At 72.5% G+C, this 57,671-nt stretch carries 47 protein-coding genes and 1 tRNA gene (2 of these 48 cut by a window edge); 34 read left to right on the top strand and 14 right to left on the bottom strand.

All coding sequences use genetic code 11. The features are described from left to right. Together RQM47_RS04730 and RQM47_RS04725 are read right to left on the bottom strand one after the other, a co-directional pair. A protein-coding gene (locus tag RQM47_RS04730; protein ID WP_311662690.1) for an acetyl-CoA carboxylase carboxyltransferase subunit alpha crosses the window boundary here: on the bottom strand, nt 1-54 show its start. It extends 939 nt beyond the left edge of the window; only the first 54 of its 993 coding nucleotides appear in the window; it begins with the start codon at nt 52-54; the stop codon falls past the left edge of the window. A gap of 146 nt (nt 55-200) precedes the next feature. Continuing rightward, nucleotides 201-2,360: a glycosyltransferase family 2 protein gene (locus RQM47_RS04725; protein ID WP_314007633.1), complete on the bottom strand. Its 2,160-nt coding sequence runs from the start codon at nt 2,358-2,360 to the stop codon at nt 201-203. A gap of 256 nt (nt 2,361-2,616) precedes the next feature. Here RQM47_RS04725 and RQM47_RS04720 point away from each other — a divergent pair, with 256 nt between their 5' ends. The 15 genes from RQM47_RS04720 (at nt 2,617) to RQM47_RS04650 (ending at nt 21,043) form a co-directional block, all read left to right on the top strand. Beyond that, the gene (locus tag RQM47_RS04720) at nt 2,617-3,975 is read left to right on the top strand and encodes an MATE family efflux transporter (RefSeq protein WP_314007630.1); all 1,359 of its coding nucleotides are present in this window, start codon (nt 2,617-2,619) and stop codon (nt 3,973-3,975) included. Nucleotides 3,976-4,207: 232 nt separating this feature from the next. Beyond that, on the top strand, nt 4,208-4,879 hold the full coding sequence (locus RQM47_RS04715) for a cytochrome c3 family protein (RefSeq protein ID WP_311662687.1): 672 nt from the start codon (nt 4,208-4,210) through the stop codon (nt 4,877-4,879). Between the two features lie 77 nt (nt 4,880-4,956). After that, nucleotides 4,957-8,181, top strand: a complete 3,225-nt coding sequence (locus tag RQM47_RS04710) for a 4Fe-4S dicluster domain-containing protein (RefSeq protein ID WP_314007627.1) — start codon at nt 4,957-4,959, stop codon at nt 8,179-8,181. 94 nt (nt 8,182-8,275) lie between these two features. After that, a complete protein-coding gene (gene nrfD, locus RQM47_RS04705) occupies nt 8,276-9,856 on the top strand; it encodes an NrfD/PsrC family molybdoenzyme membrane anchor subunit (protein ID WP_311662685.1) in 1,581 nt (526 codons plus the stop codon). A gap of 16 nt (nt 9,857-9,872) precedes the next feature. Continuing rightward, a complete protein-coding gene (locus RQM47_RS04700; protein WP_311662684.1) occupies nt 9,873-10,553 on the top strand; it encodes a DUF3341 domain-containing protein in 681 nt (226 codons plus the stop codon). A 63-nt stretch (nt 10,554-10,616) separates the two neighbouring features. Continuing rightward, nucleotides 10,617-11,267 (top strand): cytochrome c, encoded by a 651-nt coding sequence (locus RQM47_RS04695; protein ID WP_311662683.1) that lies wholly within the window; start codon nt 10,617-10,619, stop codon nt 11,265-11,267. Nucleotides 11,268-11,298: 31 nt separating this feature from the next. Next, nucleotides 11,299-12,723 (top strand): hypothetical protein, encoded by a 1,425-nt coding sequence (locus tag RQM47_RS04690; protein WP_311662682.1) that lies wholly within the window; start codon nt 11,299-11,301, stop codon nt 12,721-12,723. Between the two features lie 133 nt (nt 12,724-12,856). Next, entirely contained in the window at nt 12,857-13,660 is an 804-nt protein-coding gene (locus RQM47_RS04685) for a hypothetical protein (RefSeq protein WP_311662681.1), read from the top strand. A gap of 1 nt (nt 13,661) precedes the next feature. Further along, nucleotides 13,662-14,618 carry an SCO family protein gene (locus RQM47_RS04680; protein ID WP_311662680.1) on the top strand — a complete coding sequence of 319 codons (957 nt, stop codon included), beginning with the start codon at nt 13,662-13,664 and terminating at the stop codon, nt 14,616-14,618. Further along, a complete protein-coding gene (gene coxB, locus RQM47_RS04675; protein ID WP_314007623.1) occupies nt 14,615-15,772 on the top strand; it encodes a cytochrome c oxidase subunit II in 1,158 nt (385 codons plus the stop codon). The genes RQM47_RS04680 and coxB overlap by 4 nt, the downstream gene beginning before the upstream one ends. Before the next feature lie 105 nt (nt 15,773-15,877). Beyond that, nucleotides 15,878-17,746, top strand: coding sequence for a cytochrome c oxidase subunit I (gene ctaD / locus RQM47_RS04670; protein WP_311662678.1), 1,869 nt, complete (start codon nt 15,878-15,880; stop codon nt 17,744-17,746). A 72-nt stretch (nt 17,747-17,818) separates the two neighbouring features. Further along, complete coding sequence (locus RQM47_RS04665; protein ID WP_311662677.1) at nt 17,819-19,030, top strand: cytochrome c oxidase subunit 3; 1,212 nt, start codon at nt 17,819-17,821, stop codon at nt 19,028-19,030. A 35-nt stretch (nt 19,031-19,065) separates the two neighbouring features. Beyond that, nucleotides 19,066-19,692, top strand: coding sequence for a cytochrome C oxidase subunit IV family protein (locus RQM47_RS04660; RefSeq protein ID WP_311662676.1), 627 nt, complete (start codon nt 19,066-19,068; stop codon nt 19,690-19,692). Nucleotides 19,693-19,717: 25 nt separating this feature from the next. Beyond that, nucleotides 19,718-20,026, top strand: a complete 309-nt coding sequence (locus tag RQM47_RS04655; protein WP_311662675.1) for a hypothetical protein — start codon at nt 19,718-19,720, stop codon at nt 20,024-20,026. A 60-nt stretch (nt 20,027-20,086) separates the two neighbouring features. Then, nucleotides 20,087-21,043: a methylenetetrahydrofolate reductase gene (locus tag RQM47_RS04650; RefSeq protein ID WP_311662674.1), complete on the top strand. Its 957-nt coding sequence runs from the start codon at nt 20,087-20,089 to the stop codon at nt 21,041-21,043. A gap of 340 nt (nt 21,044-21,383) precedes the next feature. Here RQM47_RS04650 and ybeY read toward each other — a convergent pair whose 3' ends face one another. The 3 genes from ybeY to RQM47_RS04635 all read right to left on the bottom strand — a co-directional run bounded on the left by ybeY (nt 21,384) and on the right by RQM47_RS04635 (nt 25,437). After that, on the bottom strand, nt 21,384-21,809 hold the full coding sequence (ybeY, locus tag RQM47_RS04645; protein ID WP_311662673.1) for an rRNA maturation RNase YbeY: 426 nt from the start codon (nt 21,807-21,809) through the stop codon (nt 21,384-21,386). Between the two features lie 147 nt (nt 21,810-21,956). Further along, on the bottom strand, nt 21,957-22,412 hold the full coding sequence (locus tag RQM47_RS04640) for a hypothetical protein (protein ID WP_311662672.1): 456 nt from the start codon (nt 22,410-22,412) through the stop codon (nt 21,957-21,959). 100 nt (nt 22,413-22,512) lie between these two features. Next, on the bottom strand, nt 22,513-25,437 hold the full coding sequence (locus RQM47_RS04635; protein ID WP_311662671.1) for a DUF2723 domain-containing protein: 2,925 nt from the start codon (nt 25,435-25,437) through the stop codon (nt 22,513-22,515). Nucleotides 25,438-25,687: 250 nt separating this feature from the next. Here RQM47_RS04635 and RQM47_RS04630 point away from each other — a divergent pair, with 250 nt between their 5' ends. Further along, nucleotides 25,688-26,245 (top strand): rhodanese-like domain-containing protein, encoded by a 558-nt coding sequence (locus tag RQM47_RS04630; protein ID WP_314007620.1) that lies wholly within the window; start codon nt 25,688-25,690, stop codon nt 26,243-26,245. A gap of 6 nt (nt 26,246-26,251) precedes the next feature. Then, entirely contained in the window at nt 26,252-26,935 is a 684-nt protein-coding gene (locus RQM47_RS04625) for a phosphoribosylanthranilate isomerase (protein ID WP_311662669.1), read from the top strand. A 147-nt stretch (nt 26,936-27,082) separates the two neighbouring features. On the opposite strand, the gene RQM47_RS04620 is transcribed toward RQM47_RS04625, so the two are convergent. From RQM47_RS04620 to RQM47_RS04605, 4 genes are all read right to left on the bottom strand, one after another. Beyond that, the gene (locus tag RQM47_RS04620) at nt 27,083-27,964 is read right to left on the bottom strand and encodes an undecaprenyl-diphosphate phosphatase (protein WP_314007618.1); all 882 of its coding nucleotides are present in this window, start codon (nt 27,962-27,964) and stop codon (nt 27,083-27,085) included. Nucleotides 27,965-28,459: 495 nt separating this feature from the next. Further along, nucleotides 28,460-30,115 (bottom strand): NFACT RNA binding domain-containing protein, encoded by a 1,656-nt coding sequence (locus tag RQM47_RS04615; RefSeq protein ID WP_311661478.1) that lies wholly within the window; start codon nt 30,113-30,115, stop codon nt 28,460-28,462. A 41-nt stretch (nt 30,116-30,156) separates the two neighbouring features. Further along, complete coding sequence (locus tag RQM47_RS04610; protein WP_311661476.1) at nt 30,157-30,564, bottom strand: carboxypeptidase regulatory-like domain-containing protein; 408 nt, start codon at nt 30,562-30,564, stop codon at nt 30,157-30,159. A gap of 109 nt (nt 30,565-30,673) precedes the next feature. Beyond that, entirely contained in the window at nt 30,674-31,405 is a 732-nt protein-coding gene (locus RQM47_RS04605) for a TrmH family RNA methyltransferase (RefSeq protein ID WP_311661474.1), read from the bottom strand. Nucleotides 31,406-31,581: 176 nt separating this feature from the next. Here RQM47_RS04605 and RQM47_RS04600 point away from each other — a divergent pair, with 176 nt between their 5' ends. Continuing rightward, the gene (locus RQM47_RS04600) at nt 31,582-32,307 is read left to right on the top strand and encodes an SDR family oxidoreductase (RefSeq protein ID WP_314007615.1); all 726 of its coding nucleotides are present in this window, start codon (nt 31,582-31,584) and stop codon (nt 32,305-32,307) included. A 375-nt stretch (nt 32,308-32,682) separates the two neighbouring features. On the opposite strand, the gene RQM47_RS04595 is transcribed toward RQM47_RS04600, so the two are convergent. Next, a complete protein-coding gene (locus RQM47_RS04595) occupies nt 32,683-34,269 on the bottom strand; it encodes a PKD domain-containing protein (RefSeq protein WP_311661471.1) in 1,587 nt (528 codons plus the stop codon). Between the two features lie 311 nt (nt 34,270-34,580). Further along, nucleotides 34,581-34,835: a 30S ribosomal protein S20 gene (rpsT, locus tag RQM47_RS04590; RefSeq protein ID WP_311661470.1), complete on the bottom strand. Its 255-nt coding sequence runs from the start codon at nt 34,833-34,835 to the stop codon at nt 34,581-34,583. 361 nt (nt 34,836-35,196) lie between these two features. On the opposite strand from rpsT, the gene RQM47_RS04585 reads away from it, so the two are divergent. The 11 genes from RQM47_RS04585 to RQM47_RS04535 all read left to right on the top strand — a co-directional run bounded on the left by RQM47_RS04585 (nt 35,197) and on the right by RQM47_RS04535 (nt 47,126). Then, nucleotides 35,197-35,574 carry an AtpZ/AtpI family protein gene (locus RQM47_RS04585; RefSeq protein WP_311661468.1) on the top strand — a complete coding sequence of 126 codons (378 nt, stop codon included), beginning with the start codon at nt 35,197-35,199 and terminating at the stop codon, nt 35,572-35,574. 136 nt (nt 35,575-35,710) lie between these two features. Next, nucleotides 35,711-36,010, top strand: a complete 300-nt coding sequence (locus RQM47_RS04580; RefSeq protein ID WP_311661466.1) for an ATP synthase subunit I — start codon at nt 35,711-35,713, stop codon at nt 36,008-36,010. Nucleotides 36,011-36,015: 5 nt separating this feature from the next. Further along, entirely contained in the window at nt 36,016-37,338 is a 1,323-nt protein-coding gene (gene atpB, locus RQM47_RS04575) for a F0F1 ATP synthase subunit A (protein WP_314007612.1), read from the top strand. 60 nt (nt 37,339-37,398) lie between these two features. Continuing rightward, nucleotides 37,399-37,626 carry an ATP synthase F0 subunit C gene (atpE, locus tag RQM47_RS04570; RefSeq protein WP_311661462.1) on the top strand — a complete coding sequence of 76 codons (228 nt, stop codon included), beginning with the start codon at nt 37,399-37,401 and terminating at the stop codon, nt 37,624-37,626. Nucleotides 37,627-37,743: 117 nt separating this feature from the next. After that, complete coding sequence (gene atpF, locus RQM47_RS04565; protein ID WP_314007609.1) at nt 37,744-38,247, top strand: F0F1 ATP synthase subunit B; 504 nt, start codon at nt 37,744-37,746, stop codon at nt 38,245-38,247. Between the two features lie 81 nt (nt 38,248-38,328). Continuing rightward, complete coding sequence (gene atpH / locus RQM47_RS04560) at nt 38,329-38,880, top strand: ATP synthase F1 subunit delta (RefSeq protein ID WP_314007607.1); 552 nt, start codon at nt 38,329-38,331, stop codon at nt 38,878-38,880. A 131-nt stretch (nt 38,881-39,011) separates the two neighbouring features. Continuing rightward, nucleotides 39,012-40,604: a F0F1 ATP synthase subunit alpha gene (atpA, locus tag RQM47_RS04555; RefSeq protein ID WP_314007604.1), complete on the top strand. Its 1,593-nt coding sequence runs from the start codon at nt 39,012-39,014 to the stop codon at nt 40,602-40,604. Between the two features lie 92 nt (nt 40,605-40,696). Then, nucleotides 40,697-41,620, top strand: a complete 924-nt coding sequence (atpG, locus tag RQM47_RS04550) for an ATP synthase F1 subunit gamma (RefSeq protein WP_314007601.1) — start codon at nt 40,697-40,699, stop codon at nt 41,618-41,620. A 500-nt stretch (nt 41,621-42,120) separates the two neighbouring features. After that, nucleotides 42,121-42,209 (top strand) — tRNA-Ser (locus RQM47_RS04545). A gap of 177 nt (nt 42,210-42,386) precedes the next feature. Continuing rightward, nucleotides 42,387-45,155, top strand: coding sequence for a pyruvate, phosphate dikinase (ppdK, locus tag RQM47_RS04540; protein WP_311661455.1), 2,769 nt, complete (start codon nt 42,387-42,389; stop codon nt 45,153-45,155). A gap of 213 nt (nt 45,156-45,368) precedes the next feature. Next, nucleotides 45,369-47,126 carry a hypothetical protein gene (locus tag RQM47_RS04535; protein WP_311661454.1) on the top strand — a complete coding sequence of 586 codons (1,758 nt, stop codon included), beginning with the start codon at nt 45,369-45,371 and terminating at the stop codon, nt 47,124-47,126. Nucleotides 47,127-47,342: 216 nt separating this feature from the next. Here the strand turns inward: RQM47_RS04535 and RQM47_RS04530 are convergent, their stop codons facing one another. Next, the gene (locus tag RQM47_RS04530; protein WP_311661453.1) at nt 47,343-48,380 is read right to left on the bottom strand and encodes an aspartate carbamoyltransferase catalytic subunit; all 1,038 of its coding nucleotides are present in this window, start codon (nt 48,378-48,380) and stop codon (nt 47,343-47,345) included. Further along, the gene (pyrR, locus tag RQM47_RS04525) at nt 48,377-48,970 is read right to left on the bottom strand and encodes a bifunctional pyr operon transcriptional regulator/uracil phosphoribosyltransferase PyrR (RefSeq protein WP_311661451.1); all 594 of its coding nucleotides are present in this window, start codon (nt 48,968-48,970) and stop codon (nt 48,377-48,379) included. The genes RQM47_RS04530 and pyrR overlap by 4 nt, the downstream gene beginning before the upstream one ends. A gap of 173 nt (nt 48,971-49,143) precedes the next feature. Here pyrR and RQM47_RS04520 point away from each other — a divergent pair, with 173 nt between their 5' ends. Continuing rightward, nucleotides 49,144-50,148 (top strand): DUF58 domain-containing protein, encoded by a 1,005-nt coding sequence (locus RQM47_RS04520; protein WP_311661449.1) that lies wholly within the window; start codon nt 49,144-49,146, stop codon nt 50,146-50,148. A gap of 367 nt (nt 50,149-50,515) precedes the next feature. After that, the gene (locus RQM47_RS04515; RefSeq protein ID WP_311661448.1) at nt 50,516-52,123 is read left to right on the top strand and encodes a M28 family peptidase; all 1,608 of its coding nucleotides are present in this window, start codon (nt 50,516-50,518) and stop codon (nt 52,121-52,123) included. Between the two features lie 240 nt (nt 52,124-52,363). Here the strand turns inward: RQM47_RS04515 and RQM47_RS04510 are convergent, their stop codons facing one another. Further along, nucleotides 52,364-54,631 carry a penicillin acylase family protein gene (locus tag RQM47_RS04510; RefSeq protein ID WP_314007598.1) on the bottom strand — a complete coding sequence of 756 codons (2,268 nt, stop codon included), beginning with the start codon at nt 54,629-54,631 and terminating at the stop codon, nt 52,364-52,366. Between the two features lie 193 nt (nt 54,632-54,824). Here RQM47_RS04510 and RQM47_RS04505 point away from each other — a divergent pair, with 193 nt between their 5' ends. The 3 genes from RQM47_RS04505 to RQM47_RS04495 form a co-directional block, all read left to right on the top strand. Then, nucleotides 54,825-56,027: a M20 family metallopeptidase gene (locus tag RQM47_RS04505; RefSeq protein ID WP_314007595.1), complete on the top strand. Its 1,203-nt coding sequence runs from the start codon at nt 54,825-54,827 to the stop codon at nt 56,025-56,027. Between the two features lie 546 nt (nt 56,028-56,573). Then, complete coding sequence (locus RQM47_RS04500; RefSeq protein WP_314007592.1) at nt 56,574-57,311, top strand: DUF2461 domain-containing protein; 738 nt, start codon at nt 56,574-56,576, stop codon at nt 57,309-57,311. An 83-nt stretch (nt 57,312-57,394) separates the two neighbouring features. Next, nucleotides 57,395-57,671, top strand: the start of a protein-coding gene (locus RQM47_RS04495) for a hypothetical protein (RefSeq protein ID WP_311661441.1). 761 nt of this gene lie beyond the right edge of the window; the window shows 277 of its 1,038 coding nt (coding positions 1-277); it begins with the start codon at nt 57,395-57,397; its stop codon lies off the right edge, out of view.

The raw sequence follows: 57,671 nt of genomic DNA, 5'->3' as shown, positions 1-57,671 counted from the left end.
GAGCTTCGCTTCGAGGTCGGCGAGGGGCTTCTCGAAGTCGAGGAGGTGAGCCATGCGCGCAAGGTACCGCCCGACGACGACGACGCCACCCCGCCCGAGCGGGGCGGGGCGGGCGGGACGGACGGGCGGGGCGGCCGGGCGGAGCGAACACGCCACCCCGCCCCAAGCCCCCACCCCGCCCTCAGCGTGGGCGGGGCGGCCTACCCGTGGAGCAGCGCCCGGAGCAGGATCTCGGCGTCCAGCCACGGCGACTGCCGCTGGGCGTAGAACCAGTAGGCCCGGTGCGCCTCCGTGATCGTCGCCGGGCGCGGCCGGCGCGTGTCGAGCACCGACACGACGCCCGGCGGGAGCCCCCACGCCGGCGGCGGGTGCGGGCCGGCCGCGTCGTAGCCCACGAGCGCGCGGCGCCCGGCCAGCACCGACGGCATCCGCGCGGCGAACGCGGCCAGCCGACGCCACCGCGCCGTCGGGCGGAGCCGGGCCGTCGCGCGCAGGGCCGGCGCGGCGAGCGTGAACAGGGCCGCGACGGGGACCTCGAGCGCCCGGCGGCTCCACCCCGCCCGCAGCGGCGCCACCGCGCGCTCGGCTTCGAGGAGCGGGGCGGCGTAGTCCTCGACGTAGGCCTTCCCGATGATCCGGTCGTGGCCCGAGGCCAGGATCTTGAGCTGGACCGGCAGGTCGCGGAGCGCGCGCATCCCCTCCAGGATGGCCGTGTTCGTCAGGCTGTCGGCGGCGAACACGACCTCGTCGGCGTGCTGGAGGCGCGCGAGGTCGCGGAGCTGGCGCGGCCGGCCGACGTGGGGCACCGCCCCGCCCGCGGCGCTCGTACCGTCGCCGCCCGCCTCGGCGACGTAGCCGACGACTTCGGCCTCGGGGCGGAGCCGGCCGCCGAGGAGCCGACGGAGCCGCTCGGCCTCGGCCGCCGTGCCGACGACGAGCGCCCGCCGGGGCGGGGCGGTCCGGGTCCGCCGGCGGACCCGCCGCGCCAGGAGCAGGGCGGCCGCGGCCGGGAAGCCCAGCCCGAGCGCCGCGCGGCTGAACGCGATCGACGGGACGAAAAACGAGGCCGCCGCGACCGCCAGCGCCGCCAGCGCCGCGCCCACCGCGACCGGGCGGAGCGGCGGGCGCCCGCGCGGGTAGCCGCCGGCGAGCGCCACCCCGCCCACGAGCGCGAGCGCGTACGCCGGGAGCACGAGGCCGTAGAAGCCCGACCCGAACGCGAACCCGTCGGCCTGCGACCAGCCCCAGGCCGCGGCGGCGAGCGCCGCCCACGCGAGGGCGCCGTCGGCGGCCGGACCCGCCAGACCGCGCCCCAGCCGGCCCAGCGCCGCCACGGCCGCCCGGCCTACGATCCCCACGCGGAGCGCGAGCGCGAGCGCCCCCGTCCCCGCCCGTTCGGCCCACCCCGCCCCGCCCCCGACGTGCTTCTCGACGAACCGGAGCATGGCCCCGTAGAACAGAACCACGTAGCGGAGGTCGCCCCGCTTCGTGCTCTCGCCCTTGTAGTGGACGATCTGCGTCTCCGGCGTGTAGTAGATCCGCCACCCCGCCCGCTGGATCCGGTAGCACCAGTCGAGGTCCTCGCCGTACATGAAGAAGGCCTCGTCGAGGAGCCCCGCTCCGCGGGGGGAGGGATGGAGGGACGGAGGCATGGGAGGATGAGCAGAACCGTGCGGGGCGGACTTTTCTGCCCATCCCTCCTCATCCCTCTCCATCCCGTGTCCCTCCCCCCCGCCCCACATCGCCTCGCGGCGGACCATCATGCACGAGCCGCTGAGGGCGTCGACCTCGCAGACCTCGTCCGCCGGGAGGTGCGTGAGGTTGTAGCGGCCGAACCGGGGGCTCTGGGGGAACAGCCGGGCCAGCCCGGCGATCCGGTAGAACGCGACGGCCGGCGTGGGGAAGGCGCGGCGGCTCTCGGGCGCGAACGTGCCGTCGGGGTTGAGGATGCGGCACCCGACGGCGCCCGCGTCGGGGTGCCCGTCCATAAAGGCGACGAGCGTGCGGAGCGTGTCCTCCTGAAGGATCGTGTCCGGGTTGAGGACGAGGGCGTAGCGGCCGGCCGCCTCGCGGAGCGCCTGGTTGTTGGCGACCGCGAACCCAACGTTCTCCTCGTTCGCGATCAGGCGGACGTCCGGGAACCGCTCGCGCACCATCTCGGCCGACCCGTCCGCCGAGTCGTTGTCGACCACGAACGTCTCGACCGCCAGGCCGGCGCTGGCCCGCTCGACCGACCGGAGCGCCTGGTCCAGAAACCCCCGCACGTTGTACGTCACGATCACCACCGAGACGTCGACCACGGCCGCCCCCGGTCCGGGGCCGAGCGCGGGCGGGGCGGAGGAGAGGGACAGCGAGGACATGCCGAAAAAAGATAGCCGGCCGCCCCGCCCCGGGGCGACGGGCGGCGTGCAAATCGGCGCCCCCGCCCCGCCCTGCCTCCACGGGTGAAGACCCGGCGCGGACCGAGCGCGGGCGGGGCGGCCGGTAGCTTCGCGGCTTAGCAGGGGACGTGGGCCGGTCGTCCCCGCTCCGTCCGCGCGGCCGGCTCCGGGGGCGGGGCGGCTGGGAGCGCTGGTGGCGCCTCTGCTCGTCCCCCGCTTCCCCCTCCCCCCTCTGATGTCCCGCCCCGCCCTGGGCCGCGAGGTCCGCGCCACGCTCGCACTCGCCGTCCCCATCGTGCTCGTCCAGCTCGCGCAGATGTCGATGAGCTTTATCGACGTCGTGATGGTGGGCCGGCTGGGGACCGAGGCGCTGGCGGCCGTCGTGCTCGCGTCGACGACCTACGTCACGGCCTCGCTCGTGTGCGTGGGCGTGCTTGTGGCCGTGCAGCCGACGGTCGCGCAGGCGGTCGGGGCCGGCGACGACGCCGCGGCGGCGCGCGGCGCGCGCCAGGGGCTGTGGCTGGCGACGATCCTGGGCGTCCCGTTCGCGATCGGGCTCGGGTTCGTCGAGCCCGTCCTGGTGTGGACCGGCCAGGACCCCGACACGTCGGCGCTGGCCGGCGCGTACCTCCGCGCGATCCGCTGGGGGTTCGTGCCCAACCTGTGGTTCACGGCGCTCCGCGGGCTCGCCGAGGGCGACGGCCGGCCCCGCGCAGTCCTCGGCGTGACGCTGCTGGGCGTGGCCGTGAACGTGCCGCTCAACTACGCGCTCATGTTCGGCGCCCTGGGCCTCCCCGCCCTCGGCCTCGTCGGCACCGGGTGGGGCTCGGCCGTCTCGACGACGGTCATGACCGCGGCGCTCGCCGTCTACGTCCGGCGCGGGCCGCTCGCCCGGTTCGGGGTGCTCGCCGACTTCCGCCGGCCGGACGTGGGCGCCCTGCGCGAGCTGTTCGCGCTGGGCTGGCCCATCGGCGTCGGGTTCGGGATGGAGTCCGGCCTGTTCACGGCGGCCACGCTCCTCGTCGGGCGCCTCCCCGACCCCGAGACGGCGCTCGCCGCGCACCAGGTGGCGCTCAACGCGGCGAGCGTCGCGTTCATGGTCCCGCTCGGGATCGGGATGGCCGGGGGCATCCGCGTGGGCCAGGCGGTCGGGGCCGGCGACGAGCGCGCGGCGGCTCGGGCGGGGTGGACCTCGGCGGGCCTGGGCGCAGCGTTCATGGCGTGCTCGGCGCTCCTGTTCTGGCTCCGCCCCGACCTCGTCGTCGCCGTCTACGCCGGCCCGTCGCCGGACCCGGTCGTGGCGGCGCTCGCGGCGTCGCTGCTGAGCGTGGCCGCCGTGTTCCAGCTGTTCGACGGCGTGCAGGCCGCCGTCGCCGGCGCGCTCCGCGGGCTCAAGGACACGCGCGTGCCCATGCTCATCTCGGCCGGCGCCTACTGGGGCGTCGGGCTGACCACGGGCGTCGTGCTGGGCGTGGGGGCGGGGTGGGGCGCGCGCGGGCTGTGGTGGGGGCTCACGCTGGGGCTGGCCGCGGCGGCCGTCGCGCTCTCGGCCCGGTTCGCGCGGCTCACGCGCGTCCGCCCCGCCCTCGCCTAGGCCGCCCCGCCCTCGCCCCAGGACGGGGGCGGGGCGGGGAGATTCCTGATTCCGTCCGGCCCCAGAGTGTTTAGGCGTCCTCCCGATGCGCTGACACTCCGGCATCTGCACCTTGACCGCCCGGCCCCTCCGGCGGCCCATTCGAGCTATCTTCGCTGGCCCCCCGAGGGGGCCGGTCTACCTTCGAAAACGGCCCCTCCCGCCCCTCGGAGGACTCCCCACCCCGCGGCCCATGCCCCAGCTTTTCCCGCGCAAGGCCAACGCGCTGCCCACGCTGTCCCTGTTCGGGGCGTTCGGCGGCGGCGTCCTGGTCATCGCGCTCGCCTGGTACTACCTCTCGCCCGAGTTCTACGAGGTCGGGTACATGCCGGAGCAGCCGGTCCCCTACAGCCACGCGCTCCACGCGGGTCAGCTCGGGATGGACTGCCGGTACTGCCACAACCACGTCGAGCAGAGCCCGCACGCGAACGTGCCGTCGACGCAGACGTGCATGAACTGCCACGGCGTCGTGCAGACGCAGTCGGAGAAGCTGCTCCCGGTCCGCGAGAGCTGGGCGACCGGCGTCCCGGTCCAGTGGGTCAAGGTCCACCACCTCCCGGACTACGCCCAGTTTAGCCACGCGGCCCACGTCAACGTCGGCGTCGGGTGCGAGTCGTGCCACGGGCGGATCGACCAGATGGTCGTGGTCTACCAGGCCGAGCCGCTCTCGATGGGGTGGTGCCTCGAGTGCCACCGGGCGCCCGAGGAGCACCTCCGCGACCCGGAGTTGGTCACGACCATGGGCTACGCCGAGGAGGTCCGCGAGAGCGACGAGCGCTACGCCGAGTACGTCCAGACGAACCTGGCCCGGATCGAGCGCGAGGGGATCAAGCCGCCCCAGAACTGCTCGGCCTGCCACTACTAGGAGGTTGCAGGTGGGCAGGCGACGGGGGCTACGCGCCCTCACCTGCTACCTGACCATCCGATACCCGACACTCGCACATGATTGAGCTCGACGTCCTGAGCGCCGCCGACCAGGCAGCCGACCGCGACGCCCAGGCCATGCAGGGCCGCCCCGCCCCGTGGCGCAGCCTCTCCGGCAAGGACGGGTCGCAGGACCCGTCCGTCGTCCGCGACGAGTTCCTGGACCCGGCCGGCGACGGCCACGAGGGGACCAGCCGGCGGACGTTCCTCCAGGTCATGGGCGCGAGCGCCGCGCTGGCCGGGCTCTCCGGCTGCCGCCGGCCGGTCGAGGCCATCGTCCCCTACGTGCGGAAGCCCGAGGAGGTCATTCCGGGCGTACCGCAGTACTACGCGACGGCCATGCCGCTCGGCGGCGTGGGCCGCCCGCTCGTCGTCCAGAGCCACGAGGGCCGCCCGACCAAGGCCGAGGGCAACCCGGAGCACCCGCTCGTGCAGGGCGCGACCGACATCTTCGCGCAGGCGTCCGTCCTCCAGCTCTACGACCCCGACCGCAGCCGCCACGTGTGGACGCGCGGCGCGGGCGGGGTGGGCGCGCGCGGCACGTGGGACGCGTTCGTCGGCCAGGCGAACCGGCTCCTCGCGCAGCGCGGGACGGCCCGGCTCGCCGTCCTCGCCGCGCCCAGCGCGTCGCCGACGCAGGACGCGCTCCGCGACCAGCTGCTCCAGACCTACCCCGGCGCCCGGTGGGTCACGCTCGGGCCGCACCTCGACGACGCGCAGGCGCTCGGGACGCAGTCCGCGCTCGGCCAGCCGGCCCGCCCGCTCTACCGCTTTGCGGACGCGGACGTGATCGTCACGTTCGACGCCGACTTCCTGGCGTCCGAGGACCCGAACACGGTCTGGAACAACCGCCAGTACGCCGCCAGCCGCCGCGTCGACGAGCGCGGCACGATGTCGCGGATGTACGCCGTCGAGTCGACGATGACGATGACGGGCGGGATGGCCGACCACCGCCAAGCCGTCAAGGCGGGCACCGTCCCCTTCGTGGCCGCCGCCGTCGCCGAGGCGCTCGGCGTGCCGGCCGGCGCCCAGGTCCTGATCGAGGACGAGCTGGCCCCGTTCGTGGCCGCCATCGCGTCCGACGTGCAGGCCGCCGGCGGCCGCGCCGCGTTCGTGGCCGGGCCGACCGCCCCGCCCGAGCTCCACGCGCTCGTGGCCGTCCTCAACGGGCGGTTCGGGGGCGGGGTGGTCGAGTACCTCGCGACGGGCGAGGGGCCGGTCCAGCCGGTCGGCCCAGAGCTCGCGGGCCTCGTCCGCGACATGGGCGCCGGGCGCGTCGACGCGCTCGTCATGCTGGGCACGAACCCGGTCTACCACCTCCCCGCCGAGCTCCGCTTCGAGGAGGCGCTCGCGGCCGTCCCGTTCTCGGTCCACACCGGCTTCTACCGCGACGAGTCGGCGCAGCGCGCGACGTGGCACGTCCCGGCCGCCCACTACCTGGAGTCGTGGGGCGACGCCCGCGCCTACGACGGGACGCTCTCGGTCGTGCAGCCGCTGATCACCCCGCTCTACGACGACGCGCACTCGGACCTCGAGGTCCTAAACCTGCTCGCGACCGGCCGCAACGTCGCCGGCTACGACCTTCTGCGGTCGTCGCTCCGGGGCCGCCTCGGCGGCGACTTCGAGACGGCTTGGCGCACGGCGCTCCACGACGGGTTCGTCGAGGGCACGGGCTTCCCGTCGCTCGGATCTGGGGGCGGGGCGGCCAGCTTGGCCGACCTCGACGTGCCCGACCCCGCCGCGATCGAGCTCGTCGTTCGCCTCAGCCCGACGCTCTACGACGGCCAGTTCTCGAACGTGGCCTGGATGCAGGAGGCGCCGCACCCGGTCACGAAGGTGACGTGGGACCCGGTGGCGCTCGTGAGCCCGGCGACGGCGCTCGCCAACGGCTGGACGGTCGAGGAGGACAAGGGCAAGGCCTACGCGACCGTCATCGGCATCGAGGCCCCGAACGGGGCCGTCGCGACGGTGCCCGTCTGGGTCCAGCCCGGCCACCCGGACAACTCGATCACGGTCCCCATGGGGTACGGCCGCGAGATCGACTCGCCGCGCGTGATCCGCGACCGCGGCCTCATCGAGCGGCTCTTCAACGTCCAGGCCGACATCTACTACCCCGGCCCGGTCTCGTCGTACGTCGGCGGCGACCTCGACGGCGGGGCGATCTCGACGCGCATCGAGCGGCTCCGCCCGCTGGGCGGGGCGGTCGTGCCCTCGGTCGGGGCGGCGGCCGTCGCCGAGGACTACCTCCTCGCGTCGACGCAGGACCACGGCTCGATGGAGGGCCGCCACATCGTCCGCATGGCGACGCTGGAGGAGTACGAGGCGGACCCCGTGTTTGCCCGCGACGAGGACCACTTTGTCGAGGGCGCGCCGTGGGAGAACTTCCCGCCGGCCTGGGGCGCCGAGAACTCGGCATCCGAGGACCCCCGCATCGGCGACTGGCTCTACTCGGAGAACCAGTGGGGCATGGTCATCGACCTCAACGCCTGCACCGGGTGCAACGCGTGCGTCGTCGCCTGCCAGGCCGAGAACAACGTGCCAGTCGTGGGCAAGGAGCAGGTCGCGATCGGCCGCGAGATGCACTGGCTCCGGCTCGACCGCTACTACGTCGGCGACGAAACGGACCCGGGTATGGTCCAGCAGCCGATGATGTGCGTCCACTGCGAGAACGCGCCCTGCGAGCAGGTCTGCCCCGTCAACGCGACGGCCCACTCGCCGGACGGGCTCAACGAGATGACGTACAACCGCTGCATCGGCACGCGGTACTGCGCCAACAACTGCCCGTACAAGGTCCGCCGGTACAACTTCTACAACTGGACGAAGCACCTGCCGACGACGGTCCAGATGCAGTCCAACCCGTACGTCACGGTCCGCTACCGCGGCGTGATGGAGAAGTGCACGTTCTGCGTCCAGCGCATCCGCCAGACGCAGCAGTACGCGCACATCGAGAACCGACCGCTCCGCGACGGCGAGGTCCTCACGGCGTGCCAGCAGGTGTGTCCGGCCGACGCCATCGTCTTCGGCGACCTCAAGGACCCGGGCAGCCTCGTCAACCAGCAGAAGCTGAACAAGCGCAACTACGCGGTCCTCGCCGAGCTCGCCGTCAAGCCCCGGCTGACGTACCTCGCCCGGCTCCGCAACCCGCACCCCGACCTCGCCACGCCGTTCGACACGGCCCACGGCGAGCACACGGACGACGGCGAGACGCACGCCGCCGCCGGCGTCGCGGCCCCCGCCGCCTAGACCGCCCCGCCCCCACCGACGAGAAGGAGAGACGGGGAGAAGAAGGACCCGACCGCCTCTTCCCCCTCTTTCCCGCCCCGCCCTCTCCTCCCCTATGGCCACCGTCACCTCCAAGAACGCGTACGGCCGCTCCGGCGGCGACGGCGCCCCGGTCTACGCCGACGGGACCCCGAAGACGCTGGCCGACGCCCCGCTCGTCCGCGGCAACCTCTCGTTCCACGACGTGACCGAGATGGTCTCGGTGCACACCGAGAAAAAGACGCCGCTCGGGTGGTGGATCGCGTTCGGCGCCGCCCTCACCGGCCTCGCCATCTTCGCGGTCGCCGTGGCCTACCAGGTCTGGAACGGGCCGGGCGTGTGGGGGCTCACGAACCCGGTCTTCTGGGGCTGGGCCATCGTCAACTTCGTGTGGTGGGTCGGCATCGGCCACGCCGGGACGCTCATCTCGGCCGTGCTCTTCCTGTTCCGCCAGCGCTGGCGGACGTCGATCAACCGGGCGGCCGAGGCGATGACGCTCTTCGCCGTCGCGTGTGCGCTCACGTTCCCCACGTTCCACGTGGGCCGGGTGTGGGTCATCTACTACACGCTCCCGATCCCGAACCAGATGGCCATGTGGCCGCAGTTCAAGAGCCCGCTGCTCTGGGACGTGTTCGCGGTCTCGATCTACGGGACGGTCTCGCTCCTGTTCTGGTACGTCGGCCTCATCCCCGACCTCGCGACCATCCGCGACCGCGCGGCCCGGGCCGGCAAGATGGTCCGCGCCCGCATCCTCGGCTTCTTTAGCCTCGGGTGGACCGGCTCGAACCGCTCGTGGCGCCACTACGAGCGGGCCTACCTCCTCCTGGCCGGGCTCGCCACCCCGCTCGTGCTCTCGGTCCACTCGGTCGTGTCGTTCGACTTCGCCGTCTCGATCGTCCCGGGCTGGCACACCACGATCTTCCCGCCCTACTTCGTCGCCGGCGCCATCTTCTCCGGCTTCGCGATGGTGGTCACGCTGATGGTCGTCGCGCGGAGCGTGTTCGACATCAAGAACCTGATCACGATCGATCACCTGGAGAAGATGAACATCATCATCCTGGTGACGGGGACGGTGGTCGGGTTCGCCTACATCACGGAGTTCTTTATCGCCTGGTACAGCCAGGTCGAGTACGAGCAGTTCGCGTTTGCCAACCGCGCGTTCGGGCCGTACGCCTGGGCGTACTGGACGATGATGGCGTGCAACCTCATCTTCCCCCAGGTCTTCTGGGTCAAGAAGTTCCGCCGGTCGATCCCGATCATGTTCGCGATCTCGATCACGACCAACATCGGCATGTGGTTCGAGCGGTTCGTGATCACCGTCACGTCGCTCCACCGCGACTTCCTGCCGTCGTCGTGGGACTACTACAGCCCGACGATCTGGGACATCCTGATGTACGTGGGGACGTTCGGACTCTTCTTCACGCTGTTCCTCCTCTTCCTCCGGTTCGTGCCCATGGTGGCCATCGCCGAGGTGAAGGGCGTGATGCCGCAGGCCGACCCCCACTTCTACCACCACGCGGGCGACGGCCACGCCGACGCGCACGAGCTCGCCCCGTACCAGGTCGACGCGAACGCCCAGGGCGCCGCGACGGCCGCTCCCGACTCCGACGCCGACGGCGTCCCCGACGACGTGGCCCACGACCGCGACCCGTCCTAGCGCCCGCCCCGCCCCCATGCGCCTGCCGATCCCGAACGCCATCGCGGCCCGCCTCGAAGAGCGGTCGAACCAGCACGTCGGCCTGCTCGCCGAGTTTCCCGACCCCGGCGCCCTCTACGACGCCGTCAAGGGGCTCCGCGAGCGGGGCTACACCCGGCTCGACACGTTCAGCCCGTTCCCCATCCACGGGATGGACCGGGCGATGGGGCTGCCGGTCTCCAAGATCGGGTACCTCGTCTTTTTCGGCGGCATCACCGGAGCCTTCCTCGGATGGCTCCTCCAGTGGTGGACGAGCGAGGTCGACTACCCGATCAACATCTCGAACAAGCCGCTCTACGCCTTTGAGGCGTCGGTCCCCATCATCTTCGAGCTGACGATTCTGTTCTCGGCGCTGACGGCCGTCGGCGCGATGCTCGCGCTGAACGGGCTGCCCCGCCCCTACGACCCGCTGTTCTACTCGGACCGCTTCGGCCGGGCCACCGACGACGGGTTCTTCCTCCACGTCGCCGCCGCCGACGGCACCTTCGCCCAGGACCGGACGACGGACGACCTCCTCGGGCTCGGCGCCACGGCCGTCGAGTACGTCGACCATGACGGCGCCACGCTCGTGGGCGGGGCGGACCTGGCGGCGCCCGCCCCCAACGCGGACCGTGCGCCGGTCCCCGTCACCCCGCCCCACACGACGGGCGACCTGTAGGGGCGGGGTGGCCCGCACCGGCCGCCCCCACCCCGCCCTCGCCCCCCTGCCCCGGTTTTTCCGATGACCCCGCGCCTCAGCCTGCTCGTGCTCGCCGCCGCCGCCCTCGCGGGCTGCCGCGGGATGACGAGCGACGCCCCGCCCATCCACCCGAACCTCAACATGGACTACACCCAGAGGTTCGAGGCGCAGGAGCCCAGCCAGTTCTTCCTCGACGGCGCGGCCATGCGCCCGCCCGTCGCCGGGACGGTCGCGCGCGGCGAGCTGCGGACCGACGCGAACGCGCCGTTCTACTACGGCCGCAACGCCGACGGCTCCTACGTCGAGGAGATCCCCGTGCCCGTGACGCCGTCGCTCCTCGAGCGCGGCCAGGAGCGGTACGACATCTACTGCACGCCGTGCCACGGGCTCGCCGGCGACGGCCGCGGCATCGTCGCCGTCGGCAACGGCGGGCTGGGCTACGGGTTCGCTGTGCCGTCGTACCACACCGAGGCGCTCCGCGAGCGGCCCGACGGGTACCTCTACGACGTGATCCAGAACGGCATCAACACGATGCCCAGCTACGGCCACGAGCTCCCCCCCGCCGACCGCTGGGCCATCGTCGCCTACATCCGCGCCCTCCAGCGGAGTCAGGCCGCGACCGCCGGCGACGTGCCCGTCACCGAGCGCGAGCGGTTGGAGACGGCCAACCCGAACATCCGGCTCTCGAACTAGACCGCCCCGCCCCCGCGACGGCTCCGACCCCATGGCGAACGCCCTGACCCGCTTCCTCTTCGACCCGGTCGACGCCCCGGCCGACCGCGTGCCGCCCCGGCACCGCTTTACCGGCGGCCAGCTGTCGTGGATCGCCCCGCTCGCCGTGGGCGTGGTCGGCGTGGTCATCTTCCTGGTGCTCCTGCTCGGCGACCCGTCGCGGGCGCTCTTCTCCTACCTCGTCGCGTGGACGTTCTGCGTCTCGATCGCGCTGGGGTCGCTGTTCTTCGTGATGATCCAGCACATCACGAAGGCCCGGTGGTCGACGACCATCCGGCGCATCCCCGAGGCGCTCTCGGCCAACTTCCCGCTCCTCGCGCTGGCCGGCATCCCGGTCCTCCTGGGCAGCCACGATCTGTTCCACTGGACGCACGCCGAACTGTACGACCCGGCGAGCCCGTACTACGACGCGCTCATCGCGGGGAAGAAGGCGTACCTGAACATGCCGTTCTTCCTCGTCCGCTACGTCCTGTACTTCGTGGCGTGGACGTGGCTCGGGCACCGGCTCTACGCGATCTCGGTCGGCAACGACACTGACCCCGACGCGGACCGGACGCTCGAGCTCCGCAAGGTGAGCGCCTACGGCATCCCGCTCGCTGCCGTCACGACGGCGTTCGCCGGGTTCGACTTCCTCATGTCGACCGACCCCCACTGGTTCTCGACCATGTTCGGGATCTACTTCTGGGCCGGCGGCTGGCTCGGCGCGCTCTGCCTCATCACGTTCCTGGCCCTCTGGTTCAAGAAGATGGGGATGCTCCCCGAGGTGACCGTCGAGCACCTCCAGGACATGGGTAAGTTCATGTTCGCGTTCGTCGTGTTCTGGACGTACATCGCCTTTAGCCAGTACATGCTGTACTGGTACGCCAACATCCCGGAGGAGACCGTGTGGTTCCTCAAGCGGCTGTCGTTCGGGTGGGGGACGGTCGCGTGGTCGCTCGTCATCTTCAACTTTATCCTCCCCTTCCTGATCCTGCTCCCGCGTATCACCAAGCGGATCGCGCCGGTCCTGGCCGTCATGGCCGTCTGGCTCCTGGTCATGCACTGGGTCGACTTGTGGTGGGTCGCGATGCCGGCGATGGAGGCCGAGTACGAGGAGGTGGCCGCCACCCCGCCCGCGATGGACGAGGGCGGGGCGGTCCAGCTCCTCCCGGCGCAGGCCGTGAGCGGGGTAAACGACCTCGACGGCGTGCTCGACCCGGACGCCGCAGACGCGGCCACGCCGGCCCGAGGCGAGACGCCGGACGACGTGATGGACCTTGACGTGATCCCACCGGCGATCCCCATCTTCGAGATGCTCGTGTGGCTCGGGCTGTTCGGGCTCTTCCTGGGCGTGACGATCCTCCGCCTGCAGCGCCACGCGCTCACGCCGTACAACGACCCCTACTTCGCCGAGTCCCTGCGGTTCGAGAACGTGTAGCTCCGCGGTCTGTCGCGGGGCGGGGCGCAACGCTCAAACAGCGGCGCCGTGCGGGCGGGGCGGTGCCCACCTGCACGGCGCTTTCAATCGATACTGAAAACCATCGGCCCCCCTCGGCCGTTACCCTGCCACGATGGACGACCCGCCCCGCCTCCCCAACGACGAGCCCGACGAGCTTCCCGGCACGCCCATGCCCAACCCGCACCGGGGCGAGCCGGCCGCAGCCGAGGACGAGGGCGTCCGCCCCGAGGCCGCTGGCACGCCAGCGCGCCCGACGGGCGACGAGCCGCTCGGCCCGTACGGCGAGTTGGTCCCCACGGCAGCCGTGGAGGCAGAAGACGAAGCGACCCCAGACGGCGACCCCGAGGCCGAGGCCCTACTGGAGCAGATGGGCGTCGAGGAGGAGGGAATCGAGTCCGGCCAAATCCTCGGGCTCATCATCTCGGTCGGCGTCGGGATTGTCGCGCTGGTCGTCGGCTTGATCTACCTGTTCGTCATTCCGTTCCAGGCGCAGGTGGGGGCCGAGGCCGAGAACGTCGTCCTATACCCTGAGCTGCTGCAGGTCCGCGTCGAGGGGCTCGCCAAGCTGACCGACTACGAGCGCGCCGACAGCAGCACGTACGGCGTCCCCATCAGCCAGGCGATGGGTTTGGTCGCGGCGGAGTACGGGGCCGCGCGCGCGGGCGCCGCCGAGGTGCCGACCACGCGCCAGCGGTGGAACACGCTCCCCATTTCGATCGGCCCGCCCCGCGCCGTCCAGGTGCCGTCCGACCGCGGCCCGCTCACGGCACCCCTGCCCGGGATCAACCCGCTCAGCCCGACCGGGGAGCCTGACACAATTCAGGAGGCCGAGACCACCCCGTTCCAGCTCCGTGTGGAGACGGGCGAGGAGGTCGGCGTGGACGAAGGCGCCGAAGCCCCATTCGACCGCAATTAGCATGACGCTGCGTCGCCTCCGGCTCGCTGTCGCCGTCTCCGCCGCGTTTGTGGCGCTGGGCGGGGTGGTGCAACCGGCGGCCGCGCAGGTAACGACGACATCGGACTTTGTCCCGCTCGACGGGCAGGCGGGGCAGGGGGCGGTCCCCAACCGGCTCGTCGGGCAATACGGGATCGACGAAAACCTGGGTGCGACGGTCCCCACCGACCTCCAGTTCGTTGATGAGGCGGGGCGGCCGGTCGCGCTCTCATCGCTCCTCGATGGCGAGCGGCCGGTCCTGCTGGCGTTCGTCTACCACAACTGCCCCATGCTGTGCAGCCTCGTCCTCGACGGCGTGGCCGACGCCGTGAGCGAGGCGAAGGCGACGCTGGGGCAGGACTACGAGGTGCTGGCCGTCTCCATCGACCCCAACGACACGCCGCAAAAGGCGGCCGAGGCCAAGGCCCGCTACGTGCGCCAGATCGACGACCCGGCCGCCGAGCGCGCCCTCCACTTCTGGACGGTCACGCCGGAGACCGAGGCGAACGTGGAGCGGCTGGCTGAGGCCGTCGGGTTCCGCTACGGGCTCGACGCGAAGACGGGGGAGTACGCGCACGCCGCGTCCGTCATGTTCCTCAGCCCCAACGGCAAGATCACGCGCTACCTCTACGGCCTCGACTATGCCCCGTTCGACGTCAACCTCGCGATTACCGAAGCGGGGCAGGGCACGGTCGGCTCGACGCTCGACCGGTTTCTCTTAACGTGTTTCCAGTACGACCACGACGCGCAGTCGTACTCCCTCGCCGTTCTGACGGCGACCAAGATCGGCGGGGCGCTCCTGCTCCTCGTGTTCGGCGCCATGCTGTTCGTGTTCTGGCGCCGCGAGGGCCGCAGCACCGCTGAGCGGTGGGGCGGGGTGTCCTCCACCCCGCCCGGTGACCCGCCGTTGACGCACCCCGGCACGACCTTTCCCTCATGATGATGCAGACCCCCGCGGCCGACTCGGCCGGCGTGATCGAAGCCACCCGCCAGGCGTTCTGGACGGGCCGGAATGGGCTGTGGCTGCCGCCGGCCGAGTCCACGACGGCGCCCCAGATCGACGCGCTGTTCAACTTTATCATGATCAGCAGCATCATCCTGACGCTGTTCGTGGCCGCGGCGATGGTGTACTTCGTGCGGAAGTACCGGCGGACGAGCCACGCCGACCGGCCGCAGGAGACCCACGAGAACAAGTGGCTTGAGGTGTCCTGGATCGTGATCCCGACGATCCTGGTCCTCGGCGTCTTTTTCTGGGGGTTCCGGGCCTACGTTGGCACGGCGATCCCGCCGTCGAACGCGATCACGGTGAACGTGAAGGCCCAAAAGTGGAACTGGTCGTTCGAGTACGCCAACGGCACGAACGCGACCGAGCTCGTGGTCCCGGTCAACCAGCCGGTCCGGCTCGAGATGACGAGCCAGGACGTGCTCCACAGCTTCTACGTCCCCGAGTTCCGGATCAAGCACGACGTGCTCCCCAACCGCTTTGCCTACGTCTGGTTCGAGGCGCCGCGCGAGGGCGTCTACCAGATCCTCTGCACCGAGTACTGTGGGACGTCCCACTCGAACATGGGGGCCAGGATCCGCGTCGTCAGCCGGGGCGACTATTACGCCTACGTCGCCAACGGGTACCTGCCGGGCGAGCAGCCGCCGGCGATGGCCCCGGCCGACCTGGGCGCGTCGGTCTACGTCGCCCGCGGGTGCAACGCCTGCCATTCCGTCGATGGGACGCCCGGCGTCGGTCCGTCGTGGGAGGGAATCTGGGGGGAGCCCCGACCCGGAAGCGCCGAAGGCGTGGTCGACGACGTCTACATTGCGAACTCCATCCTCTACCCGCAGGCGTACATCGCCCCGGGCTTCGAGAACGCCAACATGCCGTCCTACGACGGCGTTCTCAACGACCAGCAGATCGCCGGCGTCGCCGCGTACATTCGCGTCCTGAGCGGAGCGGCGACCCCGGCCGACACCACGCTCCCGACCGACGCAGGCATCGAGGACAGCCTCGCCGGTCAGGCGCCCGAAGGCGGCATGGGCGACCCCGGCGTCCCCGTGGCCGACCCCGTCGACGGCCCGGCCCGCGAGGAGGTCCGCGAGTAAGCGGGCCGCCCCGCCCGGGCGGGGCGGTTCCTGAAAAGGTCCCCCGCCCGAACATCCCCCTCTGCCCGACGTCCGCTCGTCCGGCCCCACCCCGCCCCCGAACCGATGGCGACGATCACGAAGAGCCCCGCCCCCGCCCGCGCGCCGCGTGAGGGCCGGGCATACCCGGTCGGCCACGAGCCGGTCCACAACTACCTCCACGAGCCCCGTCCGCCCGATGACGTGCAGGGCCTAGCGCGTGCGTGGGCGTGGGTCAAGTCGTGGGCGCTGACCGTCGACCACAAGCGGATCGGGATCATGTACCTGGTCGCGGTCAGCTTCTTCTTTACGGTTGCCGGGCTCCTCGCGCTCGGCATCCGTACGGAGCTGTTCTTCGTCAACAGCTACGATGCGGGCGGGGCGGTCGTCGGCGGCAACATCATGGGACCGGACACCTACAACCGGGTGTTCACCATGCACGGGCTGATCATGGTGTTCCTGTTCATCATCCCGTCGATCCCGGCGACGATGGGCAACTTCCTGCTCCCCATCATGGTGGGCGCGAAGGACGTGGCGTTCCCGCGCCTGAACCTGCTCAGCCTCTACATCTACGTGCTCGGCGCGGGCATCGCGCTGCTCTCGATCACCACGGGCGGGGTGGACACGGGCTGGACGTTCTACACGCCGTACTCGAAGGAGACCGGGACGGCTGTAATCGCGATGGCGCTCGGGGCCTTTGTGCTCGGGTTCTCGTCGATCCTGACGGGCCTGAACTTTATCGTGACGATCCACAAGATGCGGGCGCCGGGGATGACCTGGAACCGGATGCCGCTCTTCCTGTGGTCGATCTACGCGACGTCCATCGTCCAGATCCTCGCGACGCCGGTCATCGGGATCACGCTCGTGCTCCTGGTCCTGGAGCGGACGCTCGGGATCGGCATCTTCGACCCGGCGCTGGGCGGCGACCCCGTCCTGTTCCAGCACTTTTTCTGGTTCTACAGCCACCCCGCCGTCTACATCATGATCCTCCCCGGCTTCGGGGTGATCTCGGAGCTGATGGGCACGTTCAGCCGGCAGCGCGTCTACGGCTACCGCGCCGTTGCGCTCTCGTCGGTGGCGATTGCGCTGCTCGGGTTCATGGTCTGGGGCCACCACATGTTCACGTCGGGCCAGAGCCCGGTGTCGAGCATCGTGTTCAGCCTCATCACGTTCCTGATCGGCATCCCGTCGGGGATCAAGGTCTTCAACTGGACCTGGACGATGTACAAGGGCTCGGTCTGGCTCCAGACGCCGATGCTCTACGCGCTCTCGTTCCTGTTCCTGTTTACGATCGGCGGCGTTACGGGCATCATGGTCGGGGCGCTGGCCGTCGACATCCACCTCCACGACACCTACTTCGTGGTTGCCCACTTCCACTACGTGATGATGGGCGGGACGGTCATTGCCTTCCTCGGCGGCATCCACTACTGGTGGCCAAAGATGACGGGCCGGCTCTACAACGAGACGCTGGGCAAGGTCTCGGCGCTGCTCGTGTTTATCGGCTTCAACATGACGTTCTTTATCCAGTTCGTCATGGGTAGCCAGGGCATGCCGCGTCGGTACTACGACTACCCCGACCAGCCGTGGCTCCAGCCGCTCCACCAGCTCTCGACGATCGGGTCGTACGTGCTGGGCGTAGGCCTCCTCGTGGTCCTCGTCAACGGCCTGCTCTCGCTCCGCAAAAAGGCGCGCCGGGCGCCGGGCAACCCGTGGGGCGGGGCGACGCTCGAGTGGACGCACACGACGAGCCCGCCGGACCACCACAACTTCCACCGGACCCCGCTCGTCACGCACGGCCCGTACGACTACGAGGTCCTGTTCCAGACCTCGGGCGACAGCGCGGGCGACGGCGCTCCGATTCCTGACATCGCCGTCGGCGCCCCGCAGGAGATGGAGAAGTCGGTCGACGACGGCACGGCGCAGCCCGACGACGCCACCGACAGCCCGACCTCTTAATTCTCACCCCGCCCCGCCCGAGCCGTCCTGCGAGGGCGGGGCGGCCGACGCGCTCGACCGACGCACGCACCCATGGCGAACCCCACCCCGCCCGCCCTCACCGTCGACGACCCGCACGCCGTGGGCGGCGACGGGCACGGTGGCGACGGCCACGCCCACATGCTCGAGGGCTACGACGGGCAGATGCACCCGTCGAACCTCCAGCACCACTTCGTCTCGGCCGAGCAGCAGTTCGAGTCGTCGAAGCTGGGGATGTGGCTGTTCCTGGCGACGGAGATCCTGCTCTTCGGGGCGCTCTTTGTGGCCTACGGGATCTTCCGCGTCCTCTACCCCGAACTGTTCGACGAGGCCAGCCTCCAGCTCGATACGACGCTGGGCGCCGCGAACACGCTCGTCCTCCTGCTGTCGTCGCTCACGATGGCGTGGGCCATCCGGGGGGCGCAGATGGACAACCAGAAGGTGCTCCGCTACAACCTGCTGGCGACGATGGCGCTGGCGTCGGCCTTCCTCGTCGTCAAGTATTTCGAGTACGAGCACAAGTTCGAGCTCGGCATCTTCCCCGGTTACAACTTCGAGCTCGACGAGGGCGTCGACCGCGTAAACGACCTGACGGGCTCGGTCGCGGCGACACCGCTGTTCGTGCCCAGCCAGCGGGAGGACGCCGCCGCCGACGCGGCGGGCAACCAGATCCCGGACGAGACGGCTCCGGTTTCGACCGACGACGCCCCGCTCACCGGCGCCGACCAGAACCCGGGCATCGACGGCGCGCCGGCGGCGCCGGACACGGGCACCGAGGGCGGCGTGCAGGCCGAGGCCGAAACGCAGGCCGAGGGCGCACAGCCGCTCGCGGGCACGGCCCTAGACGAGGGCGGGGTGGCTCCCGCCAACGGTGCCACGCTCGACGGGGCCGCCGAGGGCGGGGCGGATGCGACGGCGGCGGAGGCCGTTCTGGGCAACGCCAACTCGCTCCACGAGGACGTAGGTAGCATGGCAGCCGGAGGTCTCGAGACCGAGCACGGCGACGACTCTGGGGGCCACGGCCGCGAAGGCGCCATCTTCTCCAACCGCCGGGCGGGCATCTTCTTCGCCATCTACTACGTGATGACGGGGATCCACGCGCTCCACATCATCATCGGGATCGTCGCCATCGGGTTCCTCACCTGGTTCTCCTACAAGGGCCGATACTCGAGCGTGTGGTACACGCCGGTCGAGAACGTGGGCCTCTACTGGCACGTCGTCGACATCATCTGGATTTTTGTCTTCCCCCTCATGTACCTGATCTAGTGGGGTCCCCACCCCGCCCCAGGCACACCGCAGACATGGCCGCACACCCCACCAAAGAGCAGATCGACCACGGCCCGACTGAGGGCGCCGAGGACCACACGGGCCACGGCGGGCACCACGTGTTCTCGTCCGGCATGCTCAAGAAGACGTTCGGCATCCTGGTCGGCCTCACGCTGCTGACGGTGGTCCTGGCCGGGTTCGAACGCGGCTTCATGGACATCTTCGGGTGGAACCTCGTGCTCCCGGAGATCCCGTTCGGCTGGCTCAGCGTCCCGATCGCGCTCGGGATCGCGGGGACAAAGGCGTACTTCGTGGCGGCCAACTTTATGGGGCTGAAGCACGAGAAGAGCGCCAACATCCTGGTCTTCGTGTCGAGCCTCATCTTCCTCGTCATCTTCTTCGGGTTCACCTGGCTCGACTTCGCCTTCCGCGACTCGTTCGAGGAGCTCTCGGCGGTCCCGACGGACATTTTGGAGGAGGAGGCCAACGAAGCCGCCGCCATCCAGGAAGCCATTGACGCCCGCGAGGCGGTCCCGCTCGTGACCGAGCCCGACCCGATCCTGTTCAACAACCCAGGCCAGTACGACGACGTCCGCGACGTGCCCGACAGCCCCGTCGGCGACGACGCTCCGAACGCAGAGGCCGCCCCGCCCTCGAACTAACCGGCCCGTCCCGCCTCCTGGCGCCATGACCGCTGTCGTCCTCCCGCTGGGTGCGATCGTGACCGGGTTCGTCCTGGTCGCGCTCCCCACAGTCCTGCTGATGGCGGTGTGGACGGTCGTGACAGTCCTGCGCATCCTGTTCCCCGAGCGCCCGCTCCCGTTCGACGCCGCGGCCCGTCGCCAGCGGGCTCGGATACGGGGAGAGTCCGTTCCGGTCCGCCTCCGGGACATCCTGGAGGACCAGGCCCGGCAGCCCGTGCCCGCCCCGCCCGCCGACGGCGACCTCCCTGACCGCCACCCGCTCGCCGACGACCTCTGGCTTCGCCGGAATTAGGCCGCCCGAGGGCGGGGAGGTCCACGGGTAGGCCGCCCCGCCCGACCCGACTCAACCGCCATGCGCGTCACCGAGCACTACGAGCGGGCAGACGGCCCGCTCCTCTCCTACGAGATCATCCCGCCCAAGCGGGGGACGTCCGTCGGCCACGTCCTCGAAATCGTCGAGGCGCTCGCGCCGTACGGCCCGCCGTTCATTGACGTCACGAGCCACTCGGCCGAGGCGGACTATGAGGAGATGGCGGACGGGACGGTCCGGCGACGGGTTAAGCGGAAGCGGCCGGGGACGCTCGGGATCTGCGCGGCCATCCAGCACCGCTTCGGGATCGATGCTGTGCCCCACATCCTGTGCCGCGGGTTCACGCAGGAGGAGACCGAGGACGCGCTCATCGAACTCAACTACCTCGGCATCCACAACGTCCTCGCCGTGCGCGGCGACGACAAGGGCGTCATGAAGCTGGAGCGGCCGGGGCGCGGCCGAAACGAATACGCCGCCGACCTCGTGGCCCAAGTCCAGGCCATGAACGCGGGCCGCTACCTTGCCGACCTCCTCGACGCCGCCCCGACCGACTTCTGCGTCGGCGTGGGCGGCTACCCCGAGAAACACGTCGACGCCCCGAACCGGACGTGGGACGTCCTCCACCTCAAGCGGAAGGTGGACGCCGGGGCCGACTACGTGGTCACGCAGATGTTCTTCGACAACGGCCACTACCTCGACTTTGTCGAGCGCTGCCGCGACGTGGGGATCAGCGTGCCCATCGTGCCGGGGATCAAAATCCTGACCACGAAGCGCCACCTCCAAACGCTCCCCCGAACGTTCTACACGGAGATCCCCGAGGCGCTCGCCGCCGAGGTCGAGGAGGCCGCGGACGAACGCGTCGCCGATGTCGGCGTCGAGTGGGCGCGGCGGCAGGCCGAGGAACTGATGGAGGCCGGCGCCCCGGGCATCCACTTCTACATCATGTCGACGGCCGAGCACGCCGTCCGCGTGGCGGAGCCGCTGCGCAAGCTGGCGTAGAGCGGGCAGCGGGCAGCGGGCAGCGGGCAGCGGGCAGCGAAGGTGCGCCACCCCGCCCTCGCGCGTTGCGGGCGGGGTGGACGCTGTAGCGCCGTTGCCTTCAACGACATCCGGGCGGGGCGGCCTCGGGCGGGGCGGTGCCATGGCGGGCCGCCCCGCCCGCGTCACAACCACCCCTCCCCCCTCCTGGCTGCGCCGACGCTGCGCGGTGGCCAGGAGGGGGACTGCTGCCGCCTCTCGTCGGGCTGGGTGGCGTCGTCAACCACCCCGCCCTCTGTGGGTGCGACGACGGGTTCACAGACGCGGCGCCCTGCGCCTCGCGTCGAGGGCGGGGCGGCCCTCAGACGCCCGCCGCCGCGAGGTAGCGGTCCTCCAGCGCCCGCATCGCCTCCCGCTCGGGCGGGGTGGAGTCGTCGTGGCCCGCGAGGTGGAGGACGCCGTGCGCCACGTAGCGGAGCGCCTCGTGCTCCCACGTCACCCCGAACTCGGGCGCCCGCTCGACCGCCGTGTCGAGGTCGACATAGACCTCGCCGTCGACCTCGCCCCGCCCGAGCGCGTCCTCGTCGAGCACGAACGAGACCACGTCCGTCTCGTAGTCATGTCCCAGCCACTCGCGGTTGAGGTCGTGGACGAGCCGGTGGTCGCCCAGGATCACGCCGAGGCTCGCCACGCGCACGCCCTCACCCTCGCACACGGCCTCGGCCACGTGGCGGACAGCGTCCTCGTCGAGCACGCGCACGTCGTGGGCGGGGTGGACGTCAATCACGGTAGATCGGTGGATCAAGGTGCCCGCCCCGCCCGCGTGGCATGAGGGCGGGGCGGCGAGTTGGTATGGAATCGTCCGCCCCGCCCAGCGGCTGATCTCGCAGCGTGCCGCCGCTCACGGACTCACCGATCCTACTGGACCTCCGACCTACTGGCCCTCCGGCGACCAGTCGCCCTCGAAGAGCGGCTCGGAGAGCGAGAGGACGACGGCCGCCTGCGCGACCTCGGGGGCGACCGTCAGGAAGTCGGCCGAGAGCAGGCGCTCCGAGACGTTGGCGTAGAGCGAACACGCCGCCTCGCGCTCGACGACGAGTCCGGCGACGCGGCCGCCGCCGCGCGCGAAAAAGATGACCTCGCCCAGCTCGTCCGACGTCACGAGGCCGGCGCAGTCGTGGAGCTCGAGGTGCGCCTCGGTTCCGTACACCTTGACGAGCGCCACCCCGCCCTCGGAGCCGTCGCCGGTCCGCGTCACCTCGACGGCCAGACGCCGCCCGCTGGCCTCGTCGCGGAGGGCCAGCCGCGTGAGCGTTCCGTCGCGCTCGGCGTCGACGCCCAGCACGGCGGCGGCGCGTTCGAGGTCAGCGTCGGAGAGGGAGCGGGACATGGCGGGGCGGGGCGGACCCAGAGAGCGAGCGTTGGGCAAGCTACGCCGCCCCGCCCGCACGGTGCCGCCTTGCCCGTAGGATCCGCTCGTGGGGTCTGCCCTACCCGCCCGCGGGCGGGGCGGGCTCGGCGGCGTCGGCGGGCGGGGCGGTCAGCTGGGCGGCCTCCACCTCGCGGCGGAGGTCATCGGCCGAGCGCTCGAAGCGGGGGTCGCCGAGGGCCTGCGCGAGCCGGGTCGTAAATGCCGCCGCCTCGTCATAGGCCCCGCCCTGGAGGTACGCCGCCTGGACAAACTGGACGAGCTGGAACGCCCGCTCCTGCTCGCGCGGCGTCCGCGCCGCAGCGAGGTCGCCGAGCACGGCGTCCTCGGTCTGGCGCAGGAGCTCCGCCATGCGCTCCGTGTCGCCGATCGCGCGGTACGCCTCAGCCAGCGTGTAGAGCGACCCGAACGACGCCGGGACCGTCGACGCCGGCACCTCCTCCATGACCTGATCCAGAAGCGCACGGGCCTCCCCGCCCCGCCCCTCGCGCGCGAGCCCGCCGGCGATCGACGCCACGCGCGTCCGGTAGCCGTCGGCCATGTTGCGGGCGTTCTGGTCGAGGTACACGTCGGGATCGTTCAGCCCGCGGTACTGGAACCGGGCCAGCCGGTCGAGCGCCACGTCCGGCGCCACGTAGCCGTCGGGGTCCGACCCGCCCCGCTCGATGGGCACCACGCGCCGGGCGAGCCCCTCGTTCTGGAAGTACGGCTGGAGCCCCAGCTCCGACGACGGCGCCACGGTCGAGGCGAAGTAGACCGGCCGCTCCCACCCGTCCTCGGCCACGGACCGCAGGATGTCGAGGACGGCGAGGTCCGACGTGTAGAGCACGCTCCGGCCGTCACCGAGCGGCGAGCCCCGGAGCCGCCACGTCATCCGGTCCGGCACCTCGCCAGGGTCGACGCGGCCGGCGACCGTCTCGTTCGAGAAGATGCGCGGGTCGACGGGCAGCGCCACGTCCTGCTCCTCGAACAGCCGCGGGGCGAGCGCCCCCGTCGGCAGGTCGTCGCCGCGCGGCGTGAGCCCGTCGATGTCGGCGTCCGAGACCGAGAGCGGCACGGGCGGGGCGGTCCGGCTCCACTGGTCGCGGAGCTGGCGGATGTACCACGGCGTGTTGAGCAGCGACAGGTTGACCACGCGCACGTCACGGCGGACGCCCTCGACCTCCTGGAGGTACCACAGCGGGAAGGTGTCGTTGTCCCCGTTCGTGAACAGGATGGCGTTGGGGGCCGTCGACTCGAGCAGGTTCCGCGCGAAGTCGGTCGCGATGCGGCGGCCCGAGCGATCGTGGTCGTCGTAGTTCTCGGCCAGCATCCAGCCGGGCACGGCCAGAAACAGGACTACGCCGAGCGCGAGCGACACGGCCCTCCGAAGCCCGGCCGACTTTTTCTCCAGCGCCTCCGCCGTCAGTTCCACCAGACCGGTGGCACCGAGCCCGATCCAGAGCGAGAAGGCGAAGAACGACGCGACGTACGAGTAGTCCCGCTCGCGCGGCTGGAACGGGGTTTGGTTGAGGTACACGATGATCCCGAGCCCCGTCACCAGGAACAGGGCCAGGACGGCGAGCGCGCGGCGCCAGTCGCGCTGGACGTGGAAGGCCAGGCCCAGGAGCCCGAGCAGCAGCGGGAGCCCGAAGTACACGTTCCGCCCCGCCGCCTCGGACGGCGTGAGCCCGGGCGGGTCGCCCCGCCCGCCCAGCCCGGAGATCCACCCGGCGTCCTGCGTGTCGGCCGCCTTGCCGACGAACTGCCACATGAAGTACCGCCAGTACATGTGGCCGACCTGGTACTGCCAGAAAAAGGCCGCGTCCGACGGGTAGTCGGCGTAGACGCCGAGGTGCTGCGGGGCCGACGAGTGCCGGCGCGGGAACGTCTTCTCGCGCGTCGAGATCGCTCCGGTCCGGTTGTCGTAGCTCGCGCCCGTCAGGAGCGGGGTGGACCCGTACTGCTCGCGCTTGAGGTAGCTCACGATCGCTTCGGTCGTCTCGGGGTCGTTCTCGTCGATGGGCGGGTCGGCCGCGGAGCGGATGAAGATGAGCCCGTACGACGAGTACCCGAGGACCACGAGCGTGATCGTGAGCGCGGCCAGATTGGCGACCGGCAGGCCGCGCCGCTGCGTCCACACGACGGCGGCGACGAGGATGGCGACGACGGCGACGAGGAACAGGGCCGGCGCCCCGCTCGCGCCCGCCAGCGTCGGCAGCGTCTGCACGACGCCGGGGTAGACGACGAGGAAGGCCGCGATGGACACGGCCGCCGTGATCGCGAGCCCCTTGACACGCTCGCCCGTCGTCGCCTCCGGCCGGTCCACCTTCTGGAAGTAGACGATGAGCGCGAGGAAGAACAGCGTGAGCACGTTCAGGAGGTGGACCCCGATCGCCAGCCCGAACAGGTAGGCGATCGCCACGAGGTAGCGGTCAGCGTGGAGCCCGAACGGGTGCTCGCCGCGGGCCACGAGCGCGGCCTCCTCGGCGCGTGTCGCGTCGCGCCACACGAGGGCCAGCCACACGACGAGCGCCGTGAACAGCATGGACATGGCGTAGACCTCGGCCTCGACGGCGTTGAACCAGAACGAGTCGGTGACCGCGAACGTCAGCGCGCCCACCACCCCGCCCAGGTTGGTCGCGATCCGCTGGACGGGGCTCCAGGTGTCGGGGTGCCCCGCCCACACGCGCACGAGCCGCACGATGACGAGGTGCGTGAGGAGCACCGTCAGCGCGCTGCACACGACGGACACCAGATTGACCGCGAAGGCGACGGGCTCGGGGCTGAGCCCGCCGAAGAGCGGCGCGAACATGGCGAACAGCCGCCCGACGAGCATGTAGAACGGGGCGCCCGGCGGGTGGCTCACCTGGAGCCCGTTCGAGATGGCGATAAACTCGCCCGAGTCCCAAAAGGGCGTCGTCTCGGCCATCGTCGCGATGTAGACGACGAGGGCGTAGAGGAAGACGCCAGCGGCGACGAGGCGGTCGATCAGCTTGCCAGTCATGCGGTCTGAGTCGGGGGCGGGGGCGCCGGAGGCGGGGCGGCCGAAGATAGCCCGGGGGGCGGGGCGGCTCGGGTAACGGGTCCGGCCGCCGGTTCGGGTGCGCGGGCGGGGCGGGTGAGCAGGTGATGGGTTCCGCCCCGCCCTCGCCGCCACGGCCCGGGGCGGGGTGGGCACGTCCGGCGCCACGGGCGGGGCGACACTCTGGGCGGGGCGGGCGCGTTGGGTCTGCACCTGAGACCGCCCCGCCCTCATGCCTCGCCGCGCCCTGCTCCTCGCGCTCGCCGCCGCTGCGCTCGTCGCCGGCGGCGCGTGGTGGACTGCCCGGTCCCGCCCCGCCCGGCCCGACTCGGCCGCGTGGCGAGCCGTCGGCGCCAGCCTCGCCGCCCGCTACCCCGACGTGCGGACGGTCTCGACGGACGCGCTCGCCGCCGAGCTCGACGCCCGCCCCGCCCCGCTCCTCCTCGACGCCCGCGAGCCGGCCGAGTACGCTGTGAGCCACCTGCCAGGCGCCCGGCGCGTGGACCCCGACGCGAGCGCCGATGCCCTCGCCGCTGCGCTGGGCGGGGTGGACCGGGACCGCCCCGCGGTCGTGTACTGCTCGGTCGGCGCGCGGTCGGCGGCCGTGGCCGCGCGCCTCGCCGACGCCGGATTCGCGGACGTCCGCAACCTGGAGGGCTCGATCTTCCGGTGGGCCGGCGAGGGACGCCCGCTCGTCGGCCCGGGCGGGGCGGCGACCGACCTCGTCCACCCGTACGACGCGGTGTGGGGGCGGCTGCTGGACGCCGCGCGCCGCGCGCCGCTCCCCTAGCCGCCCGTGGGCGCCCCGCCCCGCCCGCGCCTCAAGGTCTGCTGCGTCGGCTCCGTCGAGGAGGCGCGGCTCGCCGTGCGCCTGGGCGCCGACGCGCTCGGGCTCGTCGGGCCGATGCCGAGCGGGCCGGGCGTGATTGCGCCCGAGCAGATCGCCCAGATCGCTCGGTCGGTGCCGCCGCCCATCGCCACATGGCTGCTCACGAGCTGCCAGGACGCGGACGAGATCGCGCGGCAGGCGGACGCTGCGGGCGTCACGGCTGTCCAGATCATGGACCGGGTCGACGTCGGCGTCTACGCCCGACTCCGCCAGGCGCTGCCGGGCCGGCGAATCGTCCAGGTCGTCCACGTGGGCGCGGCGTATGGGCGGGGCGGGGCGGCCGCCGAAGCCGAAGCCGTCGCGCCCCACGTCGACGCCGTGCTCCTGGACTCGGGGCGCCTGGGCGGGGCGGTGCCGGAGTTGGGCGGGACGGGCCGCGCCCACGACTGGGCCGTGAGCCGGGCGATCCGCGAGCGGCTGAGCGTGCCGGTGTTCCTCGCCGGGGGCCTCCGGCCGGACAACGTGGCCGGCGCCGTCGCGCAGGTCGGACCGTTCGGCCTCGACGTGTGCAGCGGCGTCCGCACGGGCGGGGCGCTGGATGGGGCGAAGCTGGCGGCGTTCGTGCGTGGGGCGGGGCGGCAGGACCCGTGAAGCCAGGGCTCCCGCCCCGCCGGGCGGCAGCCGCCCGGCACGGCGAGAAGGCTGCCCTGAAGCAACTCTCGGGAGGGTACCGAGTGCGAGGCACCTCGCCCACGGCGCCTGCTCAAGGTCGTGCTCACTCCCTACGCGAACACTGCTCTAGATGAACACCAGCCCGAGCCCGCCGACGGTAAAGCAGTAGTACGCGAAGTACTGGAGCGACTGCCGCTGCACGAGCACCTGGACCGCTCGGATCGCGAACACGCCCGACACGAACGCGACGAGCGTTCCGACCGCGAGCGGCACCACGCCGGTCGTCATCCCGACCTCGAGCATGTCGAGCGTCTTGAGCAGCGTCGCGCCGAGCACGACGGGGAGCAGCATGAGGAACGAGAAGTCGGCGGCCTCCTTCCGGTCCACGTTGAGGTAGATGGCCGTGCAGATCGTCGAGCCGCTCCGCGAGATGCCGGGGATGAGCGCGCACGTCTGCGCGATGCCGACGAGAACCGCCTTCCCCGGCGAGAGCATGCCGTCGGGGTCGGGCCGGAGCCGCGTGAGCAGCAGCAGGACGCCGGTCACGATGAGCGCGCCGCACACGAACCGGGGGTCACCGAAAAGCGCCTCGAGCGGCTCCTCGAACAGGAGGTAGCCGATGAACGTCGGCACCATCGTGACGAGGACGTAGAGCGCGAGGCGGAGCGACGGGACCGGCCCGCCCGAGGCCTCGGGCGCGTCGTAGCTCAGCTCGTCGCCGCGGGCGCGCTCGATCCGCCCCGCCTGGAATGCCTCGGCCCACAGGGCGGGGCGGGCGAGCGCGCCGACGGCGTCGCGGAGGATGCGCCCGATCCGCGCCCGGTAGACGGTCAGGATCGAGAGCGCCGTCCCGAAGTGGACGAACACCTCGAACGTGATGTCGCCCGCGCCCGCCGTGTCGAGGCCGAGCACGTACTCGCCGAGCACGAGGTGGCCGGACGAGGAGATCGGAAGGAACTCGGCGAGCCCCTGGACGAGGCCGAGAACGGCAGCTTGCCACCAGGACATGAGCGAGCAGACCCTTGCGGGCGGGGTGGGGGACGGACCGCCAAGCTACTCGGCAGGTGAACAACGCACCGCCGGTCGCAGGGTCTTCGCCGGGCAGCGGGCAGAGTGCCCCCACCCCGCCCGCGCCACGGGCGGGGCGGCCACGGGCGGGGCGGTGCCTGTTCGGCCGCCCCGCCCTCGTCACAACCACCTCGCCCTTTGGGTCCTAACCCCTTTTGGTTGCGCCGACGCTACGCGGTGGCCAGGAGGGGGACTGCCGCCGCCTCGGGTCCACCTCCACGTTGACTGGGCCGCCCCGCCCGCGTCGGACACGACGAGTCGTGTCCCTACAGGTGCCCGTCGTCGGGCGGGGCGGCTGCACGACCGCCCCGCCCCCGAGGGCCACCGCCGGTCACCCCTACGAGACCGTCCACGGGCGGGGCGGAACAAAATGGGCACCACTCCGCCCGCGCTCCCCTTTCCCCTTTCCCCTTTCCCCTTTCCCCTTTCCCCCTTTCACGGCCGCGCCGGCGTCACGTCGAGGACGTCTTCGCGGTCAACGCGGACGAGGCCCGGCGGGCCGCCCTTGACCGGGCGCACGTACTTCCGCTCCGTCACCGTAACGGGCACGACCGTCTGCGTCTTGGCCGTCGAGAACCACGCCGCGAGCCGAGCCGCCGCGCGGATCGTCGCCGGCGGCACCTCGGTCGACCGCCCCGCCCGGCGCACGACGACGTGGCTGCCAGGGACGCCGCGCGCGTGGAGCCACAGGTCGTGCGGGCTGGCCACGCGCGTCGTGAGGTGCGCGTTGCCGCGCGCGTGCTTGCCGACGAGCGCCTCGAACCCGCCCGGCAGCGGGACCCGCCGGAACGGCTCGGCCGGCTCCCCGCCGCCGCCTTGCGTTCCGCCCCGCCCGGCGAACGGCGCGAGCGCGGCGGCCTCGCTGGACAGGAACGCTTCGAGGTCGGGCACGCGGTCGAGGGCGCGGAGCCGGTCGAGGAGATCGCCCGAGGCGTCGGCCTCGGCCTGGACGTCGGCCCACCTCGATTCGGCCTCGTCGCGGGCGCGGCGCGTGCGGCGGGCCTTGTCGTAGTAGCGCTCGGCGTTCTCGACGGCCGAGAGCGCCGGGTCCAGCGGGATCTCGACCGGCTCGCCCGCCCCGCCCACGATGTCCGGGAGCGTGGCGGCCTCGCGGCCCGGCCCGTCGCCGGCCGCCTGCGCCATGAGCAGGTGGCCCCACGTTTCGTAGCGGTCGGCGCGGCTGGGCTGCGACAGCTCCTCCAGCATGGCGTCCGCGCTGCGTGCGCGGCGGCCGTGCGCCCGCTCCAGCGCCGCCGCGACGGGTCGGTAGAGCGCCTGAAACCGCCGCTGCCCGAGCGCCCGCTTGGCGTAGACGCGCGCGGCCGCGTCGGCCGTCTCGAACGGCTCGGCCCGCCACCCCGCCCCGACATGCGCGGGCGGGGCGGGGAGGAGCGCCTCGGCCAGATCGCCCCGCCACAGGACCGTCGGGCGGGGCGGTTCGACCTCGGCGCGGACGGCGGCGAGCGCCTCGGCCAGCCGCTCCACCTCGCCGTCCGCGAGGTCGGCGGGCGGGGCGGACGGGTCGAGGCCGGCGCGGCGCGCGGCGTCGGCGGCGAGGGCGGGCGGGAGGAGCGGGGCGGCCCGGCGCGCGGCCTGCTCGACCGTCTTGCGGTCCGCCCGCCACCGGGCGCGGACGGCCTCGGGCGTGGTCGGGTCCGGCGCAGCGCGTGGGGCCTGAGCCTCCTCGCCCTCCCAGTCCGTCGCATGGAGGAAGGCGTCGCGGACGCGCCCGTTCTCTATCCAGAGCACGGTCGGTCGGCTCCCGAACAGGAGCACCTGGAGCGCCGCCCCGCCCTCGGTCTCGAACACGACGTGCCGGTCGAGGTGCGCCGTGCGGACGCCGGCGACGACGGCGCCGTCCAGGTCAGGGAACACGTCGGCCGTGTTCCGGCGCTGCCGCCCGCCGCCCTCGGTCTGGAAAAGGAGCGGGAGCGCCGGGTCACAGACGACGCGGACCGTCCGCCGGTCGCCGCCGCGCTCCAGCCCGAGGCTCAGCTCGTTCGGGCTCTGCGTCCAGGCCGCGTCGAGGCGCCACCCCGCCAGGGCGGCGTCCCACTCATGGGCGAGAGCGCGGAGGGTGAAGTAGTCCACGCCGCAAGATCGCCCGCGGCGAGCGCGGGCGGGCGGGGCGGCTAGGGCGCCGTGTCCGCCTCGCCGTGGTCGCCTGGGTGGACGGCGGCGCACCCCGCGCCGGCGCCCGGCGCGAGCGGGGCGTCGAGCCGCACCGCCCCGCCCTCAGCCACCGTCACCGCGTAGTCTGTCATGTGGTAGGTGAAGGCTCCGGCGCGGACGGCGTGCTCGCCGGGCGGCACGTCGGCGATCGCGTAGCGGCCCTCGCGGTCCGTCATCGCCCCGATCCCGAGGGCGGGAATCACCACACCGGCACCGGCGACGGGCTGCCCCGTCTCGGCGTTCGTCACGACGCCCTCGACCGTCCCGCCTGCGACGACGCCGGGAGCGGGCGGGGCGGAGCCGTCCGACTGCGCGGCGGCCGGGGCCGCGAGAATCAGAAAGAGAGCGAGGGCGGGGAGGACGCGCATGGCCGGTGGAGGAGCGGGGGCAGCAGTCTACGCCGAACGGGCGGGGCGGCGCCCTCGTGTGAACGCCCGCCCTCACGCGCTGGAGCGTGCGGCTGGGCGGGGCGGCTCCCTACGTGTCTTCCCGGCGGGCGTGCTCGGCGAGAAGGGCCGCCGCGAGCGGCACGGCGCGGGCGACGTAGTGCGCGCGGAGACGCCGCTGCTGCGGGCCGTCCAGGTCAGCGTGGCCGCCCCGCCCGAGGCGGTCGGCGCGGGCGTGGTAGAGGGCGAGGGCCGCGGCGACGGACACGTTGTAGCTCTGGACGAACCCGTCGAGCGGGAGCAGCAGCGCGGCGTCGGCGGCGTCGAGCATGGCCGGACTCGCGCCCGCGTGCTCGTTCCCGACCACGAGCGCCGTCGGCCGCGAAAAGTCCCACGCGTCGATGGGCAGCGCGTCGCCGCGAAGGGCCGTGACCGCCACACGCCCGCCCCGCCCGTGGACCCAGGCGACGTAGGCGGCCGGGTCGCTCCACGACCGGACCTCGACCCACTTGTCGGCGCCCTGGCTCGAGCGGCGGGCTGCGCGGCGGTCCTCGACCGTCGGCTCGTCGCCGGCCTCGACTTGGGCCGCGAGCGCGGCGGCCTCGCCCTCCAGCCCGACCACGTGAGCGGCCCCGAACCCCAACCCCTCGGCGCTCCGCAAGACGGCGTTCACGTTGCCCGGGTCGACCAGCCCTTCGAGAACGGGCACGACTCCGAACGCACGCGCGGCGGCCACGGCCGCGATCCGCGCGCGCCGCTCGTCCGTGAGGTACGGGTCCAGAGTGCGGAGGACGGTCTCGGCCGGGTACGCCGCCCCGCCCACGCGGACCGTGTCGGCGAGGTCGAAAAAGGGCGGGGTGGAGGAACGCGCGGGAATGGGACCGAGGGAATAAGGAAGGGGAAGCAGGAGCCGCTGGGCCGGGTCAACTCAGCGAGGGCGGGGCGGTGATCCCCGCGCGCTCGGTTTCGTACGGGTCTCCGCCCTCTATCCCATACCCCATGCATCTCCACGACACCGCCGCCGTCGTCACCGGCGCCAGCCGGGGCATCGGCCTCGCCACCGCCCGCCTCCTCGCCGACGCCGGCGCCCACGTTTACGGCCTCGCTCGGTCTACGGATGACCTGGAGCAGATCTCGCAGACGCTCGGCGACCGCTTTTCCCCCGTCGTCTGCGACGTGACCGACGCCGAGGCCGTCCGGCGCGCCATCGACGGCGCAGCCGAGGACGCCGGCCGCCTCGACGTGCTCGTCAACAACGCCGGCCTCGGCCGCTTCGGCGACGTCGACGCGCTCGCGGTCGACGACTGGCAGGTCCAGATCGACACGAACCTCTCGGGCGCCTTCTACTGCACGCGCGCGGCCGTTCCCCACATGAAGCGGCAAGGCGAGGAGCGGGGCCGGGACGAGACGGCCGGCTTCGTCGTCAACGTGGCGTCCATCGCCGGGCTCATCGGCAACCCGCAACTGAGCGCGTACAACGCGAGCAAGCACGGCCTCCGCGGCTTCTCGGACGCCATCATGAAGGAGCTCCGTCCGCACGGGATCAAGGTGAGCTGCCTCTATCCCGGCTCCGTCGACACGGCCTTCGGCGGCGACGACAAGGACCCAAACCCCGACGCGATGAGCCCCGAATCGATTGCGGCGACGGTGCTCCACGTCCTCCAGGCGCCCCACAGCACGCTGATCTCCGAGGTGGTCCTGCGTCCGATGGTCGGGCGCAAGTAGACGGCGGGGGCGTCCGCCCCGCCCGCAGCGACCGCACCACGAACCGCCCCGCCCTCATCTCTGGGGGCGGGGCGGTTTTGTGTAGGCGCCGCCGAGGAACGACCGCGCGGAAGAGCCCACCGCCCCGCCCAGCAACGGCGCCGCGGGCGGGGCGGCGACACGGGCCTGCGCTGCGCGCCCTCTCCGCCCCGCCCACTCCCGACGAGCAGACACACGGGCCACTCCGGGCGGGGCGGTCTGCGACGTCGATCCGCGCGGAGCGCGCGGGCGGCGAGGCTCCTCCAACGCGAAGAGGGCGGCCTGCCGGGTGGCAGGCCGCCCTCCTGTCGGAGCACGGGCTCAGGCTAGGCCGAGGCCTAGCGAGTCACGTCCGATTTAGAACCCGGCGCAGGACGACGGGATCGAGTCGGCGCGACGGGCGCGGCTGTCGCCAGGCCCAACGTCCTCCTTCGGGTTCGCGTCCGGATCGACGCCACGGCCCACGGCGCGGAGACGGTCGGTATCGACCCCCTGAGCGACGTAGTAGGCGAGGACCGCGTCAGCGCGAGCCTGCGAGATCCGCATCGCATCGCCCTCCTGACCGTCGGAGTAGGCGTTGATGGTGACGCAGATCTCCGGGCAGCGACGGAGGATCTCGATGTTCTCATCGAGCCGCTCACGGGCGTCGGCCGACAGCGTGGACTCGCTGTAACCGAAGAACACCGGGTTGAGCTCGGTGATGTTGGAGCAGTACGCGTCGCCGACGGTCACCGGGATGGTGCAGACGTCGGTGCCGTACTGGTTGGTCGCCGTGATGGTGACCGTGTACGAGCCGGTGTCAGCGTAGGCGTGGCGGGCCGGGAGGGCCGTCGCCGTGGTGCCGTCACCGAAATCGACCAGAACGTCGTCGGCGTCCGTCGCCGTCGCGTCGACCGTCACCTCCTCGCCAGCGTTGACCTGGCTCGGCGTGGCGCGGCAACCCGCGAGCGTCGGCGGGATCGGGGGCTCGACGACCGTCACGAGGCAGGACTCCGAGTCCTCACCGCCGCGGTTCATCGTCATCGCCGTCACGGTGTACGTGCCGGGCGCGTTGTAGGCGTGCGAGGCCGTCATGCCGGACCCGCTCGTCCCGTCGCCCCACTGCCACGTCGTCGTGACGGGCATCGTGGCGTCCTCGTTCGTCATGACCATGAACGAGCCGGTCTGGCCCGTCGTCAGCTCACCCGGGCACTGGAGGCTCTCGATCTCGGCGGCCGTGAACGGCGCCTTGAACGCGAACTTGAACCCACCACCGAGGGTGTTGATGATGTCGAAGTCAGCGTTGTCAGCCTGGACGCCGAACGCACCCGGATCGGCACCGTCGAGGGCCACGTCCGGGAACACGAGCGTCGCCTGGTCGGCGATGAACAGCGAGAGCCGCGGCGAGAGCGCGATGTCGAAGCCGAGGCCGACCACCGGGCCGTACCCGATAACGTCCTCATCAGCGTTCCCTGCGTTCCGCTCGTTCTCCGTGCCCTGACCCCAAACGACCGCGCCGCCGAGCTCGACGAACGGCGAAACGCGTGCGGTCGCGAACGGCATGTAGCGGAAGAGGGCCTGGAGCTGAATCGCGTCCTTGCCATCGTTGAACGTCCGGCCCGGGTTCTGGAAATCGTCGTCGAGAGTCGGCACGCTCTGGTAGAGACCGGCGATTCCGAACGAGAGGTTGTCGCTGAACAGGTAGCCGAGCTCACCGCCGACGCTGTAGCCGAGATCTTCAAAGGCATCGAACGGCTGAAGCTCAGAGCCGCTCGGGTCGTCGGGAGGGTTGCCGTCAATGTCGCCGTAGTACGTAGCCACGCCTCCACGGAGGAGGATGTAGACGGAGTTGCTGGGGCGGACGACCTGGGCCTGCGCGACACTCGCGTACAGGGAGGCCATTCCGAAGAGGAGGAGGGCAGAGAGACGCAAGGACATGGTCTTCTCCAGTCTAAACTGGCTCATGGAGAGGGGGTGGGGGGTGATGGGGGGGGGACCTGTGACCGGAGTCAGCAGAGTGTGATGCGAGCGAGGCCACGCGATTCCCGCTGGACCGATCCGCCCGATCTAGCACTTTCGAGTCTTTGCGTTGGCCCGATCGTGCATGGCGGGGGACAACCTAAGGGCTCGATGCGCATCGATACGACCCGGGGGGTGCGGGCCGTTGTAAAAGGGGGGCGAATGGGGAGGGAAGAGGTGCAGACGGGAACAGCCGCGTAACAGGTCGTGCGACGGGCGTGTTCCACTGCGCTCCCAGCCAGCGCCCCTACAGACCGCTAGCCGAGCGTCTGGACGTGACGCTCGAGCTGGCTTTTGACGCGCGCCGCCGTGTTCGGATGGACCACGCGGCGCCCCGCGAGCCGGTCGATTTGGGCCTTCGCCGCATTCAGCTTCGCCTGGGCATCGGCCGGATCCGTCTCGGACTGAATTTCCTTGACGAGCGTCCGAAGGCGGACCTTCTGGTAGCGGTTGCGGAGGCGGCGCTTGGCGTCCTGGCGGACGCGCTTCGCGGCGGACTTGTGCTGGGGCATGACGGCGGCGGGAGGAACTCACGTGGAGCCCCCAGGTGGAGGGGGTCAGCCGGCCAAGTTAGAAGGTTGCGCCGGCGCTCGTATGCATATGCAGCGAAAGAAGGACGCGCGCCAGCGGGGCCATGCCGTATGGGACCCGCCTGCTCAAGTCCGAGCCGCCGCCCCGCTGCGTTCGTCTTCCACTGCAGAGGACCAGCGACAACGACTCAGCCCCCTCCCACACGGGACGGGACCGCCACACGGCACATGCTACCGCAGAGTTCGGTCTCCGCAGGCTTCGGCCAGCGCCACGCCTGTAACCTCTCCCGAGAACGGGGAGCGCACCCACAGCAGTAACATCGCCGGCCCCTCCCCTCCCGCCATGGCCACCCCGCCCAACGACCCCTACGCCGACAAGCCCGACCGCTGGGAGCGCGACGACCGCGCGTGGAAGGCCAAGTGGGCCGACAAAGAGCCCGAGGACGAGGGATACGCCGCCCCGCCCTCAGACGCGTACCGGCCGGCGGCCGCCACGCCTGGCACCGTTCACGACGCGTACGGCGAGGGGATGCGGGGGGCCGGTCCGTACCTCGGGCTGGGCGCCCAGATCGGCGGGTCGATGGCCCTCTTCGTCGGACTCGGCGTCCTCGCCGACCGTTGGCTTGGCACCTCGCCGTGGGGCGTCGTCGCGGGCGCCGCCTTAGGTATGGTGGGCGTCGTCTTCCTCGTGCTCCGGATCGCACGTGAGGCGTCAAAGTAGCGGGCGGGGTGGAGCCGGTCACGGAACCCGCCCCACGGGCCGATTTGTGCCATCTTCACCCCGGCTTAGGGGACCCTCGGCACACGCCCGGCTAGCTTGGCCGCCGTTCGCTCCCGCGCCGCCTCCCGGACCCCCGATGACCCCCGCCTCTAGCCTGCTGATCGGCGCCCTGCTGGGCGCGGCAAACGCGGGCGCTGCGGCGTGGACGGCGCGGAGGGCGGCGACCCTCGACTCGCAGCGGGCGATCCAACTCGTCCTCGGCGGGATGGCGGTGCGGATGGCCCTCGTGCTCGTCGCCTTCGCCCTCGTGCTGGCCACCGTCCCCGTGCACCGGGGCGCGTTCGTCGGCGGGCTCGGGCTCCTATTCCTCGTTGGGCTGGCCGCTGAGGTCGCCCTCGTCTTTGGTCGCACCGACCGCCCCCGACCCGAGGCCTAGCCCCCATGCGGACCGTCGCCTTTTTTGCCCTCGCGCTCGTGGCCTTCGCCGGGAGCGCCTCCCCGGCCTCCGCCGCCGGCGAGGACGGTGAGCTCGACGCCGTCCACCACACGTCGGACGGGTACTACCTCGACTTCTCGCCCCTCCCCATCGGACGCGGGGGGAAGCTCGAGCTGCCGCGCCTGTTCCTCGTCCGTCGTGCCGACGGGTCGCTCGGGTTCGACGCCTTCGGGTCGTCGACGGCCGCCGTCCTCTCCGGCCGCTACGTCATCGGCGCCCACGGTGACGGCGACGGTGCGCACAGTCCGGCCGCCCACGCCGCCGACCCCTACGCCGAGGACGCGCTCGCCCAGGAGATCGCCGAGGAGCGCTCGGACCCGAACGGCCTGACAGTCGAAGAGCTTAGCGAGACGAACGCCGAGGAGATCCTGGGTGAGACGGCTGAGCCCGAGGCCGCTTACGACGCGCCGATCGAGGCGGCGGGCGGGGCGGAGATCCTCATCGACCTCTCGATCTCGCGGCACCTCGTGTTCATCTTGCTGACCATCGTCATCCTGCTCCTCCTGTTCCTCCCACTCGCCGGGAAGTACAAGAAGGGCGTCGGGCGGACGAGCGCGCCGCGCGGGCTGCTCCAGAACATGCTCGAGACCCTCGTGATCTACGTCCGCGACGAGATCGCGCGGCCGAATCTGGGCGCGAAGACCTACAAGTACCTCCCGTACCTGCTGACGGTCTTCTTCTTCATCCTCGTCGCCAACCTCGCTGGGCTCGTCCCCTTCGGGGCCACGGCGACGGCGAACATCACGGTCACGGCGGTCCTGGCCCTCTTCACCTTCTTCGTCACGCAGCTCGCGGGGACCAAGGACTACTGGATGCACATCCTGTGGCCCCCCGGCATCCCGTGGTTCGTGAAGCCGATCCTGGTCCCCATCGAGATCATGGGGCTGTTCACGAAGCCGTTCGCCCTCGCCGTCCGGCTCTTCGCCAACATGACGGCGGGGCACCTCGTGATCCTCAACCTCATCGGGCTCATCTTCATCGTCGGCGGGATGAGCGCCACGGCCGGCTACGCCACCTCGGTCCCCGCGATCGGGCTGACGCTGTTCGTCTACGCGCTCGAGCTGCTCGTCGCCTTTATTCAGGCCTACGTGTTCACGATCCTGAGCGCCCTCTTTATCGGGATGGCGACGGCCGAGCACGAACACGACCACGACCACGCCGAGGACCACGGCCTGACGCCCCACGGCGCCGCCGTGTCCGAGTCGAACGGCCAGGCCCATCACAAGGAGCACGACCGGACGGTCGGTTCCGAAGCCGTGATGGCCTAACGCCCCTCCCTCTGGGCGCGCGGCGCCCTCCTCTAGATCACCCCCCACCCTACCCGCATTATGGATCCCTTCTCGCTTGGTTACCTCGCCGCCGGCCTCGGCGCCGGCCTCTGCGTCCTCGGCGCCGCCCTCGGCATCGGCCGCCTCGCCGGCGCCGCCCTCGAAGGCTCGGCCCGCCAGCCCGAAGCGGCCGGCGACATCCGGACCACGATGATCATCGCCGCCGCCCTGATCGAGGGCGCCACGTTCTTCGGCCTGATCGTCTGCATCCTCATGGCGATCAAGTAACCGCCGCGATCGCCCGGGACACACGTCCGGCGCGCCCCGCCGCAGACCTCTTCGGGGGCGGGGCGGGGCGCGCCGCCGTCCCACCCCGCCCGCCTTCCGGGACCACCCCGCCCTCCGATGCTCGTCGCCGCCAGCCTCCTCTCCGCCAACTTCGGCCTCGCCATCTGGCTGGCCATCGCCTTCGTTTTGCTCCTGCTCGTGCTGGGCAAGTTCGCCTGGGGGCCGATCACGTCGGCGCTCGAGGAGCGAGAGAACACGATTGAGGAGTCGATGACGCGCGCCGAGCGCGCGCTCGCCGAAGCCAAGCAGCTCCAGGCCGACAACGAGGCCGCCCGCCGCGAGGCCGAGGCCCAGGCCCAGGCCATCCTCCGCGACGCCCGCGACGAGGCCGACCGCCAGCGCGAGGCGGCCCGCACCGAACTCCGCACCGAGCTCGCCGCCGAGCGAGACCGGGCGACGGCCGACATCGAGCTCCAGAAAGACCAGGCGCTCTCCGAGCTCCGCTCCGAGGTCGCCGCGCTCGCCGTCGGCGCCGCCGAGAAGATCCTCCGGCAGAAGATTGATGCGACAGAGCAGCGCGGGCTCGTCGACCAGTTTATCGCCGACCTGCCGACAAACTAGGGATCCGTGTTTTGAGGTTTAGGGATGGGAGGTTCCTGCCCCTGAACCCTGGACCTTGGAACCCCGAACCACCCCGCCCCCATGGACGCCGTCTCCCGTCGCTACGCGCAGGCCCTCACCGAAGAGGCCCAGCAGACCGGCACGCTCGCGGCCGTCGACGCCGACGTGGCGCTCCTTACCGAGACGCTCGACGGCTCGCGCGAGCTCCGGCTCGCGCTGACCAGCCCGGTCGTCCCGCAGGCGAAAAAAGAGGCCGTGCTCCAGAGCCTGTTCGGCGACAAGCTTTCTGACCTCTCGATCCGGTTTCTGAACCTCCTCGTCCAAAACCAGCGCGACGGCCAGATCCCATCCATCCTCGACGCCTACCGCGCCCTCCGCGACGAGCGCACGGGGACCGTCGAGGCCACGGTCCGCACGGCGAAGCCGATGTCGGCCGAGGAGCGCGACCGCCTCCAGACCGCCCTGGAGGCGCGCGCCGACGCGACGGTCCGCATGCGCGTCGACATCGACCCCAGCCTGATCGGCGGCCTCGTGGTCCGCGTGGGCGACGTGGTCTACGACCGGAGCGTCCGCCACCAGCTCGAGACGCTCCGCGAGCAGCTCGCCGAGCGCGCCGCCGTGTCGCTGAACTAGGGCGGGGCGGGGTGGCTCCCGGGGCGGGGCGGCGGCCCCGGCACCACCCCGCCCGCCAGACCGTTTCGCACGGACCGCCCCGCCCGCGCACCGACTCTACTGACTCACCGACCTACTGACTCCGACTGACCATGGCAACTGCGATCCGCCCCGATGAAGTGACCGCCGTGCTCCGCGAGGAGCTCGGCGGGTTCGACGCCTCCACCGACGTCTACGAGGTCGGCACCGTGCTCCAGGTGGGCGACGGCATCGCCCGGCTCTACGGGCTCTCGAACGTCCAGGCCGGCGAGCTCATCGAGTTCCCGGCGTCCGGCGTGACCGGCATGGTCCTCAACCTCGAAGAGGACAACGTCGGCGCCGTGCTCTTCGGCGACGCCGAGCACGTCAAGGAGGGCCACGAGGCCCGGCGGACCGGGCGGATCGCGTCCATCCGCGTCGGCGAGGGCATGCTCGGCCGCGTCGTCGACCCGCTGGGCAACCCGCTCGACGGCAAGGGGCCGATCTCGGGCGAGCTCTACGAGATGCCCATCGAGCGCAAGGCGCCCGGCGTCATCTACCGCGAGCCCGTGACGGAGCCGCTCCAGACCGGCATCAAGGCCATCGACGCGATGGTCCCGATTGGTCGCGGCCAGCGCGAGCTCGTCATCGGCGACCGCCAGACGGGCAAGACGGCCGTCCTCATCGACGCCATCCTCAACCAGAAGCGGACGCATGAGACGGGCGACAAGCCGGTCTACTGCATCTACGTCGCGATCGGGCAGAAGGCGTCGACGGTCGCCACCCTCCAGGCGGCGCTCGAGCGCTACGGGGCCATGGAGTACACGGTGATCGTGAACGCGCCCGCGTCCACGCCCGCCCCGCTCCAGTTTATCGCGCCGTTCGCGGGCGCCTGCATCGGCGAGTTCTTCCGCGACACGGGCCGCCACGCGCTCTGCATCTACGACGACCTCTCGAAGCAGGCCGTCGCCTACCGCGAGGTGTCGCTCCTGCTGCGCCGCCCGCCGGGCCGCGAGGCGTACCCGGGCGACGTGTTCTACCTCCACAGCCGCCTCCTGGAGCGCGCCGCCAAGGTCACGGCCGACGACGAGATCGCCCGCGACATGAACGACCTCCCCGAGTCGCTCCAAGGCCTCGTTCAAGGCGGCGGCTCGCTGACCGCGCTCCCCGTTATCGAGACGCAGGCCGGCGACGTCTCGGCGTACATCCCGACGAACGTGATCTCGATCACGGACGGCCAGATCTTCCTGGAGTCGAACCTGTTCAACTCGGGCGTCCGCCCCGCCATCAACGTGGGCATCTCGGTGAGCCGCGTGGGCGGGAACGCGCAGGTGAAGGCGATGAAGAAGGTGTCGGGCACGCTCCGGCTCGACCTCGCCCAGTACCGCGAGCTCGAGGCGTTCGCCAAGTTCGGGTCCGACCTCGACCCGGCCACGCAGCGCCAGCTCAACCGCGGCGCCCGCCTCGTCGAGGTCCTCAAGCAGGGCCAGTACGAGCCGGTCCCGGTCGAGGAGCAGATCGCCATCATCTACGTGGCCGGCCAGGGCCTGATCGACGCCGTGCCGGTGCCGCGCGTGCGCGAGTTCGAGCGCGAGTTCCGCGAGGCCCTCCGCCTCAAGCACGCCGAGGCGCTCGCCTCGGTCCGCCTGTCGGGCAAGCTCACACCCGAGGGTACGGCCGCCTTCGAGCAGGAGGCCGCCGACCTCACCGCCCGCTACGCGGCGTAAGGAGGAATGGAGGGATAGGGGATCGAGGGATGGGCAGACCACCCCGCCCCGCCCCCTCATCCCTCTCCCATCCCTTATCCCTCCCCATCCCCATGGCGAGCCTCCGCGACATCCGCACCCGGATCGGGTCGGTCAAGAACACGCAGCAGATCACGCGCGCCATGAAGATGGTGGCGGCGGCCAAGCTGCGCCGGGCGCAGGAGCGGATCTTCTCGACCCGCCCCTACGCGTTCAAGATCCGCGAGATGATCGGGCACCTCCGGCAGCGGCTCGACGTGACCTCGCACCCGCTGTTCGAGGCCCGCGACGAGGTCGAGGGCGCGCTCCTCATCGTCGTCACGAGCGACCGCGGGCTGGCCGGGGCGTTCAACACGAACATCCTGAAGGTGGCCGAGGCCACGATCGCCGAGCGGTTCGCCGCCCAGCGCGACGCCGGTCGGCTCCGCATCGTGGCCGTCGGGCGCAAGGCGCACGAGTACTTCGGCAAGCGCGGGTTCACGCTCGTCGGCGACTTCCAGGGCCTGTTCAACGACCTCCGCTTCCCGCGCGCGGGCCAGATCACGGACCTCGCCGTCGAGGGCTACCTCGCGGGCGAGTGGGACGTGGTCGAGGTGGTCTACAACGAGTTCAAGAACACGATCACGCAGAACCGGATCGCCGAGCAGCTCCTGCCGATCCCGGCCGAGGCCTTTTTCACGCCGGTCATGGAGGAGGCCGCTGACCTCGACACGGCGGCCGGCGAGGCCGACGAGGTCGAGTACATCTTCGAGCCCTCGGCCGAGGTGCTCCTGGAGCGCCTGATCCCCGAGTACCTCCAGTACCAGCTCTGGCGCGCGCTCCTGGAGTCGAACGCGTCGGAGCAGGGCGCCCGCATGGTGGCGATGGACAACGCCACCACCAACGCCGGCGAGCTCCTCAAGGACCTCAAGCTGACGTACAACCGCGCCCGCCAGGCGGCGATCACGACCGAGATCATCGAGATCTCGTCGGGCGCCGAGGCGATGACGGCGGGGTAGGGGCAGCGGGCAGCGGGCAGCGGGCAGCGGGCAGCGGGCAGCGAAGGTGCAACCACCCCGCCCGCATCAGGGGCACGATGCAGCCGCCCCGCCCGAGCCGTGGGCGGGGTGGTCGTCGTAGCAACGCCATCGGGCCGCGGTGTCCGGGGGGCGGGGCGGTCACAACAAGCGGGGTGACGGCCTTCGGCTGAAGTGCCGCATGGGACCGCCCCGCCCTTTGGATCTTGGATCCACCCGCGTCGGACGCGACACGTCGTGTCCCCACGGGTGCCACGGGTCCTAACGGGCGCCGCCACCGTCCGCCACCCCGCCCGGAGCGACGCCGCATGGCGGGGGCGGGGCGGCCCTCTCGACGCAACACGCCGCCCCGCCCGCCCTTCCCTCTTTCCCGTTCCGCGAGCGCAGCGAGCCCTCTTCCCTCCCCCAGACGTTCACCGGCCGCCGGTTGCCCCCGCCCCGCCCCGCCCCTAGCTTGGGCGCCCCGCCCCGCGGACCCCTCTGGAGAGGTGGGTGAGTGGCTGAAACCACCGCTTTGCTAAAGCGGCGTGCCCTTCACGGGGTACCGGGGGTTCGAATCCCCCCCTCTCCGCACCGAGCCCCGACGCCGTCCCTGGCGTCGGGGCTTTTTGTGGTGCCCGGGCGGGGTGGGACGGGCGGCGCAGGTGCGCCCCGGGATCCGCCCCATGTTTCGTTGCCGGCGAACATTCGCGGGCGGGGCGGAGTGAACGGGGTCCAGACAACGCCCCTGCTCCTCCCCGCCCCGCCCATGCTCACCCCCGACCCCACCGACCGCGCCCACCGCTGGGTCTACTCGTTCGACGACGCCCCCGTGGGCGACACGCCCGAAGAGAAGGGCGAGGCCAAGGCGCTGCTCGGCGGCAAGGGCGCCGGACTCGCGGCGATGACGGCGGCCGGGCTCCCCGTGCCACCCGGCCTCACGGTCACGACCGAAGCGTGCCTCGCCTACCGCCGCCACGGGTCCGTCTTCCCCGAGGGGCTGTGGAGCCAGACGCGCGAGGCGCTCCACGGCATCGAGGAGGCGACGGGGAAGCGGTTCGGGGACCCCGAGAACCCGCTCCTGCTCTCGGTCCGCTCCGGCGCCGCCGTGTCGATGCCCGGCATGATGGACACGGTCCTCAACCTGGGCCTGAACGACGAGACCGCGGCCGGGCTCGCGGCGCAGACCGGCGACGAGCGGTTCGCCTTCGATGCCTACCGCCGGTTTGTGGCCATGTTCGGCGAGGTGGTGATGGGCCTCGACGGCGCCCGCTTCGAGCGCGTGCTGGACCGGGCCAAGGCCCAGACCAAGGGCGGGCGCGACACGGACCTCTCGCCGGACCAGCTCCGCGACGTCGTCGCCCGGAGCAAGCGGCTCGTGTTCGGGGACCAGCACGGGACGCCGTTCCCGGACGACCCCGAGGAGCAGCTGCGCCAGGCCATCGCTGCCGTCTTCCGGTCCTGGGACAATGACCGCGCCCGAGCCTACCGCCGCGTCCACCGGATCGCCGACGACATCGGGACGGGCGTGACGGTGCAGGCGATGGTGTTCGGGAACATGGGCTGGGACTCTGGCACCGGCGTGGCCTTTACGCGCGACCCGTCGACGGGCGAGAACGAGCTGTACGGCGAGTACCTCCTGAACGCTCAGGGCGAGGACGTCGTGGCCGGGACGCGGACGCCCAAGCCCATCGCCGGCATGGCCGACGACCTCCCCGAGACCTACGAGGAATTCCGCGAGATCGCCGGCCGCCTCGAAGCGGCCTACAGCGACGTCCAGGACGTCGAGTTCACGGTCGAGCGGGGGACGCTGTGGCTGCTCCAGACGCGGACGGCCAAGCGGAGCGGGGCGGCGGCCGTGCGCGTGGCGGTGGACTTGGTGAACGAGGGCGTCATCGACCGCGCGGAGGCCGTGCGGCGCGTGGCGCCGGGCGCGCTCGACGCCCTCCTCCACCCGACGGTCGACCCCGAGGCCGAGGTCGAGGTCTTGGTCGAGGGGCTGCCGGCGAGCCCGGGCGCGGCGACCGGCCGGGCCGTGTTCACGTCGGACGCCGCCGAGGCCGCGGCCGCCGAGGGCGGGGCGGTCATCCTCATCCGCCAGGAGACGAGCCCCGACGACTTCGACGGGCTCGTCGCCGCGCAGGCCGTGGTGACGGCCCGCGGCGGCATGACGAGCCACGCCGCCGTCGTGGCCCGCGGCATGGGCACGCCGTGCGTGGCCGGCGCCGACGCGCTCCGCATCGACGCGGCCCAGGGCCGGCTGACGGCGGGCGGCCACACGGTCGTCGCCGGCGACTGGCTGACGGTCGACGGCGCGACGGGCCGCGTGCTCCTGGGCCAAGTCCCGACCGTCGAGCCCACGCTGGGCGACGACTTCCACACGCTCATGGGCTGGGCCGACGACGCGCGCCGCCTGGGCGTCCGCGCGAACGCGGACACGGCCGAGGACGCGGCGCAGGCCCGGGAGTTCGGGGCCGAGGGGATCGGCCTGTGCCGGACCGAGCACATGTTCTTCGGCGACGAGCGGCTGGCGGCCGTCCGCGAGATGATCCTGGCCGACGGGTCGGGCGCCCGCGAGGCCGCGCTGCGCCGGCTGCTCCCGCTCCAGCGGGCCGACTTCGACGGCATCTTCCGGGCGATGGACGGGCTGCCCGTCACGGTCCGCCTGCTCGATCCGCCGCTCCACGAGTTCCTCCCCGACCTCCTGGAGCTGACCGGCGAGGTGGCCGAGCTGAAGATGGCGCTGAAGGGGGCCGAGACGCTGGCCGAGATGGACCGGCTCCTCGATGCGTCCGACACGGCGCGGGCGCTGCTCCGCCAGGTCGAGCGGTTGCAGGAGAGCAACCCGATGCTCGGGCTCCGGGGCTGCCGGCTGGGGCTGCTCTACCCCGAGATCACGCAGATGCAGGCGCGGGCCGTGTTCGAGGCCGCCGCCGACTGCGCCGCCGACGGCGTCGACGTGCAGCCCGAGATCATGGTCCCGCTCGTGTCCGTCGCCGCCGAGCTGGCCGACCAGGAGGCCGTCGTGCGCGCGGTCGCCGACGACGTGTTTTCGGAGCGGGGCGGGGCGATCGACTTTCTCGTCGGGACCATGCTCGAGCTCCCGCGCGCGTGCCTCACGGCCGGCGAGATCGCCGAGCACGCCGAGTTCTTTTCGTTCGGGACGAACGACCTCACGCAGACCACGTTCGGGCTCTCGCGCGACGACGCCGGCCGGTTCCTCTCAGCCTACGTCGACCGCGGCGTGCTCTCGGACGACCCGTTCCAGACGCTGGACCAGGAGGGCGTGGGCGAGCTCGTGCGCCTGGGGACCGACCGCGGCCGGGCGGCCCGCCCCGCCCTCAAGGTGGGCGTGTGCGGCGAGCACGGGGGCGACCCGGCGTCGGTCGCCTTTTTCCACCGCGCCGGGCTGGACTACGTGAGCTGCTCGCCGTACCGGGTCCCGGTCGCGCGCCTCGCCGCGGCCCACGCGGCGCTTGCAGACGGCGACGACCGCGAGACCGAGGAAGAGGCCCGCCCCGCCCTGGCCGAGGCCTGACCGCCCCGCCCGTGAGGCTGCTTTGCCCGAGCGACCGCCCCGCCCGTGGAGCGGGGCGGCGGCCGACGAGCCTCCCGCCGCACGACGGAGCGGGGCGGGGCCGTTGAGGGCGGAGCGCGGCCGAGGCCGCCGCTATCTTCTCCCTCCCCCCGCCCCACCCTTTGGGTCCGCCCCTTGGGTCCGCCCTTTGGGTCCGTCCCGGGAACCGCTCCCGTGCCCTCCGCCGATCCCCCCGCCCGCCTGCCAAGCGACCCGCCGCCGCGGCCGGCGCCGGGCGGGGCGGAAGCCGAGCCGTCGCTCCGCGCGCACCTTGCGGCGCAGTGGCGGGCGTGGCCGCTGTGGGCGCGCTGGGGCGGGGTGGCCGTGCTCGTCGCCCTCCTGGCGTGGGCGCTCACGGATACGGCCTCCGACGTCGCGGAGGGAGCGAACGACGAGGACATGATGCGGCAGGTGGCGCTCGCGCGGGCCGAGTGGGCGGACGCCCAGCGCCAGGCGCCGCAGGCCCTCGACCGCCGCCCCGCCGAGGGCACGCTCGGCCCCGGCGACGCGGAGCGCGACGACGGCCGCTACGCGGACTACTACGCGTTCGAGGCCGACAGCCTCGACTTTTCGGTCCTCGTTACCTCGGACGACTTCGCCCCCGACCTGTCGGTCCGCCGCCCCGACGGGCAGACAGTTGCGGCGTCGAACCTGCTGCGGACGGAGGGGCGGGCCGAGATCGAGGGCCTCCAGGGGCCGGGCCGGTTCGTGGTCGAGGTGTCGCCGTTCGAGCCCGGCACGTCGGGCGCCTACGTCCTGGAGGTGGTCCCCGCCGGCCCGGCAGACTCCCTGTTCGTCGACGAGGAGCCACGGCTGGACACGCTCGGGCAGGGCGCGCGGCGGGGTCCGCGGTATGAGCGGGCGTATGGCGTGATGACGGGGTCCGAGGTCCCCGTCCTGCTCCGCGTCGTGTCGCCGTCGTTCACGCCGCGGCTCCACCTGTTCGGCCCCAACGGCGAGGTCCGCGGGTCGTGGCGGACCGTCGAGCGCCGGGCGAGCGGCGACAGCCTCCGCGCCGTCGTGATCCGGTACCTCCCCGGCTGGGACGCCCCGTACCGGCTGCTCGTCACGTCCGAAGAGGCGGGCGCCGAGGGCGCGTACGCGCTCGACGTGCGGAGCCTCCAGACCTACAGCCTCGGGCTGGGCGAAGAGGCCGACGGCGCGCTCGGCGACGACAGCTGGCTCGTCGACGGCCGCTACGTCGACACGTACCGGCTCCGGGTCCCCGACGGCGTCCGCACGCGGCTCGTGGCCGCGTCCGAGGTGTTCCCCCCCGCCCTCCGCGTGTGGCGCCTCGACGGACGGTCGCGGAAGGACGTCGCCGACGCGGCGAACCCAGCCGGCGGGCCGGAGGCCACGGTCGAGGGCCGGCTCGACGCGGGCGATTACTTCGTCGAGGTGTCGTCGGGCGGCGAGTGGGAGCCCGGCGACCCGGCGCGGGGCGGCGACTACACGCTCGCGTCCGAGACCGAAGCCGTCGAGCCCCCGCCGCCGACCGCCGCCCCGCCCGGCGGCCGCTACGACGGCCCCGCCCCGCCCACGAAGGTGTTCGCCACCGAAGTCCGGCGGGAGGGCGAGAGTGGGGAGAGCACGTTCGAGGTCGGCGTGACGACGGTCGCCATCTCGTACCCCGGCGAGACGCGGACGCGCGTCCAGCTCAGCGTCACCGTCCGCTCGGTCGACTACAGCGGGGGCTGGGCGCCGTGGGAGCGGTTCGCGGCGCAGTCCTACCTCGTCGACGACACGGGCCGCCGCTACGCCGTGTCGGCCGCCGAGAGCACGAGCCCGTCCGGCCCGACCGCCGAACCGGGCACGTCGCGCCGGGGCACCGTCGTGCTCTACGCGCCCGAGGTCGCCCGTGACCTCCGCCGCCTCGTGTTTGTGGCCTCCATCGGCGAGCGCTCGCTGACGCTCCCGATCCCGGTGCCGTAGGGGCGGGCAGCGGGCAGCGAAGGTGCACCACCCCGCCCGCATCAGAGACACGATGCAGCCACCCCGCCCGAGCCGTGGGCGGGGCGGTCGTCGTAGCGGCGTTGCACGCAACGCCGTCGGGCCGCGGCGTCCGGGCGGGGCGGGCACGGCGTCGCGGGGCACCACGCGGGGCGTCCGTACCGGGGGCGGGGCGGAGCCGGCGCCACCCCGCCCGCCTCACCCCGCGTCCGCGGACGCGCCCGCCCCGGACAGGAGGTAGAGCACAGCCATCCGCACGGCCACGCCGTTCGTGACCTGGTCGAGGATGACCGAGCGGTCCGAGTCGACGACCTCGCTGGCCAGCTCGACGCCGCGGTTGACCGGGCCGGGGTGCATCACCCAGAGGGCGGGGTGGCGCGCGAGGTGCTCCGGCCCGATCCCGTAGAGCTCGGCGTACTCGCGGAGGCTCGGCGTGAGGCCCACGTCCTGACCCTGGCGCTCGAGCTGGATGCGGAGGGCCATCGCCACGTCGCAGCCGTCGAGCGCCTCGTCTAGGCGGTCCGTCACCGTCACGTCGCGGCCGGCGAGGGCGGCCTCGACGTCACGCGGCATCATGGTGCGCGGGCCGCACAGCGTGACGTGCGCGCCGAGCGCCGTCAGGCCGTAGACGTTCGAGCGCGCCACGCGGCTGTGGGCGATGTCGCCGACGATGCTCACGCGGAGCCCGCGGAAGTCGAACGCCCCCAGGGCGGGGTGGCCCGGCACGTCGAGGTCCGAGATCGTGAGCGCGTCGAGCAGCGCCTGCGTGGGGTGCTCGTGCTGGCCGTCGCCGGCGTTCACGACGACGGCGTCGACGCAGCGCGTGAGAAAGTGGGCGGCCCCGGCCGAGCGGTGGCGGACGACCACGAGGTCGATCCGCATGGCCTCGATGTTGCGGGCCGTGTCCTTGAGCGTCTCGCCCTTCGACACGCTCGACTGCCCGGCCGAGAAGTTGACGACGTCGGCCGAGAGCCGCTTTTCGGCGAGCTCGAACGAGAGCCGCGTCCGCGTCGAGTTCTCGAAGAACAGGTTGCAGCACGTGACGCCGCGGAGCGACGGGACGCTCCGGATGGGCCGGTCGAGCACGTCGCGGAACCGCCGGGCCGTCTGCAGGATGAGCCGGACCTCGTCAGCGCCGTAGTCGGCCAGCCCGAGCAGGTGGCGGTGCCGGAGCGCCTCGGCAGGCGCTGGTACAGGGTACGAGGTACCGGGTACGGGCGTGCGTGGCCCCCTCATGTACCCTGTACCCCGTACCCCGTACCCTTCTGGACCAGCCACACGCCGTCCTCGGCGTCCTCCTCGGCCAGCCGCACGCGGACGAGCTCGCCGGGCGCCGTCGGGACGTGGCGGCCCACGTAGTCCGGCGCGACGGGGAGCTCGCGGAGGCCGCGGTCGACGAAGGCGAGCAGCCGCACCGACGCCGGCCGGCCCATGTCGGTGAGCGCGTCGAGCGCGGCCCGCGTCGTCCGCCCGGTGTAGACCACGTCGTCGACGAGCACCACGCGGCGGCCGTCGAGCGAGAACGGGATGTCGGTCGGCTGGACGAGCGGCGTGGGCCGCCCCGCCCGGTGGCCCACGTCGTCGCGGTAGAACGTGGCGTCGAGGACCCCGAACGGGAGGCGGACGCCCTCGACGGCTTCGATCCGCTCGCGGAGCCGGCGCGCGAGGTGGACGCCCCGCGTCTGCATCCCCACGAGCGCCAGCCGCTCGGCGGGGTCCGCGTCGTCGTCGAGTTCCTCAACGACCTGCCGGGCCAGACGGTCGAGCGTCCGGGCCATGTCGGCCTCGTCCATCAGGTGGGCCTTGACGCGGTCGGGGGGCGGCATGGCCGGAAGCTACCGCCGGCGCAGGAGCGCAGGAGCGCACCCCGCCCGCGAGGCGCCAGGGGCGGGGCGGTGGCCGGAACTTTTCCACCCCGCCCGGCCCTCTTCCCCTCTTCCCCTCTTCCCCTCTTCCCCTCTTCCCCTCTTCCCCTCTTCCCCTCTTCCCCTCTTCCCCCGTGCCGGACCGCCCCGCCCCCGCCCTGCTCACGCCCGAGGCGCTCGCCCAGATCGAGTCGTTCGAGCTGCGCGCGCGGGCCGTCGTCGAGGGGTTCATCACCGGCCTCCACAAGAGCCCGTACCACGGGTTCTCGGTCGAGTTCGCCGAGCACCGGGCCTACAACCACGGCGACGACCTCCGCCACGTGGACTGGAAGGTGTACGGCCGGTCGGACCGGCTCGTGCTGAAGCGGTACGAGGAGGAGACCAACCTCCGGCACTACGTCGTGCTCGACACGAGCCGGTCGATGCGCTACGCCGGCCACGCCGGGCTCACGAAGCTGGAGTACGGGGCGACGCTCGCGGGCGCGCTCCACGTCCTGTTCGCCCGCCAGCGCGACGCGACGGGCCTGGTCACGTTCGACCGCGGCGTCCGCGACCTCGTCCCGCCCAAGAGCACGTCGGGCCACGTGCGCCGGCTGCTCGCGCGGCTCGCGCGGCTTCTGGAGGACCCCGCCCCGCCCGCGGGCGGGGCGGAGACGGCGGGCGCCGAGGCGCTCCACCAAGTCGCCGACCGCATCCCGAGGCGCTCGCTCGTGGTCCTCATCAGTGACCTGTTCGACAACGCCGGAGGCGACAGCGCAGCTAACATCGGAGGTAACCGCGCAGACGGCGCCGCGAGCGGGGCGGGGCGGGGCGGCTCCGGCGACTTCGTGCGCGCGCTCCGCCACCTCCGCCACCGCGGCCACGAGGTCGTCGTGTTCCACGTCCTCGACGCGGCGACCGAGCGGCGGTTCGCGTTCCCCGACGCGCCGGTCCAGGTCCGCGACCTGGAGACGGGCGAGACGCTGACGCTCCGGCCAGGGCAGGTCCGCGAGAGCTACCAGGCGTCGGCCGAGGCGTTCGTGGAGCGGCTCCGGCGGCAGTGCCGCGAGGCCGGCGTGGAGTACGAGGTGCTCGACACGGCCCGCCCCTACGCCGACGCCCTCCGCGCCTACCTCGACAAGCGGCGGCGGCTCTACTGAGGGCTCACGAGTGCGGCGACGGCGGGGCCGGGCGGGGCGGTGGACGAGGCCGCCGGGCGGACCCAATGGGCGTTCTCAGGGGCCGGGCGGTCGGCCTCCGGATCCCCCGCCTCCGCGGGGACGACGGCTGGGGGGACGTCCACGAGCGCACTCTGAACGCGCGGGCACGGACGCCGCCCCGCCCATGCGCCGCCCCGCCCCGGGGGCCTTTTCCAGAGCCCTGGGACACGGGGCGGGGCGGCAGCCGCGTTGTTCGGGCGCGTGTGCTGGCGGCCTCGGCCGGGTATCCTCTGGCTCCCCCGGACGCCGGCGCCACCCCGCCCGCGCGGTCGCTTTTCGCTCCCCTTCTGCTCCCCTGTTGCTCCGCATGCCCACCCGCTCTCCCCTCCTGCTCGCCGCCCTGGCGGCGCTCGCCGCGCCGGCCGCCGCCCAGACGCCGACGGCCTCGGCCAACCCCGAGCTCGTCCAGCGCTACCAGCAGACGATCACCCCGGCCGAGCTGGCCGGCTACCTCTACGTCTACGCCGACGACTACCTGGCGGGGCGGGAGACCGGCGAGCCGGGCCAGCGGTTCGCCGCGCGCTACCTCGCCGGCCAGTACCAGACGATGGGCGTGATGCCGAAGGGCTCGGGCTCGGGGACCAGCCCGTACAACCTCGACGGCTACCTCCAGCCGTTCAACCTGGAGCAGAAGGTGCTCCGCAGCTTGACGGCCGTGGCCACGCGCGACGGCGAGACGATCCTCGAGAGCACGATCCGCGACGGCGACACGGCGGGCGCCGTGCTCGTGCCGGCCTACGGGGCGGTCGACGACGCCACGCCGGCGCCCGTCGTGTTCGTCGGCCATGCGGACGAGGGCGACCTCGCCCCGCTCCCGCTCGAAGGCGCCTACGCGCTAATGCTCCCGGGCACGGTCGAGAACCCGGCCGACCGCGGCGCCACGATCGACCACGTCGGCGTGCTCGGCCTGCGGGGCGTCCGCGGCGTGCTCCTGGTGAGCGCCCCGACGTCGGCGGCGCTCGCCGAGTCGGCCGCCGGGGCCTTCGGCGGCGGCCGGCTCGCCCTCCCCGCCCCGGGCGGGGCGGAGCCCGACGCCGACGACCTCCCGCCCATCCTGGCGACGAGCCCAGAGGTGGCCGACCGGCTGCTCGCGGGCGTCGGGCGGACGGTCGAGAGCGGCGACGACTCGCCGGCCGAGACCGGCGTGATGCTCTCGGTCACGGCCGACGTCGAGACGCGCCTGGTCGACACCGAGAACGTCGTCGCCGTCGTCGAGGGCTCGGACCCCGTGCTCAAGGACGAGTACGTCATCATCAGCGCCCACCTCGACCACGTCGGCGTCGCGGACGAGGGCGAGGACACCATCTTCAACGGGGCCGACGACGACGGCTCGGGGACAGTCACGCTGCTCGAGATCGCCGAGGCGTTCGAGGAGGCCAAGGCGGACGGCCACGGCCCGCGCCGCTCGGTCCTGTTCCTCCACGTGACCGGCGAGGAGAAGGGGCTCCTGGGCAGCGAGTACTTCGCCGACCGTGACCCGCTCGTGCCCATCGAGAACGTGGCTGCCAACCTCAACATCGACATGATCGGCCGGCACGACCCCGAGCGCGGGTTCGACACGACGGACTACGTCTACGTCATCGGCGCCGACCTCATCAGCCAGGACATCGCGGACTGGAACGCGGCCGTCAACGAGGCCACGGGCACGGGCATCTTCCTCTCGGACAAGTTCAACTCGCCCGACGACCCCAACCAGTTTTTCCGCCGCTCGGACCACTGGAACTTCGGGAAGTACGACGTCCCGTTCATCTTCTACTTCACCGGCACGCACGAGGACTACCACGGCGTCGGCGACAGCGCGGACAAGATCGACTACGACCGGATGGCGCAGATCGCGCGGCTCGTGTTCGGGACGGCCTGGGAGATCGCCAACGCCGACGACCGCCCGCGCGTGAGCGGCGTCGGGTTCAACTAGGCGGCCACCCCGCCCTCGACGTTCGGGCGGGGCGGTGCTCCGGCTGCGGCCCCGCCGGGACGTCCCGGCGGGGCCGCGTGCTGGACGGGCGGGGTGGCGGCCGCCCCGCCCCGGTCGCCTGCAGGATGAGACGCCACTTCCTCTCTACCGAGTGGCGCGACGGGAGCACGTCCTGGCCCGAGCGGAGCGCGCACGAGCCGCCCCGCCCATGTACGGGGCGGGTCCTCTTTCTCTCCCCCCTCAGCGCGCCACCACGAGCGTCCGCGTCGCCGCCCCGCCCTCGCCCTGGAGGCGGACGAGGTAGACGCCGGCCGGGAGCGCGCCCGTATCGAGCGTCGCCGTCTGGCCGGGCCGCGTCGGGCCGTCGTGGAGGGTCGCAACGCGGCGGCCGAGCGCGTCGAACACGTCGAGCCGGGCCGCCCCGCTCGCCGAGAACGCGACGGTCGTGCGGGCCGCCGACGGGTTCGGGTAGACGGCGTCGATCCCAAAGGCCGCGCCGGGCGGGGCGGGCTCCGACGGGACGGCCGTGGCGCCGAGGAACGTGAACGGCTTCATCAGGATCTCGCCGCCGCCCGGCAGCGACGACTCGTAGAGCGGCCACTGGTCCGAAAAGTGCGCGCTCGTGTCGCGGGCGATGTTGACGAACCCGCTCTGGCCCGGCGGGATCACGTTCTCGGCGGTGCTCCCGAACCGTGAGAACTCGACGACCTGCTGGTACGTGCCGGGGTACTCGGGGTACTTCGCGTTCGTGCGCACGACGCGCGTAAGCCCCTGGAGGTCCTCGAACGAGACAGGCGAGGTCGCCTCGAGGTGCTGCTCCAGGAACAGGACGCCGTCGTACGGGCGCAGGCGGCCGCCGGGCGGGGTGTCGGTCCAGGGCACGTTGTCGCCCTGGTCCCAGCCGGCGGCCGGCTTGTTGTTCCAGTTAGCGAAGTAGCCCTGGGCCGGGTTCACCGCCTGCGGCTGGCGCACGAACGGCACGAGGCCGGTCCACTCCTGCGTCCCGTCGCCCTGGAGCGGGAGGCGCGGGTCGGCGCCGGCCGGACGGATGGGGTAGTCGCCGACGTGCCAGAACGCGATGTTCTGCTCCTTGTCGGCGTAGAAGATGTTGAACGAGACGGGCGCGCGCGAGACGGCGGCCTCGAACGCCTCGACCGACGTGGCGTCCCAGGCGTCGAGGAGCGCCTCGGCCATGTCGAGCTCGCGCTGCCAGAACGTGTACTTGTAGGCGTAGGCCTGCCCGTTCGCCTGGTCGAGCGAGTAGACCGGACCGTGGACCGACCGGAAGTGGGTGTAGGTCACGTCCGCCCCGCCCCGCACGCGGATCGTCTCGGTAAAGGCTTGGGCGGGGCGCGCCGCGCCGTCGTAGACGTAGGTCGGGACGCCCTGCGCGGTCGGCGGCCCGAGCGTGAGCGCGAACGTGTCGGTGTTGTCGGAGAACCCGGTCGTGAACGTCCACGTGCGCCCGCGCGTCCGCCCGATGATGACGCCGGGGATGCCGGGGACTGTCATGCCGGCCACGTGGAGGCCGCCGCCGCCGGGCTCGCCGACGAGGAGCTCGACCTCGCTCGTGACCGCCTTCTGGTCCTCGGCCGGGAGCCCCATCTGCGGCGCCCCGAGCAGCATCACGTTCCCGGACTCCGTCATCGGCCCGGAGACGACGGCGGCGAACGAGCCGAACGTGTGGGGGACGCCGTGGGCGATGAGCGACGCCGTCAGCGCCGCGCGCTCGGCCTCGACGGCGGCGGCGACCGCGGGGTCCACCCCGCCCCCGAGGTAGGAGCCGTACTCCCCGGCCTCGGCCGCCCCGCCCTTGAGCGTCGTCGGCGCCGTCGGGTCGTTGATCGGGCGGAGCTCGTTGAACCGTGCGAGCCCAGCCTCGTCGCCCAGCTCAGCCTGAAACGCCTGGAGCTCCGCGAGCCGCGCGAGCTCCTGCCCGCCGATCTCGCCGAACCGGCGGATAAAGAACTGCATGACCGCCATCGTCTTCGTCACCGTGTACCGCTCGGGCGCGAACCCGCCCGCCGCGTACTCGAACGGCAGGTAGACGGCCGGGTTGGCGGCCGTCGAGTCGATGTAGGCGTTGATCCCGCCGACGTAGGCCGTGATCATCGTCTGGAGCCGCGGCGAGAGGTCCTCGAACTGGGCGGCGCGCTCGGCCTCGGTGTAGTAGACCGTGCGGATGCCCTGGTCCTGGGGGACCGCCGGCAGTCCCCCCCCGAACTCGGGCGGAAGTTCAGCGAACCGGCCGGTCGCCGTGCGCCAGAACGTCTCCATTTGGAACAGCCGGTCCTGGGCGACGGCGAAGCCCTGGCCGAAGAACACGCCGAGCTCGGTCGGGGCGACGATGTGGGGCACGCCGACGGTGTCGCGGTCGATGGAGACCATTCCGCCGTCGGGGGCGCGGAGCGTCACGTCCTGAGCGGCCGGGCCGGGCTGCGCCGCGGCGAGCGGGGCGGCCAAGACCAAGACAACGAGGGGGATCAGCCGGCGGTAGCGGTGGGGCATGAGGGCGGGGGCGGGGTGGGGAAGCGCTTCCGAGCCGAAGGTAAAGGTTCTGTGATCCCGTGCCACCGCCCCGCCCCGATTCCGCCCCGCCCGCCGCTAGCTTGCCGCCTCGCCCGAAGAGAAGAGGGGCAGAGGAGAAGAGGCCAGAAGACGCCCCTCCTCTTCTCTTCTCCTCCTCCCCCCCGCCCCGCCCATGCTCGACCGCATCCGCGCCCTGGCCGACGACGGCTTCGACGAGACCGTCCGCCTGCGGCGGCAGATCCACCGGCGGCCCGAGCTGGCGTACGAGGAGCACGAGACGGCGGCGCTCGTGGCCGCCACGCTCCGCGAGATCGGGATCGAGCCGACGACCGGCGTCGCGCAGACCGGCGTCGTGGCCCATGTCGAGGGCGGGCGCCCCGGGCCGACCGTCGCGCTCCGAGCCGACATCGACGCGCTGCCCATCCAGGAGGCGACCGGGCTCGACTTCGCGAGCGAGGTCGACGGCCGGATGCACGCCTGCGGCCACGACGCGCACACGGCCTCGCTGCTCGGCGCCGCCCGCGTCCTCCACGCCGTCCGCGCCGACCTCGCCGGGGCGGTCCGCCTGATCTTCCAGCCCAGCGAAGAGAAAATCCCGGGCGGGGCGGTGGCGATGATCGAGGCCGGCGTGCTGGACGCGACGGGCGACCACCCCGCCCCGGCGCAGATTTTTGGGCAGCACGTGTTCCCGTCGCTCCCGGCCGGCATGCTGGGCGTCCGCCCGGGGCCGTTCATGGCGTCGGCGGACGAGGTCTACATCACGATCCGCGGGCGGGGCGGCCATGCGGCGGCGCCGCACGAGCTGGTCGACCCGGTCCTGGTGCAGGCCCACGTGCTGACGGCGCTCCAGTCGGTCGTCTCGCGGAACCGGCCGCCGGGCGTCCCGTCGCTCCTGTCGTTCGGGCGCGTCGAGGCCGACGGCGCGACGAACGTCGTACCCGACGCGGTCCGCCTTGTCGGCACGTTCCGGTCGATGGGCGAGGCGTGGCGGTTCGAGGCCCACGAGCACGTCCGCCGGATCGCCGCGCACACGGCCGAGGCGTTCGGGGCGACGGCCGAGACCGAGATTTTGGTGGGCTACCCCGCCCTCGTCAACGACGACGCGGCGGCGGCGGCGGTCCGCGCGGCGGCGGTCGACTACGTGGGCGAGGCGTGCGTCGAGGACCTCCCGATGTGGTACGCCTCCGAAGACTTCGCCTCCTACACGCAGCGCGTGCCCGGCGCCTTCTACGTGCTGGGCGTGGGGAACGAGGCGGCCGGCATCACGCACGGGCTCCACACGCCGCGGATGACAGTCGACGAGGAGGCGCTGCGCCTCGGGCCGGGGTTCATGGCCTACCTCGCGTGGCGCGCCCTGGAGTCGGGGGGGGCGTAAGCCGAGGGGCCGGCCGGTCGGCGGGGACCGCGCGGGCGGCTTCGGCGGCGCCACGGAGTTCGTCGCGGGCGGGGCGGTGGGCGCCCGCTCCCACCTGCGGGGCGGAGCCGGATCTCGACGTGGCCGTCCCACGAAACCACGCGGACCGCCGTGCACGGCGGCGACCAGTGTGAGCCGAGGTCGTCTGCTCCGCCCCGAGAGGCGGGGCTGCCCGCCGGAGCCAACACAGACAGCGAGGGGGCCGGTATCCCACCACAGACTCCGGCCCCCTGCTGCCAAAAGGAGGCGACCTGTGCGGGGCCACAACCTCCGAAACGGCCTCAAGAGTACCGTTCCTTTTTTCTAGTACGGGGTCCGGCGACAGATTCCGTCACGCCGCTCAACTTTTTTTTGCCCGCACGCCAGACGCCCGGCGCCGCGGCGCTCGGGAGCCGCGAGATGAGGACGCGGCGGAGGACGCCACCCCGCCCCCCGCGCCGGCGGGCGGGGTGGTACGATGCCGGAGCCGCCCCGCCCCCGCTCGCCGCCCCGCCCAGAACGTTGCCCATGATCGACGCGCTCCCCCCGTTTCCCGGCCTCTCCGACGACGGTCTCCAGTTCCTCCGCGGGCTCCGCGAGCACAACGACCGCGAGTGGTTCGCCCCGCGGAAGGCAACGTACGAGGACGAGGTCCGCGAGCCGATGCGGATGCTGGCGGCCGACCTGAGCCGGCGGCTCCCGGAGCACGGCCTCCCGCTCGGCGGCGCTCCCAAAAAGTCCGTGTTCAGGATCTACCGCGACGTCCGGTTTTCGCGCGACAAGTCGCCGTACAAGACGCACGCGTCGCTGGCGCTCGGGCGGGGCGGCGACCGGAAGGCGCCGGGCGCGCTCTACGTCCAGGTCGCGCCCGGGGCGAGCCTCGTCGGCGGCGGGTTCTGGCGGCCCGAGCGCGGGCTCCTCCGCCGGTGGCGCGAGCGGATGGTGGCCGAGCCCGACGCGTTCCTCGACATCGCCGACGACCTGCGCGCGGCCGGCCTCCGCTTCCAGGCGACGGGCGACACCTCCAAAGGAGACGGCGCAGCCAACCTGCTCAAGCGGATGCCGCGCGGGTTCCAGGAGTGGGCCGACTCGCCGGTCGCCGACTACCTGCGGTGGAAGGGCGGGTTCGCCGCCTTCCGCGACGACGTCCCCGACGCCGTCGTGCAGACGCCGGCCTTCGCCGACCTGGCCGTCGAGACGGCCGAGGCGCTCCGCCCGCTCCTCGAATACGGCTGGGCGCTCGTGGACGAGGCGCCGGGCGCCTGACCGCCCCGCCCGAGCCCCGCGGGCGGGGCGGCGAACCGCGGGGCGGGGCGGGGCGTGTAGCGCCGCCGCCCCCGCCGCTCCCCGTGCTTGCCCGCTCCACCCCGCCCCCGACTCCGCTCCAGGTCCTCGACGCCCGGCCGGCGACGGTCGGCGGCCTCGCCGCCACGCGCTACCGGCTCTACCGCGAGCACGCGCTGACCGGCGACGCCGACGTGGACCGCGCGTTCTCGACGTTCGACGCGCTCGTCGTCGCGCCGCCGGGCCGGGACGACGCGCCAGCAGTCACGGTCCTCAACGGGATCACGAAGGGGATGGACCGGAGCGCGCCGGCCGCGGTCGCGCTCGTGCGCGCGGGCCTGG

Source organism: Rubrivirga sp. S365 (assembly GCF_032248475.1).
In the GTDB taxonomy this organism is placed as follows: Bacteria; Bacteroidota; Rhodothermia; order Rhodothermales; family Rubricoccaceae; genus Rubrivirga; species Rubrivirga litoralis.
The sequence above is the reverse complement of the archived record's forward strand: the minus strand, read 5'-3'. Positions and strand labels throughout refer to the sequence as shown.

Coding starts and splice junctions, on each gene's coding strand:
- RQM47_RS04725 (WP_314007633.1), bottom strand. CDS start 2,360: ATGTCCTCGCTGTCCCTCTCCTCCGCCCCGCCCGCGCTCGGCCCCGGA.
- RQM47_RS04720 (WP_314007630.1), top strand. CDS start 2,617: ATGTCCCGCCCCGCCCTGGGCCGCGAGGTCCGCGCCACGCTCGCACTC.
- RQM47_RS04715 (WP_311662687.1), top strand. CDS start 4,208: ATGCCCCAGCTTTTCCCGCGCAAGGCCAACGCGCTGCCCACGCTGTCC.
- RQM47_RS04710 (WP_314007627.1), top strand. CDS start 4,957: ATGATTGAGCTCGACGTCCTGAGCGCCGCCGACCAGGCAGCCGACCGC.
- nrfD (WP_311662685.1), top strand. CDS start 8,276: ATGGCCACCGTCACCTCCAAGAACGCGTACGGCCGCTCCGGCGGCGAC.
- RQM47_RS04700 (WP_311662684.1), top strand. CDS start 9,873: ATGCGCCTGCCGATCCCGAACGCCATCGCGGCCCGCCTCGAAGAGCGG.
- RQM47_RS04695 (WP_311662683.1), top strand. CDS start 10,617: ATGACCCCGCGCCTCAGCCTGCTCGTGCTCGCCGCCGCCGCCCTCGCG.
- RQM47_RS04690 (WP_311662682.1), top strand. CDS start 11,299: ATGGCGAACGCCCTGACCCGCTTCCTCTTCGACCCGGTCGACGCCCCG.
- RQM47_RS04685 (WP_311662681.1), top strand. CDS start 12,857: ATGGACGACCCGCCCCGCCTCCCCAACGACGAGCCCGACGAGCTTCCC.
- RQM47_RS04680 (WP_311662680.1), top strand. CDS start 13,662: ATGACGCTGCGTCGCCTCCGGCTCGCTGTCGCCGTCTCCGCCGCGTTT.
- coxB (WP_314007623.1), top strand. CDS start 14,615: ATGATGATGCAGACCCCCGCGGCCGACTCGGCCGGCGTGATCGAAGCC.
- ctaD (WP_311662678.1), top strand. CDS start 15,878: ATGGCGACGATCACGAAGAGCCCCGCCCCCGCCCGCGCGCCGCGTGAG.
- RQM47_RS04665 (WP_311662677.1), top strand. CDS start 17,819: ATGGCGAACCCCACCCCGCCCGCCCTCACCGTCGACGACCCGCACGCC.
- RQM47_RS04660 (WP_311662676.1), top strand. CDS start 19,066: ATGGCCGCACACCCCACCAAAGAGCAGATCGACCACGGCCCGACTGAG.
- RQM47_RS04655 (WP_311662675.1), top strand. CDS start 19,718: ATGACCGCTGTCGTCCTCCCGCTGGGTGCGATCGTGACCGGGTTCGTC.
- RQM47_RS04650 (WP_311662674.1), top strand. CDS start 20,087: ATGCGCGTCACCGAGCACTACGAGCGGGCAGACGGCCCGCTCCTCTCC.
- RQM47_RS04640 (WP_311662672.1), bottom strand. CDS start 22,412: ATGTCCCGCTCCCTCTCCGACGCTGACCTCGAACGCGCCGCCGCCGTG.
- RQM47_RS04635 (WP_311662671.1), bottom strand. CDS start 25,437: ATGACTGGCAAGCTGATCGACCGCCTCGTCGCCGCTGGCGTCTTCCTC.
- RQM47_RS04630 (WP_314007620.1), top strand. CDS start 25,688: ATGCCTCGCCGCGCCCTGCTCCTCGCGCTCGCCGCCGCTGCGCTCGTC.
- RQM47_RS04620 (WP_314007618.1), bottom strand. CDS start 27,964: ATGTCCTGGTGGCAAGCTGCCGTTCTCGGCCTCGTCCAGGGGCTCGCC.
- RQM47_RS04610 (WP_311661476.1), bottom strand. CDS start 30,564: ATGCGCGTCCTCCCCGCCCTCGCTCTCTTTCTGATTCTCGCGGCCCCG.
- RQM47_RS04600 (WP_314007615.1), top strand. CDS start 31,582: ATGCATCTCCACGACACCGCCGCCGTCGTCACCGGCGCCAGCCGGGGC.
- RQM47_RS04595 (WP_311661471.1), bottom strand. CDS start 34,269: ATGAGCCAGTTTAGACTGGAGAAGACCATGTCCTTGCGTCTCTCTGCC.
- rpsT (WP_311661470.1), bottom strand. CDS start 34,835: ATGCCCCAGCACAAGTCCGCCGCGAAGCGCGTCCGCCAGGACGCCAAG.
- RQM47_RS04585 (WP_311661468.1), top strand. CDS start 35,197: ATGGCCACCCCGCCCAACGACCCCTACGCCGACAAGCCCGACCGCTGG.
- RQM47_RS04580 (WP_311661466.1), top strand. CDS start 35,711: ATGACCCCCGCCTCTAGCCTGCTGATCGGCGCCCTGCTGGGCGCGGCA.
- atpB (WP_314007612.1), top strand. CDS start 36,016: ATGCGGACCGTCGCCTTTTTTGCCCTCGCGCTCGTGGCCTTCGCCGGG.
- atpE (WP_311661462.1), top strand. CDS start 37,399: ATGGATCCCTTCTCGCTTGGTTACCTCGCCGCCGGCCTCGGCGCCGGC.
- atpF (WP_314007609.1), top strand. CDS start 37,744: ATGCTCGTCGCCGCCAGCCTCCTCTCCGCCAACTTCGGCCTCGCCATC.
- atpH (WP_314007607.1), top strand. CDS start 38,329: ATGGACGCCGTCTCCCGTCGCTACGCGCAGGCCCTCACCGAAGAGGCC.
- atpA (WP_314007604.1), top strand. CDS start 39,012: ATGGCAACTGCGATCCGCCCCGATGAAGTGACCGCCGTGCTCCGCGAG.
- atpG (WP_314007601.1), top strand. CDS start 40,697: ATGGCGAGCCTCCGCGACATCCGCACCCGGATCGGGTCGGTCAAGAAC.
- ppdK (WP_311661455.1), top strand. CDS start 42,387: ATGCTCACCCCCGACCCCACCGACCGCGCCCACCGCTGGGTCTACTCG.
- RQM47_RS04530 (WP_311661453.1), bottom strand. CDS start 48,380: ATGAGGGGGCCACGCACGCCCGTACCCGGTACCTCGTACCCTGTACCA.
- pyrR (WP_311661451.1), bottom strand. CDS start 48,970: ATGCCGCCCCCCGACCGCGTCAAGGCCCACCTGATGGACGAGGCCGAC.
- RQM47_RS04515 (WP_311661448.1), top strand. CDS start 50,516: ATGCCCACCCGCTCTCCCCTCCTGCTCGCCGCCCTGGCGGCGCTCGCC.
- RQM47_RS04510 (WP_314007598.1), bottom strand. CDS start 54,631: ATGCCCCACCGCTACCGCCGGCTGATCCCCCTCGTTGTCTTGGTCTTG.
- RQM47_RS04505 (WP_314007595.1), top strand. CDS start 54,825: ATGCTCGACCGCATCCGCGCCCTGGCCGACGACGGCTTCGACGAGACC.
- RQM47_RS04500 (WP_314007592.1), top strand. CDS start 56,574: ATGATCGACGCGCTCCCCCCGTTTCCCGGCCTCTCCGACGACGGTCTC.